The organism is Streptomyces sp. NRRL F-5126, from assembly GCF_000721265.1.
GTDB lineage: Bacteria > Actinomycetota > Actinomycetes > Streptomycetales > Streptomycetaceae > Streptomyces.
Genome location: NZ_JOFZ01000008.1, coordinates 225,667 through 283,337, shown reverse-complemented (window position 1 = coordinate 283,337; position 57,671 = coordinate 225,667). Strand labels below are relative to the sequence as shown.

Sequence of the window (57,671 nt, the reverse complement as noted above, 5' to 3'; positions counted from 1 at the left end):
CGGACTGCGGCAAGGCGCCCGCGATCTCCGGCATCCAGCAGTGGTTCAACACCCCCGGCGGCAAGCCCCTGCCCGCGAGCGCGCTCAAGGGCAAGGTCGTGCTCGTCGACTTCTGGGCGTACTCGTGCATCAACTGCCAGCGGGCGATCCCGCACCTCAACGCCTGGTACCAGGAGTATGAGAAGGACGGGCTCGTCGTCGTGGGTGTCCACGCGCCCGAGTACGCCTTCGAGCACGTGCCGGCCAACGTCCGCGCCGGGGCGAAGCGGCTGCACATGCGCTATCCCATCGCGCTCGACAACAAGTTCACCACCTGGAACAGCTTCGGCAACGACTCCTGGCCCGCCGAGTACCTGATCGACGCCAAGGGCGAGGTGCGCCATGTGGCGGTCGGCGAGGGCGAGTACGACACGAGCGAGCGGCTGATCCGGCAGCTGCTGACGGCCGCGCACCCGGGTGTGCACCTGCCGCCCGCCACGCACGTAGCGGACACGACGCCGACCGACCAGGACTTGACGCCCGAGACGTACCTCGGCTCCGAGCGTGCGGGGTCCTTCGTGGACGGGCGGCTCTCCGAGGGCGTGCGCCGGTTCACGGCACCGTCGTCCGTGCCGGGCAACGCGTTCGCGCTTGACGGCACCTGGTCCGTCGGCAAGGAGTCCCTGACGGCGAAGAAGGACGCGGCGATCAAGCTCGCGTTCTCGGCGGACGACGTCTATCTCGACGTCAGCGGTACGGGGACGATCACCACCACGCTCGACGGCAGGACCACGACGCAGACGGTGTCGGGGGCGCCGGACATCTACACCGTCGTGCACGGGGACAGCCCGACGAGCGGGACTCTCGAAGTGAAGCTGTCGCCGGGGCTGAGCGCGTATTCGTTCACCTTCGGGTGAGGGGTCGCCGGGCGCCTGCGGCGGAACTGCCCCGGCGCTCAACACGCGGGCCCCGCGCCCCCGGTGGGGACGCGGGGCCCGGGGCCGTCCTCGTCAGTTGTTGCTGTCGCCCTTGCGGGAGCCCAGCGTCACCTGCACCGTGTGGCTCTGGCCGTCGCGCTGGTACGTCAGCTTGACCTGGTCGCCCGGCTTGTGCGTCCAGATCTCGCTGATCAGCGTGGGGCCGCTGTCGATCGCGGTGCCGTCGAACTTCGTGATCACGTCGCCCGACCGCAGGCCCGCCTTCGCGGCGGGGCCGCCCGGTGTGACCGCCTGGCTGCCGCCGACGCCCTGGGAGGCGATGACCGCGCCGTTGCCGCCCTGGTCGCCCTGCTGCTGGCCGGAGTCCATGGTGACCGTGGCGCCGATGATCGGGTAGACCGGCTGGCCCGTCTTGATCAGCTGCTGGGCGACGCCGGCCGCCTGGTTGATCGGGATCGCGAAGCCGAGGCCCACCGAGCCCGGCTGGCTGCTGCTGCCGCCGAGGCCGCCGCCACCGCCACCGCCGCCCGGCTGGATCGCCGAGTTGATGCCGATGACCGCGCCGCGCGCGTCGAGCAGCGGGCCGCCGGAGTTGCCGGGGTTGATGGACGCGTCGGTTTGCAGCGCGCTCATGTACGAGGTGCTGTTGCCGCTCTCGTCACCCGAGACGACCGGCCGGTGCTCGGCGCTGATGATGCCGGTGGTGACCGTGTTGGACAGGCCGAAGGGCGCGCCGATCGCGATCGTCGCATCGCCGACCTGGACCTTGTCGGAGTTGCCGAGCGGCAGCGGCTTGAGGCCCGAGGGCGCGTTCACCAGCTTGATGACGGCGACGTCGTAGCCCTGGGCCCGGCCGACGACCTTCGCCGTGTACTTCTTGCCGTTCGAGAACGTGGCGGTCAGCTTGCCGCCACTCGCCGCGTCCGCGACCACGTGGTTGTTCGTGAGGATGTGGCCCTGCTTGTCGAAGATGAAGCCGGTGCCCGTGTCGCCGCTGCCGTTGCCGTTCGTCGCGTCGATGGTGACGACGCTCGGGAGCGAGTTGTGGGCGACCGCGGCCACCGAGCCGGCTGCCGCCTTGCCCTTGGGCAGGTCGGCCGCGGCGACCGTCGTCGAGCCGACGCCGCCGTCGTCGCTGCTCGACGCGGCCCAGTAGCCGATGCCGCCGCCGATGCCGCCCGCGACGAGCGCGCCGACGATGACCGCGGCGATCAGGCCGCCCCTGATGCGGCCGCCGCGCTGCGGGGGCTGGGGCTCGGGCGCGCCCCAGACGGGGCCGCCGCCGTGGTCGCCGGGCCCTTCGGGGCCGCCGAAGCCGCCGCTGCCCCCGTAGCCCTGGCCGCCGGGGGCCCCGTAAGCGGGGTAGGCGGGCGGGGCGGGCGGGGGCCAGCCGCCGGCCGGGGGCTGGTTCGGTGGGGGCGGGGTGGCGCCGCCCGACGCCTGCCCGTAGGCGCCGTAGGGCGCCTGCTCGTGCGACGCGGATGTGGGCGGCTCGTTCTTCGCGTACGGGCCGGGGGCCGGGGCCGGGGCCGCGGGCGCCGGCGAGGGCGCAGGGGAGGCCGGGGCCGCCGCGGGGGAGTCGCCTCCCTCGGCGGGAGTGGCTGCCCGGTCCGCGGGAGCCCCGGATGCGTCCGCGGGGGAACCGGAGGGGGAAGAAGGGGACGAGGACGAGACGTCCGGTGAGTTCGTGCGGGGGATCTCCGCCGTCGGAGTGGCCTCGCGAGCGGCGGCGCCGTCAGGAGCGGCGTCCGGCCCCGGAGGTACGGACTGGGTGGCGGGGCGTTCCGTGCCCTCGCCCGCAGTGCCCTCGTTCTCGGTGCTCACAGCTCTTTACTCCTCGGTTCCACGTTCCGCGTCTGTCGTCGGCAGGCGTCCCGCTGCAAACGTCCCGCTGTGCAAGTGTCGGGGTTAACCCTTACCCACGGCACGTCGGGCCACTGTAAGCAGGACCTGTGCGTCTTTTGGCCATCTTTTACTTCGGACAAAGAGGACGCACTTCGAGCCGACCGGCCGGTGGGTCCGCCCGTACGGCCTCTTGCCCCGTCACGGTGGGACCATGACGCGGTGAGCCAAACCCGCCAGCACAGCATTCAGGTCGTCGCCCACCGGGGAGCCTCGGAGGACGCGCCGGAGCACACCCTCGCCGCGTACATGAAGGCCATCGAGGACGGCGCGGACGCCCTGGAGTGCGACGTACGGCTCACGGCCGACGGTCATCTCGTATGCGTGCACGACCGCCGGGTGAACCGTACATCCAACGGCCGCGGCGCGGTGTCCGCACTGGAACTCTCGGACCTCTCCGCCCTCGACTTCGGCACGTGGAAGAAGAGCCCCGCGTACGCGACGAGCGAGGAGAGCCCGGAGTACCGCGACCCCGGCCACACGTCGGTGCTGACGCTCGAACGCCTGCTTGAGCTGGTCGCGGACGCGGGCAGGCCGGTGCAGCTCGCGGTGGAGACCAAGCACCCGACCCGCTGGGCGGGCCAGGTGGAGGCGCGGCTGCTCGAGACGCTCGGACGGTTCGGGCTCGCGCAGCCCGCGCCGGGGGAGTCCACCGTGCGGATCATGTCGTTCTCGGCGCGCTCGCTGCACCGCGTCGCGCGTGCGTCGCCGCAGCTGCCGACCGTCTACCTGATGCAGTACATCTCGCCGCGGCTGCGGGACGGGCGCCTGCCCGCGGGCGCGCGGATCGCGGGGCCCGGGATGCGGATCGTGCGCAGCCATCCCGGCTACATCGCCCGGCTGCACCGCGCCGGGCACCGCGTCCACGTGTGGACGGTGAACGAGCCGGAGGACGTGGAGCTGTGCGTGCGGCTCGGGGTCGAGGCGATCATCACGAACCGGCCGAAACAGGTCCTGCGGCAATTGGGACGAATCGCCTCGTAACGGGTTAAAAACCGCAGGTCGTACGTGGTGGCTTGGCGGATTGTGCCCCGGCGCGTTCGCTCCGTGTCCGAATGTCACGAGTGCGTCAAAGGCTGCCCGGTGGCCGGTTTCCGGCCCAGACGGTCGGGGCATCCAACCCGTGGCGTGGGCGAAGGGAGGTCTCGGGATGGCGGTCACAGGGGTGCAGGAAGTACCGGCGTCGTCGGGCGTCGCGGTGTCCCACGGCCCATCGGGCGTGGGCGAGGCGCGGCACCGCATGCGCGAGCAGCTGAGCGGCAGCGGCGTTTCGGACACGGTCGTGGAGGATGCCGAGCTGATCCTCTCCGAGCTGCTGAGCAACGCCTGCCGGCACGGCAGGCCGCTGCGGCGGTCGGAGCGCGGCGACGGCGGCATAAGAGCCGCGTGGCGGGTCGATACGGCGGGGGGCCTGACGGTCGAGGTGACGGACGGCGGTGGTCCCACGCGCCCTGTCCCGGCACGGCCCTCGGTGACGGCACGCGGCGGCCGGGGGCTCACCATCATCACCGCGCTCGCGAAGGACTGGGGGGTCCGCGACAGCGCCTCGGGCGAAGTGACGGTCTGGGCCCGCCTCACGGCCCCGGACGCGCGCATCTGACCCACGGGCCGCACTGCCCCACGGGCCGCACTGCCTCACGGGCCGCATCTGACCCACGGGCCGCACTGGCCGCACAGGGGCGTACCGGGCTACGGGCCGCGTCCGCCCTCCTCCCCGTCCCACCGCCCCGGGCGACCCGCCGTCCCTCGCTCCCCGCCGCGAAGACGGCGAGGCCACCCGAGACTCCCGGCCGGAGGCCGACCAACCGGTCCGTTGTGCACCGTCGCACCGGCCGCGTCGCACCCGCCCGCCCGCGGCCGACCTGCGGATGCGGTGCACGGCCACCCGCCACGTCGGCAACTGACCGGCCCCGCCGGGGCCCGTCGCCCGTCGGCGGCCCACCGCCCGGCCGCCGCCGGGGTGACCACCGCACGCCGCGTCGCCCCGGACCGCGCGCACAGGATGACCCGGGCGCCTCGCACCCCATCGCCGTCGCACCCCATCGCCGTCGCACGCCGCCCGCCATCAGCAGGTCGCCCGGCGCAGCCCCGTCGCCCCGGCCGCCCGGGCGGCCCGGACCCGATCCCCCACCCGGGGCAGGCCCCCGCGTGAGCGCCGCGTCGCGGCACCCCACCCCCGCCCCCGCACAGCCCGTACAGCCCGCGCGGCCCGCTCCCCGGTGCGCCCGCAGCGGCTAGGCTCACCGTCTGCATTCGCACCGCCGCAGCGACCGGGAGACACCCCACCATGGCCAAGAAGCAGAAGAAGGCGCAGCTCACGGACGGACCCGTTCCGGTGGTTGGGCCCCGTGAGCCCTGCCCCTGCGGTTCCGGGCGGCGTTACAAGGCGTGCCACGGGCGCGCGGCCTCGCACGCGGCGACCGAGCTGGTGCATCGCCCGTTCGAGGGGCTTGCGGGGGAGCCGCACTGGGTCGCCATGCGCGAGCTGGTGCCGGCGGCGACCGCCGCGCTGGCGCTGAAGGGCGGACTGCCCGCGGACGTGCCGTCCGTGACGCTCGCGACGGTGCTGCCGATGGCGTGGCCCGCGCTGCGGCGCGACGACGGCTCCGTGCTGCTCGCGCTGCAGAACGACACGGCGTCCGGCGACCTCAGCCGCGACCTCGCCGACACCCTGAAGCGGGCGCTGACCGCGGAGCCGGGCAACCCGGTCGCGGCCAGGCGCGTGGAGGGCGACGGGCCCAGGCTGCAGGACCTGCTCGACCTGGAGGCCGACTTCACGCCGGCCGTCCACCAGGGCTTCGAGTTCTGGGTGCCGGACGCCGAGAACGCGACGCCCGAGGTCGCGGCGTCCCTTGAGCGGGCGAACGAGGCGGCGATCCCCACCGTCCTGCTGTCCGGCTCCGAGGCCGCGTACTGGTGCGAGACGCCGGAGAAGAACCACCTGCGCTGGGTCATGCCGCACGCCGAGGAGAAGCTGCTCGACGCGCTCGCCAGGCTGCACGCGGCCGGGACGTCGTCGCTGGGCGAGGGGACGCGGCTCGTCGGGTCCTTCCGGGCGCACGGACTGACCGTGCCGGTGTGGGACCTGCCGGCCGGGATGGGGGCGCAGGAGTGCGAGAAGCCCGCGGCCGCGTTCGCGGAGCGGCTGGCCGGGGCGCTGGCGGCCGACGCGCCGCTCACGGGTGAGGAGCGGCGGGCGCGCGGCGGCCTGACGAACCGCCAGGTGACGCTGAGCTGACGCTGAGCGACGAAGGGGGCCGCTCCGGCGCCGTCGCGCGTGATCCGCATCACACGCCACGCGTCCGGCGCCTACGTCCCACGTAATAAGACGGCCCGATTTCTCTGATCGAATTTGCTAACGGCCGATCTCTTGTTACCGTTCTAGAAGCCCGGTCGCTGGTGCATCCCCCGTCGCCAGCGACCGGGCCTTTGCGTTCAGGCGCGGGCCCGCCATTGCTCCGGTTTACCCGCGTTCACCTGCTTTTACCTGCGGTTTCCCGGGCGGTTGACTGTGTGCCCGCTGTGCGGGCCCCGGGACGCCAACTCCCCGCACACGGCGCTGACCTGGGCCGGGTCGGCGGCCGTCCGCCCACCGCCCGCCTGTCACACGCCGTCGCGCGCGCCGGACGCCCGGGTGCCGCCCGCGCGGATTTCGGGGAATTCCCGCAGACGCGGCCATCGGCACGGGCGGCCCGTGCAATTGCATTTTGTTCAGTACATCTCAGTAGGCGAGTCTGCTGCCGCCGTCGGGGGCGCTCGTACTCGCCTCCACCAACGCGTCCACGACGGCCTCCACGTCCGGCAGCCAGGGCGCCGAGGAGCCCGGCAGCGGGCCGCGTTCCCAGCGCGCCTGACCGCCCACGGCCTCCGAGGGCGGTAGCACCAGGTAACCGCCCTCCCCGTGGAAGCGCAGCGAACTGGGCACCCACGCCTTCTCGTAGAGGAGGTCGCCGAGGCGTTCGAGGCCGTACGGGGCGACGAGGACCGACCAGCGGGTCGGCGTCGCCACGACGGGGCCGAGCCGCATGCCCGCCTCGTCGAGCGCGGCGAGCGCCCGCGGGCCCGCGACGGCGGGGAGGCTGACCGCGCAGGGCGCGCTGCCGCCCGTGGCCAGCAGGACGGGCGCGGTCGGGCGCTTGGACCACCACCACCGGATCATGCGCTCGTCGGTGGTCGCCGCGAGCAGGCCCGGGTCGAAGGGGTGCGCGCCCGGCACCGCGCATTCGAGGTCGGGGCAGGAGCAGCCCGTGCCGCGGGTCCCGCGGCCGGCGGGCCTGAGGGCCGCGCCGGGCAGCACCGGCCATCTCCACGCGGAGCAGGTGAGCGCGGCATCGACCGGGGCAGGCATCCCCTTGCGCCTGAGCCGGAGCCTGCGCCGCCTTCCGAGGATCTCGCGCATGAGCGCTCGTTCCTTTCCGTTGAACGCCGAGTCCACATGACACTGACTGGCGCCGTGCGCGTGTGCCGCTCCGCCGTCCACATGCGTGCGTGGACGTGCCGGTGATTTCGGGGCTCCGCCGCCCCCGCGGGGACACGCCCCGCGTCAGGGAAGGGAACGGACCCGGACATCCGGCGAACTGTGGCGCGCGCAAGGCGCTTGCTGCTGTCCCGCTGTGCTGTGCGTGCGTTCTCGCCACTCCGAGGGGACAGGTGGCGTACCGGCCCCGGCTGTCAGGACGCCGGGCTGCCGCCGCGAGGTTCCGCGGAGCCCCAACTGCCCCTGTCCGTCACCATTTACGTACCCATCGCGTACGGAATGACGCTCGGGAGAACGCCTCCCCGGGGCCGTCTGCTTCCCCCAGGTCCCGGAAAGAACCCTTCTCGAGCGAGTTCAGTCGACCGCAAAACCTGCCGCAGGGGCTGTTTTTCGGTCAACTTCGAGAGTATGCCAGACATCCACAGTGCCACGGGCATCATGCTGGACATTGCCCGAGTTGTGCGTGTACATGTGGGTACATTGATGGCCGCGCAGAATGACATGGGGGTTTGCGATGCTATTGAGCGAAACGCGCCGCCCGGAAGGTCGGCTGCCATGAGCGCTCCACACATGCCGAAAGTGGCTGGAATCAATTCCGTCGTCCCCGCCCCCGCTCACGCTACCCCTCCGCTCGACGACCTCCAGGCGCCCCCGGTCGTCCTCATCCAGGACCGGCTCGCCGGCTGGGTGTCCGACCTCACCACGCTGCACGAGCTGACCGAGCGCCTGGCGCGCACGGACCACCTCGACGCGGCACTCCCCGAACTGCTGCGCGCGGGCGCCGCCCTCGTGGGTGCGCGCCGCGGCCTCGTCGTCCTCGACCCCGCCGACGGTCTTGGACCGCGCACCACCGTCGGCCTCGGCCTGTCCCGGTCCGACCTCGGCCATCTGGAGACCGTGCCGCGCTCCGCCACCGGGTACGGCGCGCTGCTCGATGACGCGGGGCGGGCGGCGCCGGGCGCACGCCCCGAGGCGATCGCGTGCCCCGACCTGTTCGCCGGGCCCGCGTCCGGCGCCCCGGCCGGCCCCGTGTCCGGCCAGGCTTCCGGCGCCGCGGCCCGCTCCCGGCTGCGCGACGTCGCCACGCGGCTCGGCTTCGCCGCCACGTACGCGGTGCCGCTGGTGGCCGACCCCGAGACCAACACGGCGGGCGAACCGGCCGGCGAGCGGCCGCCGCGGCTCGGTGCCGTGATGTGGCTGTACGACGAGCCGGCCGAGCCCGACGAGCGCGCACGCCACCTCGCCGGCCTCTACTCCCGGTACGCGGGCGAGCACCTGGCCCGCCTCGTGGAGCTGGAGCGCGCACGCGCGCGCCTGGCCGCCGTCGCCGACGAGCTGCTGCCGTCGCGCCTGCCGTCCGTGCCCGGCGTGCGGATGGCGGTGTGCCACCGCACCGGACCGCTGGGCGGAGGGGACTTCTACGACGCGCTGCCGCTGCCCGAGGGCGCGCTCGGCCTCGCCGTCGGCTCCGTCAGCGGGTCGGGGCCCGCGGCCGTCGCGGCGATGGGCAGGCTGCGCGCCTCGCTGCGCGCGTACGCGGTGATGGAGGGCGAGGACCCGGTCGCCGTCCTGTCCGACCTGGAGATGCTGCTCACGCTCACCGAGCCGGCGCGGACGGCCACCGCGCTGTTCGCGTTCGCGGAGCCCGCCACGCGCCGCGTCGTCCTCGCGGGCGCGGGGCACGCGCCACCGCTGCTGGTCGGCGACCGCAGGTGCGAGTACGTCGAGACGACGCTCTCGGCCCCGCTGGGGATGCTCAGCTGCTGGGAGGCGCCGAGCGTGGAGCTGGCGCCCGCGCCGGGCGAAACGGTGCTGCTGTACACCGACGGGCTGCTGCGGCGCACGGGCGACCCGATGGACCGCGCGTACGCGCGGCTGCACGCGGCGGCCGCCAGCGTGCCCGCCGCCGTACGGGACGACCCGGCGGCCGTCGCCGAGCACGTCGTGCGCACGGTGCTGGCCGACGCCGGCGTGGCGCACGAGCCCGCGGGTGCGGGCCCCGGCACGGAGGACATCGTGCTGCTGGCCGTCCGCTTCGAGTGACCGCCCCCGGTCGACCGTCCCGGTCACCGACATTGCTCACAGGGCCGGACGGTTCTGTACACATGTGCGCTTCCTTACGATGGAAGCGAAACGACCGGTGTCGCACCCGAGAGCCGGTGGTCGCAGCGAGGAGAAGACGTGGCGGACGAGCCCGGCCAGGAGACCCCTGGCACCCCCGACGACAAGCCGATCAAGCAGCGGAAGAACGGACTGTATGCCGCCGTGTCGGACGAACTCGCGGAGAACATGAAGAGCGGCTGGGCCGACACCGAGCTGCGCGGCCTCGCCCCGCTCCCCCAGGCCGGGCAGACGGCCGCGCGCCGCGCCGCCCTGTCCGCGCGCTTCCCCGGCGAGCGGCTCGTGGTGCCCGCGGGCAACCTCAGGACGCGGTCGAACGACACGGAGTACCCCTTCCGCGCATCGACCGAGTACGCGTACCTCACCGGCGACCAGACGCAGGACGGCGTCCTCGTCCTTGAGCCCGCGGGCGCCTCGGGCCACGACGCGACGGTCTACCTGCTGCCGCGCTCGGACCGCGGCAACGGCGAGTTCTGGCTCGACGGCCAGGGCGAGCTGTGGGTGGGCCGCAGGCACTCGCTCGCCGAGGCGGAGCAGCTGCTCGGCGTCCCGGCGAAGGACGTGCGCACGCTCGCGGACGCGCTGTCGCAGGCGTCGGGCCCGGTCCGTGTCGTGCGCGGCCACGACGCGGGCGTCGAGGCGTCGCTCACCGACAAGGTGACGGCCGAGCGCGACGAGGAGCTGCGCTCCTTCCTCTCCGAGGCGCGCGCGGTCAAGGACGAGTTCGAGATCGGCGAGCTGCGGAAGGCCGTCGACTCGACGGTGCGCGGCTTCGAGGACGTGGCACGCGTACTCGACCGCGCCGAGGCCGAGACACGCGGCGAGCGCTACATCGAGGGAACGTTCTTCCTGCGCGCCCGCATCGAGGGCAACGACGTCGGCTACGGCTCGATCTGCGCCTCAGGACCGCACGCGACGACCCTGCACTGGGTGCGCAACGACGGCCGGGTGCGCGCGGGCGACCTGCTGCTGCTCGACGCCGGAGTCGAGACGGACACGCTGTACACGGCCGACGTGACGCGCACCCTGCCCGTCGACGGCAGCTTCACGCCTCTCCAGCGCAAGATCTACGACGCGGTGTACGAGGCGCAGGAGGCCGGCATCGCGGCGGTCACGCCGGGCGCGAAGTACCGCGACTTCCACGACGCCGCGCAGCGCGTGCTCGCCGAGCGGCTCGTGGAGTGGGGGCTGCTCGAAGGCCCCGTGGAGAAGGTGCTCGAACTGGGGCTGCAGCGCCGCTGGACCCTGCACGGCACGGGCCACATGCTCGGCCTCGACGTCCACGACTGCGCGGTCGCGCGCCGCGAGGTCTACGCGGACGGCACGCTCGAGCCCGGCATGTGCCTGACGGTGGAGCCCGGCCTGTACTTCCAGGCCGACGACCTGACGGTGCCGGAGGAGTACCGCGGGATCGGCGTCAGGATCGAGGACGACATCCTCGTGACGGCCGACGGCAACCGCAACCTCTCCGCGGGTCTGCCGCGCGCCTCGGCCGAGGTCGAGACCTGGCTGGCCGGGCTGCGCACGGCCTGACCGCACAGGCGAGGGGCCCGCACGCGGGTGGCCCGTACGCAACGGGCCCGTACGCGAAGGGCCCGTACGCGAAGGGCCCGCAACGGGACGAGGACGCTCCGCTCGGCGGTCACACCGCTCCGAGCAGGGCGTCCTCGCGCCACTTCAGGGTCTTGTCGAAGCTGACCACCGCGCCGTGTCCGGGGCCGCCGGTGAAGTCGACGTGGTCGGCGAGCTGCTCGATCAGGCCGAGGCCGCGCCCGCTCTCCGCCGTCAAGGAGGGCGGGCGGGCCGACGGCCTGACGACCCGTCTGCGCGGGAACCCGGGCCCCGAGTCGGCGACCTCGATACGGCACTTCTCGCCGTCCAGGTACGCGGTGACGCGGTAGCCGCCGCTGTCCGCGGGGCCGTAACCGCCGTGCTCCACGGCGTTGGCACACGCCTCCGTGAGCGCGACCGACAGGTCGAAGGAGATGTCCGGGTCGACACCGGCCGTGTCCATCGCGCCGAGCAGCAGGCGGCGCGCGAGCGGGACGCTTGCCGCTTCGCGCCGCAAGTGCAGAGACCACCAGATGCTCATGCTCCAGCCTCCTGGCCGCGGCTCGACATACCGTTACGTATTGCCCCTCGCACTCCGGCGTAAGCGGGGGCCGCGCGGGAAAGCGCTCGTTCGGCCGACGCGTGGGACGCACCGGCCGTGTATGGGCCGCGCCGTGCCCGGCGCCGCGCCACGAGCCGGGCTCCGCGCCACGCCTGTCCGCATGTGGACCTGCCCCACTGGCGCCGCGGGCGCAGTGCGATGATGGGCACCGCCATGCATCCCGTCGCGCGCGCCGCTGCCGGCGCTCGGCTGTTCAGGGCCGCGGTGTTCGCCGCGGTCTGCGCCGTGCTGTCCGCGATGGGGCACGCGATGGCGGCCTGCGCGCCCGTGCCGTGGTGGGCGGTGGTGGCCGGATTCCTCGCGGTGTTCGCCGTGGCGGCGCCCCTGGCGGGGCGGCCGCGCTCGACGCCCACCGTCGTCGTCGCGCTGACGGCGGGGCAGCTCGGCCTGCACAGCCTGTTCGTCCTCGCGCAGCAGCGGGCCTCCGCGCCCATGCCGGTACACGTGGCGGGCGGCGACGCGATCGTGCGCACCGCGGCCAAGCTGCTGTGCGGCGCGGGCGCCGCGTCCCTCAGCCCCGCGGACGCACGGCGCATCCTCGCCAACGCCCATGTCCCGGCCGCCGACGTGGTGTCGGGGACGGGCGGCGGCGCGGCACTGGCGCAGGCACACACCGTGTCCGGGATGGCCGGCATGCCGGGAATGGGCCTCACATCCGGGACGGCCTTCTCGTCCCAGTGTGCGGGGCTGCTGCCCTCCGTCCCCATGATCCTCGGCCACGTCCTGGCCGCGCTGGCCACGGGGTGGCTGCTGCGCCGGGGCGACCTCGCGCTGCTGCGCATCGGCCGGCTCTCCGCGCAGGGCGCGCACGGGCTCGGCGAGATGCGCGAGACGCTCACCGACGCGGCGCAACTGCGCGCTCTGCGCGGCGCGCTCGCCCTCGTACGGCACCTGCTCGCCGGTCTGCCCACCCACCTGGACGGCGGCGCGGGCCGCGCTCCGCTCCCGTACGACACACCGCCGGGCCCCCCGGCACACACACTCCAGCACACGGTCATCAGGCGCGGGCCCCCGGCGGCGTTCGCGCTCGCCGCATGACGCGACGCAGGCGCTCGTCCATGGCGGACGGGGCGGCGTCGCGGTGCCGACGTGCGACCGCACGTCGCTCCCGTACCACCTCACCCCCCGTGGAGTGTCCTGTGTTCCAAGCTGTGAAGACCCCCGCCCAGGTGGCCCCGACCGCGAGGCGCGGCGTGAAGCGCGCCGCCGTCGTGGGCGGCCTCGCCGGCTCCGCCGTGCTCGTGCTCGCGGGCACCGCGTCGGCGCACGTCACCGTGCATCCGGAGGGCGACGCGGTGAAGGGCGGCTCCGCCGTCGTCGACTTCAAGGTCCCCAACGAGCGCGACAACGCCACGACCACCAAGCTCGAAGTGGACTTCCCGACCGACACCCCGCTCGCGTCCGTGATGCCGGAGCCGGTGCCGGGCTGGAAGATCGACATCACCAAGTCGAAGCTCTCCAAGCCGGTCGAGCTGTACGGCAGCAAGGTCACCGAGGCGGTCAGCAAGGTCACCTGGACCGCGGACAAGAGCAGCGGCGGCAGCGCTGCCGGCGGCATCCCCGTGGGCGAGTTCCAGCTGTTCCCCGTCTCGGTCGCCACGTTGCCGAAGAACGCGGACCAGGTCACCTTCAAGGCCCTCCAGACGTACAGCAACAACGAGGTCGTGCGCTGGATCGAGGTGCAGAAGCCGGGCGCCCCCGAACCCGAGAACCCGGCGCCCACGCTCAAGCTGACCGCGGCGCCCGCCGCTGACTCGGGGAGCGGCTCCTCGGCGAAGGGCTCGTCCGGCTCCTCCAGCGCCTCGAACGCCTCGGACTCCTCCGGCAAGAGCGGGACGGCCCAGGCCTCCTCGTCCGCCTCGGACGGCTCCGACACCCTCGCGCGCGTGCTCGGCATCGTCGGCATCGTCATCGGCGCCGCGGGTGTGGCGTGCGGCGTGCTGATCGGCCGGCGCCGCAGCGCCTGACCCGTACGGCGCCGCGCGGCGGCGTGAGCGGACGCGGCCCGGCGTGGCCGCCCCGCGGACCGCGCCGCCGTCGTGGCGTGCCGGGCACCCGGGCACGCCTGGCCTCGGCACGCGGCGCGCACCGGTCAAACCCCATATTCGCTTTTCCCCCGCACTTTCCCAGGAAAGACCCATGCACAAGAAGCAGCTCACCGCGGCCGCGGCCCTCGTGGCGGCCGCCGCTCTCACCCTCACCGCCTGCGGGTCCGGCTCGTCGGACGCGAACGCCAAGCCGAAGGCGAAGTCCTCGTCGGTCGCCGACGTGTCCGGGGCCCAGAAGCCCGGCGCCGCGACCGTCCTCGACCCGCCGTTCACGAAGCCGGACATTGTCCTGACGGACACGCACGGCAAGAAGTTCGACCTCCGCGCGGAGACGAAGAACAAGCCGACCCTGCTCTACTTCGGCTACACGCACTGCCCCGACATCTGCCCCCTGACGATGAGCAACCTCGGCATCGCGAGGAAGGCCCTGACCAAGGCCGAGCAGGCCAAGCTGCGGGTCGTGTTCATCACCACCGACCCGGAGCGCGACACCCCCGCCCAACTCGGCAAGTGGCTGCCGGCGGCGGGCGACCCGTCGTTCATCGGCCTCACCGGCGACTTCAAGAAGATCCAGGCGGCGGCGCGGTCGATCGGCATCGGCATCTCCCCGCCGGTGAAGAAGAAGGACGGCACGATCGAATCCAGCCACGGCGCGCAGGTCGTCGCCTTCTCGCCGAAGACCAACGGCGGCTACCTGCTGTTCGGGTCGACCACCACGGCCCAGCAGTACGCCAAGGCCCTGCCGAAGATCATCAAGGGGGAGAAGCTGTGATCCGCCGCGCTCCCCTCGCCCTGGCCTGCGTGCTCGCCGCGGCCGGCCTGACGCTCACCGCATGCTCCGACGGCTCGTCGGCCGCCGACGCGAAGGCGCACGCGCCCGAGGCGCCGGCGTCGGCCACGGCGTCCGCGCACCCGGCCGCCGGCGGGAAACCGCACCTCACCGTGGACGGCGCGTACGTGCCGCAGCCCGTCGGCGACCTGGCGGCCGCGTTCCTCGTCGTCAAGAACACCGGCGGGGGCGACGACACCCTCACGTCCGTCACGAGTCCCGTGTCGGGCGAGGTGTCCATACACAAGACCGTCAACGACCGGATGGTGGAGGTGAAGTCCTTCGACGTGCCGGCGGGCGGCACGCTCGACCTGGCGCGCGGTGGAAACCACATCATGCTGATGGGCGTGAAGAAGCCGCTCAAGGAGGGCCGGCACATCGCTCTCGAACTGCACTTCCGGAAGACAGGCGCGATCAAGGTCAACGTTCCCGTCAAGGCGGCCAACTACCAGCCGGCCGCCGCGCAGTGAGTGAGGGGCTCCACACGCCATGAACACCGCCATCGCCCCACCCCCGCCGGGCGGTTACCGCCGCCGCGCCGCCGGCACGTACGCGACGCCGCTGCTGCGGCTGCTGCTCGTCGCCGGCCTGGTCGTCCCTGCCGTGCTGCTGACGTTCGCCGGCAAGGCGTCCGCCCACGCGGCGCTGACCGGCAGCGATCCCAAGGACGGGGCGGTGGTGGCGACGGCACCCGGCGCGGTCACCCTCACGTTCTCCGAACAGGTCACGCTCGGCAAGAACGCGATCCGGGTGCTGTCACCGGACAACAAGCGTGTGGACACCGGGAAGGTCACGGACGTCTCCACCAAGTCCACCGCGAGCTACCGCGCGGCGCTGCGCCCGTCCGTCCCGAACGGCACGTACACGGTGGCGTGGCAGGCGATCTCCGCCGACACCCATCCCGTGTCGGGTGCCTTCACCTTCTCGGTCGGCGCGCCGTCCAAGACGAGTGCGAAGGTCGCGGGGCAGGGGTCGAGCGGCGGCCTCGTCGGCGTGCTCTACCAGGTGGCGCGGTACCTCTCGTACGCGGGATTCGTGCTGCTGGTCGGCGGGGCGGCCTTCGTGCTGGTCTGCTGGCCGCGCGGGGCGTCGGCGCGGCCGCTGCAACGGCTCGTGGTGCGCGCGTGGCTGCTGTTCACGGCGTCGACGCTGGCGCTGCTGCTGCTCCGCACCCCGTACACGGGGTCGGGCAAGCTGGTGGACGTCTTCGACCTCACCGGCCTCCAGGGGGTGCTCGGGACGAAGGAGGGCGCCGCGCTGGTCTCCCGGCTGCTGCTGCTCGGGGCGGCGGCGGTGTTCGTGGCGGTGCTGTTCGGCGCGTACGCGCGACGCGGCGAGGAGAGCGCGGCGGGCGAGCGCAGGGACCTGGCGTTCGGGCTCGGCGCGGGCGGCACGGTCGTCGCGGCGGGCCTCGCGGCGACCTGGTCGCTCAGCGAGCACGCGTCGACGGGCATCCAGACCGGGCTCGCCATGCCGGTGGACATGGTGCACCTGCTGTCGGTGGCGTGCTGGCTCGGCGGCCTCGCGGCGCTGCTCGTCTCGCTCTACCGCGTCCCGTCGATCGACGCCGGGGCGGTGGGACGGTTCTCTGCGCTGGCGTTCTGGAGCGTCGTGGCCGTGGTGGCGAGCGGCGTCTACCAGTCGTGGCGCCAGGTCGGCTCCTTCACGGCGCTTGGCTCCACCACGTACGGGCGGCTGCTGCTGATCAAGGTCGGCCTCGTCGCCGTGATCCTGGCGATCGCGTACTTCTCGCGGCGGTGGACGCGGCGGCTGGCGCAGGCCCCTGCCGCCGTCGTGAGCGCGGAGGCCGCCGAGGAGACGGGGCCGGCGGAGCCGGTACCGGTCGCGGCGGCCACGAACACGACGGACGCCGACACGGTGGACGCGGACAAGGCCGGCCCGGATACGTCAGGCACATCGGGTACGTCAGGCACATCCGGTACGCCGGGGGCGTCGGACGCGCGCGCGGCGCAACTCGCGCGGCAGCGGGCGGCGGTGGCGACAGCACGCGAGAAGCGGCTGCGCGACGCCGACCCGGTGCGCGGCGGCCTGCGCCGCTCGGTGCTCGCGGAGGCGGCGGTCGCGGTCGCCGTGCTCGTGGCCGCCACGATCCTGTCGGACACCGAGCCCGGCAGGACGGCGGAGGCGGCGGCGAAGAGCCCGGCCGGCACCTCGGCGGCCGCCATGCACCACGCGCACGGCCCGGTCGACCTGAGCATCCCGTTCGACACCGGCGGCCCCAAGGGCAAGGGCGTGCTCCAGTTCTACCTGGATCCGGCGCGCACGGGCGCCGACAACGTCATGCACGTCTACGTCAACGGCCCTGACGGCAAGCCGCTCGACGTCCCCGAGGTCAAGGCGAGCCTGACGCTCAAGGCGCACGGGATCGGCCCGCTGCCGATCACGCCGAGCCGGTTCGCACCCGGCCACTGGGCGGCGGACCACGTCCGCGTCCCCATCGCCGGCAGCTGGCAGCTCGCCCTGACCGTCAGGACGTCCGCCATCGACGAGACCACTGTCTACAAGAACATCACGATCGGCTGAGCCAGTGACAGACACTTCGAAGACCTCGAACAGCGCGGGAACGAACGAAAGCGGCAGGCAGCAGAGGGAGGAACACCCCGCGCCGGCTGCCGCGCGTGCGTCCGGGGCGCGCGTCAGCCGGCGCGGCGTGCTCGGCGCGGTGGGCGCGGGCGCGGTCGGCGGACTCGTGGCCGGCGCGGGCGGCGGGATCGGCGCGTACGCCGCGACGCGGCCCGCGGCGCCCACACCGCTGACCCACCTCGGCTCCGACGCCGTCCCCTTCCACGGCACCCACCAGGCCGGCATCTCCACGCCGATGCAGGCCGTCGGCCACCTCGTCGCCTTCGACCTCGCGCCGGGCGCCGGGCGCGCGCAGGCCATCGCGCTGCTGCGGCGCTGGACGGCGTGCGCGGCGCCCCTGACCGAGGGGCGCCAGGCTCCGGGCCACGACACCGACGTCGCCCTCGACGAGGGCCCTGCCGCGCTGACGATCACCTTCGGCTTCGGCCGCAGCTTCTTCGACCGCACGGGCCTGGTGAAGCAGCGGCCCGTCCAGCTCGATCCGCTGCCCGCGTTCTCCTCCGACCACCTCGACCCGGCCCGCAGCAACGGCGACCTGTGGATCCAGGTCGGCTCGGACGACGCGCTCGTCGCGTTCCACGCGCTGCGCGCGCTGCAGAAGGAGGCCGGGTCCACCGCGCGCGTGCGCTGGCTGATGAGCGGCTTCAACCGGTCCCCCGGCGCCACGGCGCACCCCATGACCATGCGCAACCTGATGGGCCAGGTCGACGGCACCGGCAACCCGAAGCCGTCCGAGCCGCGGTTCGGCGAGGAGATCTTCGTGCCGCGCAAGCCGCACGGAACGCTCGCCAGCCCCGCGTGGATGGCGAACGGCTCGTACGCGGTGGTGCGCCGCATCCGCATGCTCCTCGACGACTGGGAGAGCCTGCCCGTCAGCAAGCAGGAGAAGGTCATCGGCCGCCGCAAGTCGAACGGGGCGCCGCTCACCGGCGGCACCGAGGACACGGCGATGGCGCTGACGAAGAAGGGCCCGGACGGGGAGCTCGTCATCCCGGCCGACGCGCACGCGCGCATCGCGCAGCCGTCGACGAACGGCGGGGCGGCCATGCTGCGCAGGTCCTACTCGTACAACGACGGCCTGCGCGGCGACGGGAAGCCCGACGCGGGGCTCCTGTTCGTCGCCTGGCAGGCCGACCCGCTCAAGGGGTTCGTGCCGGTGCAGCGCAAACTCGACCGGGGCGACGCCCTGTCGGCGTTCATCAGGCACGAGGCGAGCGGTCTCTTCGCCGTGCCGGCGGGCGCCGCGAAGGGCGAGTACGTGGGGCAGCGGCTGATGGAGTCCTGACGGCCGGGACGGCTCCCGTCTGACGGGCGGGACGGCCCCGCCCGAGGGGTGGGACGAGCGCTAGTGTGGCCGCATGTCGGCCACGCGCTATACGTATCTCGGGCCCGAGGGCACCTTCACCGAAGCGGCCCTCCGCACCCTCCCCGAAGCCGCCACCAGGGAACTCGCGCCGATGGTGTCCGTACCGGCGGCGTTCGACGCCGTGCGGGCGGGCGAGGCGGCGGGCGCGTTCGCCGCGATCGAGAACTCGGTGGAGGGCGGTGTCACCGCGACCATCGACGAACTCACCGGCGGCGAGCCGCTGATGATCTACCGCGAGGTCCTGCTGCCGATCACGTTCGCCCTGCTGGTGCGGCCGGGCACGGCCCTGTCCGAGGTGCGCACGGTGACGGGCCACCCGGTGGCGCAGCCGCAGGTGCGCGGCTGGCTGCGCGGCCATCTGCCGGACGCCGCCTGGGAGTCGGCCGCCTCGAACGCGGACGGCGCGCGCCTGGTGCGCGAGGGCAAGTACGACGGCGCCTTCGCGGGGGTGTTCGCCGCCGCCACGTACGGCCTCGAACCGCTGGTCACGGAGATCCACGACGCGGCGAACGCGGTCACGCGCTTCGTCCTCGTCGGGCGCCCGGGCCGGCCGGCGGCCAGGACGGGCGCCGACAAGACGTCGCTGGTCATCTGGCTGGGCGAGGACCAGCCTGGCGCGCTGCTCGACCTGCTCCAGGAGTTCGCGGTGCGCGGGGTCAACCTGATCCAGATCCAGTCGCGGCCGACCGGCGAGGGCATGGGGAAGTACTGCTTCGCCATCGACGCGGAGGGCCACGTCACCGAGCGCCGGGTCTCGGAGGCACTGATGGGGCTGCGGCGGATCTGCCCGCAGGTGCGCTTCCTCGGCTCGTACCCGCGCGCCGGGGTGTCGCCGGCGGACGCGCGGCCGCCGCGGGCCGGCACGTCGGACGCGGACTTCATCGAGGCCGCGGAGTGGCTGGCACGCAGCCAGGACGGCCGCTCCTGAGCGACGGAGCAGGCCGGACACGTGTGTCTTCGGCGCCGGAACGCCGAGCCTGTGGATAACTCGGCCAGTTATCCACAGCCCCGAGTCTCGACCTGAGGACAAGTCGACAACGCGGGACCGTTTCATCGACAAATGTCCGGAGTCACCCTTTCCCTGTCCACAGGATGTGCGGAGGGATGAACATCCTCACTCCCGGTGACCGTCTCCCCAGAGGCATCATTCCCACCCGAAGGAGTGGGAATTGCAGGTTTGAAAGTGGATTTGTCCGACTGGAAGCGCCCGCGGGAAATGATCATTGGCATTGTCCACAGAATCTTTCCCCGCCCTGTGGATAACTTTGGAAAAGGTTACGGCCTCTGTGGACAAGACCCGCCAAGTGCCCCCGCTCACAGGGAACGTGGGTCAAGGCAGACGCGGCCCGCTACCCCCGACCGGGCAATTCGGGCCGTCTCGTTGACCGACGTCGACGCAAGCAATGATCATTTTCCGGCACTCCGCGCAATCACCTCTAATTCCGGCAAGAAAGACAAAACGCCTCCCCTGTGGATATCAGGTCGGCCGGGACGGCGACCACCGGTAGCCTTGGCCGGGTGATTGACCTTCGCCTGCTCCGTGAGGACCCCGACCGTGTCCGTGCCTCCCAGCGCGCCCGTGGAGAGGATGTCGCCCTCGTCGACGCCGTGCTCTCCGCCGACGAGCGCCGCAGGTCGTCCGGCCTCCGCTTCGACGAGCTCCGCTCCGAGCAGAAGTCGCTCGGCAAGCTCGTCCCCAAGGCGTCCCCGGACGAGAAGGCCGAGCTGCTCAAGAAGGCCGAGCAGCTGAAGGCCGACGTGAAGGCCGCCGACGCCGCGCAGCACGAGGCCGACGAGGAGGCCAGGGCGCTGCTCCTGCAGCTCGGCAACGTCGTCCACCCCGACGTGCCGGTGGGCGGCGAGGAGGACTTCACGGTCCTGGAGACGTACGGCACGATCCGCGACTTCGGCGCGGAGGGGTTCGAGCCGAAGGACCACCTGGAGCTCGGCGAGGCGCTCGGCGCCATCGACATGGAGCGCGGTGCCAAGGTGTCGGGATCCCGCTTCTACTACCTGACGGGCATCGGCGCGCTGCTGGAGCTCGCGCTCGTCAACGCGGCCGTCGCGCAGGCCACGGCCGCCGGATTCACGCCGATGATCACCCCGGCGCTGGTGCGCCCGCAGGCCATGGAGGGCACGGGCTTCCTCGGCCAGGCCGCGGGGGACGTGTACCACCTGGAGCAGGACGACTACTACCTCGTCGGCACGTCCGAGGTGCCGCTTGCCGCGTACCACATGGACGAGATCATCGACGCGGACAGGCTGCCGCTGCGCTACGCGGGCTACTCCTCGTGCTTCCGCCGCGAGGCGGGCACGTACGGCAAGGACACCCGCGGCATCTTCCGGGTCCACCAGTTCGAGAAGGTGGAGATGTTCTCGTACACCACGCCGGAGGACGCGCAGGCAGAGCACCTGCGGCTGCTTGAGTGGGAGAAGGAGTGGCTGCTCTCTCTCGGCCTGCCCTTCCAGGTGATCGACGTGGCCTCGGGCGACCTGGGCGCGTCCGCGTCGAGGAAGTACGACTGCGAGGCGTGGATCCCGACGCAGGGCAAGTACCGCGAGCTGACGTCCACGTCGAACTGCGACGGGTTCCAGGCGCGCAGGCTGTCGGTGCGGATGCGGGACGGCAAGCAGGTCAGGCCGCTCGCCACGCTCAACGGCACGCTCTGCGCGGTGACGCGCACGATCGTGGCGCTCCTGGAGAACCACCAGCAGGCCGACGGATCGATCTGGGTCCCCGAGGTGCTGCGGCCCTACCTGGGCGGCCGCGAGCGCCTGGAGCCGGTCGCCAAGTGAGCACCGAGCGCGGCGCGGCGCCGTTCCCGTACCGGCTGGTCGCGACCGACCTCGACGGCACTCTGCTGCGCGAGGACGGCACGGTCTCGGCCCGCACGCGCACGGCGCTCGCCGCCGTGGCCGGGGCCGGCGCCGCGCACGTCGTCGTCACGGGCAGGTCCGTGCCCTGGACGCGCGACATACTCGACGACCTCGGCTACGAGGGCCTCGCGGTCTGCGGCCAGGGCTCGCAGCTCTACCACGCGGGCGAGCGCAGGCTCCTGACGTCGCTGACGCTCGACCGCTCCGTCGCGCGTCTCGCGATCGCCAAGGTGGAGGCCGACCTCGGCCCGCTGGCGCTCGCCGTCAGCCAGGACGGCACGGACGGCACCGTCCTGATGGACGAGCGGTACGTCCTGGGCGGGCGCAAGACGGACCACGCGGCGGTCGTCGACGACACGGCCCGGTTCTGGGACGCGCCCGTCAACAAGGTCTACCTGCAGCACCCGCGGCTGACCGACGACGAACTCACGCGCGAGGCGCGCGGCGCCGTCGGCGGCCTGACGGACGTGGTGATGGCCGGCCCCGGCGTGGTGGAACTGGTGCCCGTCGGCCTCACGAAGGCACGCGGCCTCTCCCTCGCGGCACGCAGGCTCGGCGTGCGCGCCGACGAGGCCATCGCGTTCGGCGACATGCCCAACGACATCCCGATGTTCGCCTGGGCACGGCACGGCGTGGCGATGGCGGGCGCCCACGAGGAACTGCGCGCGGTCGCCGACGAGATCACCGCGTCCAACGACGAGGACGGCGTCGCGGTCGTCCTGGAGCGGCTGCTCGCCCACGGGGGCGTGGCCGGGGCCTGAGCACGACGGACTGCGCGCCAGCCCTTGGCCGCATCTCCTCTCCACCGTGTTCCCTCGGGAGATCGCTGCTCTTCGCCCACCGCCGCCAGCAGGTGGTCAGATGCCGGCCCGCGGTGCGCGGGCTGCGAGCACCGGGATGGATGCGATCTTCCGGCTGTCCAGGTGGTCCCAAACAAGTCCGGACGGCCGGTGAGGCGCGGCGCAGCTGATGGTCCGCTCGGGCGTCACGATCACGTCGACGCCGACATCATGCGCGGTGGCAGGCAGGTCGTCGTCGAGAACCTGCAGCCCATGCACGGTGGTGACGACGATAGTGTGCTCCCCGATCAGTCCTGCCTCGGTGAGGAACGCGAACTCCAGGTCGGAGTAGCCGGCCCCCTTGCCGATCCGTACACCGGCTCGGTTCACGGCCACGCTGCCCAGCACCACCATGTCCACCGGTCTGAGGGAGTCCACCCCCACCTTGGGGGCGATATCGGCGGCGACACGGCTGGAGGCGGCTTCCGCCGGCGGGACGGTGAGCGCTGCGGGATCGAGCAGGTAGAAGGGGTGGAGGTCCGCCAGCTTGGGTACGGCCATGAAGACGGTCTTGCCCTCGGACAACGCGAGGGCGCGGACAGGAAGCTGGGCCTTGTCGGGCACGGACTTGATCACCGCGGCGTCCTTCCAAGCAGGTAGCTCGGCGAGCCTGGCGGCGGCCTCCTGAGATCCCTTGAAGTTCGGAATGCGCCCGTGGACGGTGTCGTCGTGAGTGACGCCCTCAGCGTCGAGGACATCCCACACATGCTCGCGCACCTGCTGCTTCTCGCGATCCACGTCCGCGAACACCTGGTGCTCCCTCATCCCGCCTCCATCAATGCCATCAGACGATCCTGCGCCTCCTGTACCGCGTTCTCGCCGCGCCAGGGCCGCAGTTCGCGTGCGGCACGGAAGACCAGGTTCATTCCACCACCTCCGCGAGTCCCCTGAAGCTCGTCGACGGCGTCATTGAACACGGGGAGTGCGGCATCGAGGTCGCCCTGGCGGATCGTGGTCAGCGCCAGGTTGCCCAGGACGATCGCCCGTGACTTGCGGCGACCTCCCATCCGCGTAGCGCTGTCCCGTAAGAACTGTTGTGCCTTGTCGTAGTTTCCGAGTGACAGGTAGCAAGAGCCCGCGAGGCGCCCGAAGTGAGTCGGAGTGAACAGTTCGAAGCCGGCGTCGGTCCCGTTAGAGCGTTCGAGGTGCTTTTCAGCACCCAGCAGAGCGCTCTCGCATGCGCTGTGTTCGCCCAGGAACGCGTGGGCCTCCGCAGCGTGCAGGAGAGCGAGACCCGACAGGGCATGGCTGGTCCTGCGGGTGGTCTGCGCCGCATGGAGGGCGAGTTCGAGTCCCTGCCGGTGGTCATTTGCTCCGTACAGGGCGATGTAGCAGGTGCGTAGCAGAGCATGTCCTTCAGTCGCCGGGTCCTGCAGGTGGCGCGCCAACTCCACGCTCTGCGCGTAGTAGGCGCGCGCCGACTCGTGGTCGCGCCGCTGTGACGCGTCCCAGACCAACTGCCCCATGAGCATGGCCGCATCGGCTTGCAGGGAGCGCAGTTCGCGCTGAACGCGGCCGGCCGGCGCCTCATCGGCGAGGAGCGCGATCTGATGGAGCTGTTGCCCGGCATCCGCGATGAGTCCCGCCGAAGGGACGGTGTCGTATCGGCCTGTCAGGTCACCCATTGCAGAGCGCATCTCCGCAGCCACGACGAGATCGACTGCCGACGGGTTACGCAGAGCGCGGCTCACGCGCTCGGTCCGGCTGGAAGCCGTAGGTGCCACGGTCAGCAGGTCGTCCAACGTCTCGGTGCTGATCCGGAAGAGGCGCGCCAGGCGGGGTCTTTGGTACGGAAGGGGGCTCGATTCGGCGGACTCCCAGCGCCTGACCGTGGAACGCTCGACCCCGAGAGCTTCGGAAAGGGACTCCTGGGTGTAGCCCAGAGCACGACGGCGCCGCACGAGTGCGTGCCTTTTCACCGCCACGGGCGTTCCTCCCCAGCCGTCCACAGTTTTCGCGGCACACCGTTGTCCCCGGCAGAGCACGGGTGTGCCCCATCGTTGCGCCGCCTCCGCCCCAATTCTGCTCTGGTATCGCCGGACAGGAAGCGGTTCCTTGGATCTGCTCCCGCGGACGCACCGCGCGGGCCGCCCGTGCTTCCGCCGACGACTTACAAGGAGACCTGTTGCCGTGGACCCATGGCTTGAATCCGGATGTGGCGCGCCATCATGCGCCGCCGCAGGCGACTTGCCCGCCCGCCGCCCCTCCCTCTGGCGATGCCGCCTCAACAGGAGGGAGATGAGGACGCGTGGCTGAGTCGTGTGAAACCCGGTTCAGCCGCGCGGCCGCTTCCATCGGCGATGCCCGAGCATTCATCCGCGACGCGCTTCCCGTCGAACAGTTCCGTGACCGCATCGACGACATCACACTCTGCGTCTCCGAACTGACCACGAATGCCCTGCAGCACGGCACCCCTGCTGGTCGCCTCTTTCTCGTACGCGCGACCCTGGACGAGAGAGTCCTGCGCATCGAAGTGCACGACGCGTGCGAGAGTCGGCCGCGACTTCGATCACCGGACGACGACGATATGTCCGGGCGCGGTCTCACGCTCGTCGCCGCTCTCGCCGATGGCTGGGGGACCGCGCCTCGGAAGGGTCTCGGCAAGATCGTCTGGGTCGAGTTCAAGGTTCCCGCCTCGATGTCCGTGCGCGAGCCTCAGCCATGCTGACCGCCGCTCTAACCAGAGGGGTCTCAGCGTCAGGCGCGGGCCATCACGCACCCGGTCACACCTGCCGGGCCCCCACCTTGACTCTCAAGGAGAAGCAATTGCCCCTCCAGCGCTCAGTCGTACGCAACTTCCTCGACGCTCCCGGGCTGACCTCTGCCGACCTGTCCATGGTCTTCCTGATGAGAGAAGACGACGACACAAGGCCACGGCCGTTGCCCACACTGACCGTGAGTGAGGTGCCCGATACGGTGCGGGCTCTCGAATCCCTCGGCGTTAAATCGGTGAAGATCTTCGCGGGCTCCAGGGTCAGGGACGCCCAGGCGTCTCAGGGCTTTTCTCCCATCGGCCTCATGTCCCGTGCCATCGCTGCCGCCAAGAAGACCGCTCCCGACATGCTCGTGATGACGGAGACGTGCGTCTGCTCGCACAACGACTCGGGCGAGTGCTGGCTCACCGACGAACGCGGGGGAATGGGCCTGTCCAGAACAACCGCGAACTTGACTGTCCAGGCTGTGATGCAGGCCGACGCCGGTGCGGATATCGTCGGGCCCGCCGCGATGATCTCCGGATCCGTTCGCGCCGTCCGTGAAGCACTCGACGCGGCAGGGCACAAGGCGGTGGGCGTCATGCCGCACCTGATCTTCGAGTCGTCCCTCTACCAGGGGTACAGGCAATCGATGGGCGCTGTTCCCCGCTCGGGCACCCGTGCGTTCCAGATCGATCCCGGCCGACCCGAGCGGGCCGTCCATGTGGCGCGGGAGATGGTCGACGAGGGCGCGGACGCGATCCTCACCGAGCCGGCCCTCCACACCGTTGACACCCTCGTGCACCTCAAGGACAAGATCCCTGTCCCTCTGGTGCCGTTTTCGGTGTCGGGCGAGTACCTGCGCCTGACGGACTGCCGCGACGACGGCAGGCGAGACGTGAAAGGCCTGATCGAGGCGTACACGGTTCTCAAGCGTGCGGGTGCCTCCCGGATCATCACCTACGGGGCCCTGGATCTCGCGCGCGAGCTCAGAACGTCCTGATCGACCTCAGGATGTCGGCTGCGCCCTGAGCGAGGAGATCTGCCGCGATGGACACGCCGAGCTTTTCGGCGTCGTCGATCGGTCCTTCTCCTGCCGCCGTAACCTGCTGGGCACCGTCCTTGGAGGTCACGGCGGCGCTGAGGGACAGGGCACCGCCAGGCTCGACTCGGCACCAGGCTCCGACCGGGACGGAGCAGCCTCCGTGCAGTTCGGCCAGCAGTACGCGCTCGGCTCGCACGCATGCGTCCACCTGTGTGTCTCCGGTCCATGCCAGCAGTGCGGCAACTGGAGAGCCGGCACGGACCTGGATGCCGAGCGCGCCCTGACCGGGAGAGGGAGGGAAGACAGCGGGGTCGAGCTCCTCATGGGCCTCCGGCATCAGGCCGAGGCGGTGCAGGCCCGCTGCCGCAAGGATCACCCCGTCAAGGCTGCCCTTTGTCGTCCGGGCGAGCCGCCCGGGAACGTTCCCCCGAACCGGCACAACCTCCAGGTCCGGCCGTAGGGCGAGAAGCTGGCCGACGCGGCGCGGTGCTCCAGTGCCGACCCGTGCGCCTTTCCGGAGGCCTGCCAACGTCGATCCGCACAGCACGTCGCGTACGTCCTCACGCGGTCCTGGAGTCGTCAGAAGGATCGTGCCCTGATGCACGGAGGTGGGGAGGTCCTTGAGCGAGTGCACGATCACATCAACCTGCCCGGTGACCAATGCCGCTTCCTGGTTCGTGGAGAAGGCGCTGCCGTCCGCTGTCCTGGCAACCTCGGCGAGGGTCGAAGTCACACGGTCACGGTCCCCGCCTTCGAGGATGATCTGTCGCTTGAACGTCACCTCCGGAAGTCGCCGGGCGACAGGCGCGAGCCACTCGGCGACCTGCGTCCGAGCCAGCCTGCTGGCTCGGGAACCGACGCGTACCACATCACTCATCCAGGCCAACCTCTCGCCGTGTCAGGCTTGTTGGCGGCCCATCGTACGTCCGTCGAAACCACGCGCTTTCCGACAGATTGTCACCAAAGGAACTACATCGCGGACGGACACCTTGGCCGGCGGTCCTGGCCGGAGCCTCACGCGTCTCGCTGACAGCTCTTGCCCCTCGGGAAGGCGCGGGGAGGGGGCGGCCCGCGCGAATGCGCGCTCGAAGCGGCCGCCCCCGGACAGCACGCGGGCGGCACGACGCGGCGGCGGGCGTGTGGGCCCGGCGCGATGCTCGCCTGCGCTGTCCCGCAAGGCGCGCCGCGAGCGGGGACTCACCGTCCCCCGCGGTGCGCCTGACCCGGTCCCGGCGGACCTTCGGGGTGCGCCTTGCTCGAACCAGTGTGCCTACGTGCCGCCCGACATGCCATCGAATATCCGGCACGGCCGCCCGGCTGCCCCGCGGTTGCCCGCGGCTGCCCCCGCGACCCCCTGTTGCGCCCGGTGGTGCCGAGACGAGAATGAAGCGCGCGGCATGACCGGCCGCGTGGGGCAGGGGGGTTGGTTGGCATGCAGCGTTGGATACGAGGGCTCGTCGCGGCCGCTGTCGTCTCGGCGGGTCTCACCGGGTGCTCCTCCGCGAGCGGCGGGGGCGGCGGCACGCGGCCCGTGATCCGGGTGGACAGGGCGGCGGCGCTCGCCGACCAGCCCGTGCACCTGCGGATCACCGGCCTGTCCACGTACGGCACCGTCACGGTGCGCTCGGAGGCCACCGCGTCCGACGGCTCCGTGTGGCACGGCGACGCCGTCTTCACCGCCGACAGTCACGGCACCGTCGACGTGGACGGGCAGGCGCCCGTCTCGGGGACGTACCACACGGCCGACGGCATGGGTCTGTTCTGGTCGATGGTGCCCCCGAAGGGCGACCCGGACACGACCACGTTCGGCCGCGGCCTGCCGCAGGCCGGCTCTCCCGCCTACCGGGTGCGCCTCACCGCGAAGGAGCAGGGCGCCCCGGCCGCGAGCCGCACGCTCACCCGCAGGTGGGTCACGCCCGGTGTGCGGTCGAGGAAGCTGACCCTGGCGCACGACCACGTCGTCGGGGAGCTGTTCCTGCCGCCCGAGGGAGCGCCGCGCGCCGCGCCCGTGCTGGAGTTCGGCGGCAGCGAGGGCGGCAACAGCTCGGTCTGGGACGCGGCGCTGCTGGCCTCACGCGGCCATCCCGCCCTCGCCCTGGCCTACTTCGACGAACCGGGGCTGCCGAAGGAACTGCGCGACGTGCCGATCGAGTACTTCGCGACCGCGGCGCGCCTGCTCGCGGCCCAGCCATCGGCCGACCCGTCGTCGCTGGTCGCAATCGGGGGATCACGCGGCAGCGAGGCCGCGCTGCTGCTCGCGCAGCACCTTCCGCGCCTCGTGCACGGCGCGGTGCTCCTCTCGGGGTCCTCCATCGTCAACCCGGGCTTCCCGCACGGCGGGACGGCCTGGACGCTCGGAGGGAAGCCCGTGGCCGAGGGCCCCGTACTGCTCGGACACGTCAGCGGGCCGATCCTCGACATCGTCGGGCTCGACGACCAGGTGTGGGCGTCGCCGCGCTATGCGCGGAGCCTGCGGGACGAGGCGCGGCTCGACGGCGACCGGTACCCCGTGCGCGTGCTCGACTACGCCGGCGCGGGGCACGGCGTGGGGACGTCCCCGTACACCCCGCCCACCACCGGCACCCGCCCGTCCGCGAACGGGACCGGACTCAGGCTGGGCGGCAGCAGGGCGGCGGACGCAGCGGCGAGCGAACGGGCGTGGCCGCGGATCCTCGCCTACCTCTCGGGCGAATGGGACGGGGGCGGCAAGGGCTGAGACACGCCCCTGCCGCCCCCGCTGTCCCAGGGGGCCTACGCCCAGGTGATCAGGCGCTTCGGGCGCTCCAGGATCGCCGCCACGTCGGCGAGCGCCTTCGAGCCGAGCTCGCCGTCGACCAGGCGGTGGTCGAAGGAGAGCGCCAGCGTGGTGACCTGACGCGGCTTCACCTTGCCCTTGTGCACCCACGGCTGGGGCTTGATCGCGCCGACCGCGAGGATCGCGGCCTCGCCGGGGTTCAGGATGGGCGTGCCCGAGTCGACGCCGAAGACGCCGACGTTGGTGATCGTGACCGTGCCGCCTTGCATGGCGCCGGGGGTCGTGCGGCCCTCGCGCGCCGTGGACACCAGGTCGCCGAGCGACGCGGCGAGTTGCGGGAGCGTCTGCTCGTGCGCGTCCTTGATGTTCGGCACGATCAGGCCGCGCGGGGTCGCGGCGGCGATGCCCAGGTTCACGTAGTGCTTCTGGACGATCTCCTGGTTCGCCTCGTCCCAGGCGGCGTTGATGCCCGGGTTGCGCTTGATCGCGACGAGCAGCGCACGCGCGATGAGCAGCAGCGGGTTGACGCGCAGCCCCGCCATGTCGCGGTCGGACTTGAGCTCCTCGACGAGCTTCACGGTGCGCGTCACGTCGACCGTGACGAACTCCGTGACGTGCGGCGCGGTGAAGGCGCTGCCGACCATGGCCGCCGCCGTCGCCTTCCGCACGCCCTTGATGGGCGTCCGGGTCTCGCGGGCCCCGGCGGGGGCCGCGGGCGCGGCGGGCTGCTCGGCCGCCCGGGCGGGAGCCGCCGACTCGGGCGCGGTCTCGTGCGCGGGCTCGGGTTCAGGTACGGGCGTGGTGCCGGTTCCCGTCGCTGCCCGCGCGGCCGCCGCGTGCACGTCGTCGCGGGTGATGATCCCGTCGGAGCCGGTCGGCACGACGGCCGCGAGGTCGACGCCCAGGTCCTTCGCCAGCTTGCGCACCGGCGGCTTGGCCAGCGGCCGCTCGCCGGCCGGAGCGGGCGAGGGGGCGGGTTCGGGTGCGGGGGCAGGCGCGGCCGGGGCCTCGGGCGCGGCCGGGGCCTCGGGCGCCGCCGGGGCCACAGGCGCCGCCGCGGTGGTCGCACCGCGCCGCGGCCTGCGCTTCGTGGACGACTCCGCCACCCCGTAGCCGACGAGCACGGGCGTACGGGCGGGGGCCGCGGCGGCCTCCTCCGTCCCCGCGGCGCCGGACTCGGCGGACTCCTGCGCGGCCTCGGCCGCCTCAGGGGCAGCCGGCGCGTCCGCGCCCGCCACAGCCACCGAGATGATCGGGGCGCCGACGTCGACCGTCGTGCCCTCCTCGAAGTGCAGCGCGCGCACCACGCCGTTGTAGGGGATCGGCAGCTCGACGGCGGCCTTCGCCGTCTCCACCTCGCACACCACCTGGCCGTCCGTGACGGAGTCGCCGGGCTGTACGTACCACTTGAGGATCTCCGCCTCCGTGAGCCCCTCGCCCACGTCCGGCATCCTGAATTCGCGAGCGCCCGCGGCAGCGGACGTGTCAGTCGTCATCGTGCGGCTCTCCTCAGTACGCCAGCGAGCGGTCGACGGAGTCGAGCACCCGGTCGAGGCCGGGCAGGTACTCGTCCTCCAGGCGGGCCGGCGGGTAGGGCGAGTGGAACCCGCCGACCCGCAGCACCGGCGCCTCCAGGTGGTAGAAGCACCGCTCCGTGATCCGGGCGGCGATCTCCGCGCCCGAGCCGTAGAAGACGGGTGCCTCGTGCACCACCACGAGGCGGCGGGTGCGCTCCACCGACGCCTGGAGGGTGTCGAAGTCGATGGGGGACATCGACCGCAGGTCGACGACCTCCAGCGACTTGCCCTCCTCCGCGGCGGCCGCGGCCGCCTCGACGCACACCTTGACCATGGGGCCGTACGCGGCGAGCGTCAGGTCAGTGCCCTCGCGGACGACCTTCGCGCCGTGCAGCGGTCCCGGGATCGCCTCCGTGTCGACGTCGGCCCTGTCCCAGTAGCGCCGCTTCGGCTCGAAGAAGATCACCGGGTCGTCCGTCTGGATGGCCTGCTGCATCATCCAGTACGCGTCCGACGCGTTCGAAGGCGAGACGATCTTCAACCCGGCGACGTGCGCGAACAGCGCCTCGGGCGATTCGCTGTGGTGCTCGACCGCGCCGATGCCGCCGCCGTACGGGATACGGATGACGACGGGCATCTTCACGGTGCCGAGCGAGCGGGCGTGCATCTTGGCGAGCTGCGTGACGATCTGGTCGTACGCGGGGAAGACGAAGCCGTCGAACTGGATCTCGACGACGGGACGGTACCCGCGCAGCGCGAGCCCGATGGCCGTGCCGACGATGCCGGACTCGGCCAGCGGGGTGTCGATGACCCGCTCCTCGCCGAAGTCCTTCTGCAGGCCGTCCGTGACGCGGAAGACACCGCCGAGCTTTCCGACGTCCTCGCCCATGACGACGACCTTGGGGTCGGTCTCCAGCGCCTTGCGCAGCGATTCGTTGACCGCCTTGGCCAGGGAGAGTTTCTGCACGCTCATGGTCACTCGCCCCCCTGGGCCTGCGCGTCGGCGCCGTCGTCGAACGATGCCTGGTAGGCGGCGAACGCCTTGCGCTCCTCGTCCACCTGCGAGCTGCCGTCCGCGTAGACGTTGTCGAAGATCGCCATCGGGTCCGGGTCGGGCATGGCGCGCACGGTGTCGCGCACGTGCTGCCCGAGGGTCTCGCTCTCCTGCTCAAGGGCGGCGAAGAAGGCGTCGTCCGCGTGCCCCTCGCGCTCCAGGTACCTGCGCAGCCGCAGGATCGGGTCCTTCGCGGCCCACGCCTCGCGCTCGTCGTCGGAGCGGTACTTCGTCGGGTCGTCGGAGGTGGTGTGCGCGCCCATCCGGTACGTGAACGCCTCGACCATCATCGGGCCCTCGCCACCGCGCGCGTGTTCGAGCGCGGCGCGGGTGACGGCCAGGCAGGCCAGCACGTCGTTTCCGTCGACGCGCACGCCGGGGAAGCCGTAGCCGCGGGCGCGCTGGTAGAGCGGCACGCGGGTCTGGCGCTCCGTGGGCTCGGAGATGGCCCACTGGTTGTTCTGGCAGAAGAACACGACCGGCGCGTTGTAGACGGCCGAGAACGTGAACGCCTCGGCGACGTCGCCCTGGCTGGTGGCGCCGTCGCCGAAGTACGCGACCACCGCGGAGCCCGCGCCGTCCTTGGCGACGCCCATGGCGTAGCCGGTGGCGTGCAGGGTCTGCGAGCCGATGACGATCGTGTACAGGTGGAAGTTGTTGCTGTTGGGGTCCCAGCCGCCGTTGTTGACGCCCCGGAACATGCCGAGGAGGTTGACCGGGTCGATGCCGCGGCACCAGGCGACGCCGTGCTCCCGGTACGTGGGGAAGACGTAGTCGTCGTCACCCAGGGCGCGGCCCGAGCCGATCTGCGCGGCCTCCTGGCCGAGCAGCGAGGCCCACAGGCCCAGCTCGCCCTGGCGCTGGAGTGACGTCGCCTCGCCGTCGAAGCGGCGGGTGAGCACCATGTCGCGGTACAGGCCGCGCAGCGTGTCGGGCGTCAGGTCGGCGACGTAGTCGTCGTAGTCGGGGCGCGCGATGCGCTCGCCGTCGGGGCTGAGCAGCTGGACGAGGTCGTCCTCGCGGTGCTCGCCGGCCGCGGCTCCCGCCTTCGCGGCGCGGCCCTTGGCGGCCTTGGCGCCTTTGGCGCCAGCGGCGGCCTTGCGCTGCCCCGAGGCACGGGTGCCGGTGCTCTTGCGCGGCTGCCCGCCCTTGGCGGTCTGCGCCGGTTCACCGCTTCGCGGTTTCCGCGCGGTGGTGCTCTCCACGGTCACGTGCGTGTCCCTCCGTCTTTCCGGCCACCCGGGATCCGCCGGGTACCAGTGCGGCTCCGTCCGGGTCCCCGGCCGCACGGGGTGTGTGCGGCGGCGGATGGGCCCAGACGTGACAGGTGCCCCGGCGAGCACCTTCGAAAAGGCACGTTACCCAGAGTGCAGCCTGACCGCGAAACCCTGGTTGACCTGCGATTTTCCTTGGATTTCCAAGTAAATCGGAGGGCCGGGCACGCAGTCGCTGGTCAGGGCATCGACAACAGCCTCGCAGGCTGCCGGGACAACGGCACGTTATCCCGGCGCTTCGGCGGCAGGGAAGGGGTGAATGTGTGACACTTCGATTGTGGGAGAAACCGAAGGAAAAGGCGCAATTACGGTATTCCTGCTGGACGACCACGAGGTCGTCCGGAGGGGCGTCCACGAGCTGCTGTCCGTCGAGGAGGACATCGAGGTCGTGGGCGAGGCGTCCACGGCCGCCGACGCGCTCGTGCGCATCCCCGCGACGCATCCTGACGTGGCGGTGCTCGATGTGCGCCTGCCTGACGGCAGCGGCGTCGAGGTCTGCCGCGAGATCCGGTCGGCCGACGAGGACATCAAGTGCCTGATGCTGACGTCGTTCGCGGACGACGAGGCGCTCTTCGACGCGATCATGGCCGGGGCGTCCGGCTACGTGCTCAAGGCCATCCGCGGCAGCGAACTGCTGACGGCCGTGCGTGACGTCGCCGCAGGCCGCTCGCTGCTCGACCCGGTCGCCACGGCACGCGTGCTCCAGCGGCTGCGGGACGGCGACAACCCGCGCACGAACGACAAGCTGTCCGGGCTCACGGACCAGGAGCGCAAGATCCTCGACCTGATCGGCGAGGGGCTGACGAACCGCGTGATCGGCGAGCGGCTGCACCTCGCCGAGAAGACGATCAAGAACTACGTCTCGGGGCTGCTGTCCAAGCTGGGCATGGAACGCCGCTCGCAGGCGGCCGCGTACGTGGCGCGCCTCCAGGCGGAGAAGCGCTGACGCGGACGCCGGGCCCCGCTTACTCGGGACCTACGGCCCCTCTTCTCGGGGCCGTCTCCTCTGTCGGAGCGGCGGATCGGTGACGCAGGGTGGTGACATGCCCACCGAAGCCCCCGACGCCACAGAGGCCACCACCCTCCTGGCGCGCGTCCCCTACGGAAGGCTCGCGGCGACCCTGCGTGCCATGCCGTTCGTCGCACCCGCACGCCACGTCGTCCTGCCCGGCGCCCTGCTCCTGCGCATGCACGCGGGGCTCGGCTATCACCGCGCGTGCAGCGGCAGCGTCGTCGCGTACGGCGCGGACAACCTGGCCCCCGGCGCCGGCGCGCCGGACACGGAGCCGCGGTGGTCGGTCCAGTGCATCGGCACCGCGGTGACCGTACGGCCGACGGACGAGGAGAGCGCGCTGTTCGGGCCCGAGCCGCTGCTCGTCGACGGCGAGCGGTTCGACGCCGTCTACCTGCGGATCATCCCCCAGCTGACGTCCGTGCACAGGCTGCTGCCCCGGCGGCCCGGAGAGCGCGCGGACGGGGAGCGATCAGGCGAACACGCAGCGTCAACTACCATCTGACGCGTGCCGTGCTCATCTGCAACTCTCGTCCCACCCGTTCCAGGACCGCCGCTGCGCGCCCTGTTACACCGCTACCGGATCGCGGGCGAACCCGTCTCGTGCGAACCGGTCACCCAGGGCCTGCTCAACCGCGGCTACCGGGTCGCGACCACGCGCGGCGCGTACTTCCTCAAGCACCACCTGGACGGCGACCCCGAGGCGATCGTCCGCCAGCACCGCGCCACCCAGCGCCTCCAGGAGCTCGGCGTGCCGGTCGCGCCGCCCGTGCAGGGCGCGGGCGGTGACACGGTCGCCGTCATCGGGGGCCGCTGCTACGCGCTGCACCCCTGGATCGACGGCAGGCACCGCGACGGCGCGCAGCTCACGGTGCGCGCCTCGCGGCGCCTTGGCGGCCTGCTCGGCCTCGTGCACACCTGCCTCGACCATGTGATGGGCGACGGCGTGACGGGCGGCACGCAGCCGCAGGGCGCCGCGCACGGGAGCAGGGACCCGGCCAGCACGTTCCAGGAGATCACCGAGCTGCTGGCGCTGGCGCGCGGGCGCTCCCCCGGTGACGCCTTCGACGAGCTGGCGGTCCACCGCCTCGTCGAGCGCAGGGAGCTGCTCGAACGCCACGCGCACCGCAGGCCGCCGCCCGGCGCCGAGCCCGCCACCGGCTGGGTGCACGGCGACTTCCACCCGCTGAACCTGCTGTACCGGGGCGTGGAACCCGCCGCGATCGTGGACTGGGACCGGCTCGCGGTCCAGCCGCGCGCGGAGGAGGCCGTGCGAGCCGCCGCGATCTTCTTCGTCCGGCCGACGGGGGAGCTGGCGCTGACGAAGGTGCGCGCGTACGCGACGGCGTACCGGCGGGCGGCCGGCGCGGACGCGCACGAGCTGGCGGCCGCCGTGCACCGGGTGTGGTGGGAGCGGCTGAACGACTTCTGGGTGCTGCGCTGGCGCTACGTGCGCCACGACCGCAGGGCCGACCCGCAGTTCGCGGCGGTTTCGGCCCTCGCGGTGTGGTGGACGAAGGAGTACGAGGCGGTACGGGACGCCTTCACGTCCTGACGCCGGACGGGCGGGCGCCGCCCTCAGGGCGTCCCGCCGTGTCAGCCGCCGAGCGTGCCCGCGACCGCCTTGCCCGTCGGACCGGCGCCCGCGCTGCCGCCGTTCGCGCTGCCGCTGCCCGCGCTGCCCGCGCTGCCGCCGCTGTCGCTCGCCCCGCCGGTGTCGCTGCCCGCGCTGCCGCCCGTGTCGCTCGCCCCACCGGTGTCGCTGCCCGCACTGCCGCCACTGTCGCTCGCCCCACCGGTGTCGCTGCCCGCACTGCCGCCACTGCCCCCGCCCGTGGAGCCGTCGCCCGACGTGCTGGTGCCGGACGGCGTCGGCGCGCCCGAGGACTTCTGGTCCTGGGAGTGCGTCGGGCTCGGCTGCTGGTCGGTCGACGAGTAGCCGGAGCCGCCCTGGTCGCCGCCGCTCGTCGAGTCCTGCGCCTGCCCGGTGTCCTGGGACGTGTCCGAGGGCGTCGGCAGCTTGGACCCGCGCGGCTGCGAGTAGGTGGGCGCCGGGTTCCGGTTGTCCGGCTGCTTGTCGGTGCCGCTCATGCTGTTCAGCGCGAACGCCACGCCGCCGACGATGGCGACCAGCGCCAGCGCGACGAACAGCAGCATCTTGCCGCGCGTGCCCTGCCGCCCGCTGCCCGCCGCACCGTTGTAGCCGGTGTAGCCGCCGTCCTCCGGGTTGATCGGCGGCAGCATGGGCCGCTGCGCCGTCTCGCCGTACTGCCCGTACCCGGCGCCCGCGCCCATGGCCGCGGTCGCGCCCGTGCTGCCGAGCGCGGCCGTCGTCGCCGGGCCCTGCGGCAGCACGGCCCCGGTGTTCCACGTGCCGGTGAACCCGCCCTGCTGCTGGAGCATCTGGAGCCCGTACTGGACGAGCCCGCGCATCTCCTCGGCGCTCTGGAACCGGTCCTCGGGCTCCTTCGCCAGCGACCGCATCACCAGCCCGTCCAGCTCGGGCGGGCAGTCGTGCGAGACCTCGGAGGGCGGCACGGGCGTGTCCTGGACGTGCTGGTAGACCACCGAGAGCGGGGTCTCCCCGACGAACGGCGGACGCTGCGCGAGCAGTTCGTACAGCAGGCAGCCCGTGGCGTACAGGTCGCTGCGGTGGTCGACGGCCTTGCCGAGCGCCTGCTCGGGGGAGAGGTACTGGGGCGTGCCCATGACCATGCCCGTCTGCGTCATCGTCGACTGCGCGCCGTGCAGCGCGCGGGCGATGCCGAAGTCCATGACCTTGACGGCGCCGCTGTCCGTGATGATCACGTTGGCGGGCTTGATGTCGCGGTGCACGATGCCGTGCTGGTGCGAGTAGGCCAGCGCCTCCAGCACACCGGAGACGATGATCAGTGCCTGCTCGGGCGGCGGCGCCTCCGCGTTGAGCAGCAGGTCGCGGATGGTGCGGCCCTCGACGAGCTCCATCACGATGTAGGGGACCTTGCGGCCGCCCACGATGTCCTCGCCCGAGTCGTACACCGCCACGACCGCGTGGTGGTTGAGCCCGGCGACCGACTGGGCCTCGCGCGTGAAGCGCGCCTTCGCGACCGGGTCCTCGGCCAGGTCGGACCTGAGGAGCTTGACGGCCACGGTGCGGCCGAGCCGCACGTCCTCCGCGGCGAACACCTCCGCCATGCCGCCTCGGCCCAGGCGGTGCGTCATGCGGTACCGGCCGTCGCCCACCAGCCCGCCGATGCCCCAGGAGTCCCCAGCATCCGGCGTTGCGCCGCCGCCTGCTTCGGGTTCGGGTGCCATCAGTCCTCGCCGTCGTCTTCTGTCCGCGGCCCGTCGCGGGCCGTTCGCCGCGCGTGCTTCACGGTGTGTGTGGAATGTCGTGGGGGGAGTCGCGGGTGCAGTGCCGTCCCGCCCGCTGCTGCGGTCACGCTACAGGGTTCGCACGGCGCCCCGGGCCCGGACGGACCGGCCATCAAACCCGCCGGCGCGGCCCCTGCGCAAATTACGTGCTTCTTCTGTGGCCCTTCCGTGTGGCCTTCCGTGCGGCCTCCGGTGCGGCCTACCGGAAGCGTTGCTGTGCGTACGGTCACGGAACGGGGACCCCAGCTTGACGTGTCTGCGCCCTCCGGCAGACTTGGCGCGTAACGAGGGGATCGGATGGCCGATTTCCCACGGCCACGGTCACGCGGACGCGGTCGCCGCGCCCGCGCTCCGGACCGCCCGGGGCGCCGTGCGGTGACCGCGCCCCAGGGGGAGCACAGCCATGAGTCAGGACGGCGCGCACGGCGGCGACGGGGTTCCATCGGCGCCGGGCGGCGGTGGGCCGGGAGCATCACTCGCGGGAGGCCGCTACCAGCTGCGTGACCTGCTGGGACAGGGCGGGATGGCGTCGGTGCACCTCGCGTACGACGCCGCGCTCGACCGGCGGGTCGCGATCAAGACGCTCCACTCGGAGCTCGGCAGGGAGCAGTCGTTCCGCGAGCGCTTCCGCCGCGAGGCGCAGTCCGTGGCCAAGCTCTCGCACACCAACATCGTCTCGGTCTTCGACACCGGCGAGGACGATCTCGGCGGCGCGCCGATGCCGTACATCGTCATGGAGTACGTGGAGGGCAAGCCGCTCGGCTCCGTGCTCCAGGCCGACGTGGCGCAGTACGGCGCGATGCCCGCGGGCAAGGCGCTCACGATCACGTCCGACGTGCTGGCCGCGCTGGAGACCAGCCACGAGATGGGTCTCGTCCACCGGGACATCAAGCCCGCCAATGTGATGGTCACGCCGCGCGGCGTGGTGAAGGTCATGGATTTCGGCATCGCACGCGCCATGCAGTCGGGCGTCACGGCGATGACGCAGACGGGCATGGTCGTCGGCACCCCGCAGTACCTCTCGCCCGAGCAGGCGCTCGGCCGTGGCGTGGACGCGCGCTCCGACCTCTACTCCGTCGGGATCATGCTCTTCCAGCTGCTGACCGGGCGGCTGCCGTTCGACGCGGACTCGCCGCTGGCCATCGCGTACGCGCACGTCCAGGAGGAGCCGCCGGTCCCTTCGTCCGTCAACCGCTCGCTGCCGCCGGCCGTCGACGCGCTGGTGGCGCGTGCGCTGCGCAAGAACCCGAACGAGCGCTTCCCCGACGCGGCGGCGATGCGCGCGGAGTGCCTGCGCGTCCTCGCTGCCACCGGGCAGGGCGCCGCGCCCGCGATCGTGCAGGGCGCGCCGCAGGCGAACAGCGGCTCGGGCGTGGGCTCCGCGGTGTTCCCGCCGGTGGACCAGGCGCTGTCGGGGCCGGGGCAGCAGGTCGCGGGGCAGTCGGGCGCGGGGCAGCCCGCGTCCGGTCAGCACACACCGGCCGCCCCGTACGCGCAGCCGGGCCCGTACGGCTCCCCTGCGCCCTATCCGGGCCCGTACGGCACTCCGCCGCCGGGGCAGCAGGGGTACGGGTACGGATACCCGCAGGGGCAGCAGGGCGGCCTGCCGCCGACCCCGCCGCCGTACACGATCTCCTCGCAATCGGGCGGCGCCGGCGGCCCCGGCCGCAACCGGAAGCGGAGGACGGCGCTCGCCATCGGCGCGGCGGTGGTCGTCCTCGCGGCGGCGGGCGGTGTCGTCGCCGCACTGAACTCGGGCGGGGGCTCCGGCGGCGACCAGGCGTCCGGGAAGTCCGGCACGGGCCCTTCGACCGCGGACTACCGGCCCCCGGAGCCCAACAGGACGATGCGGGACGACGCCTGCACGAACGCCTACAAGGACTACAACGACGCGACGAAGGTCGACGCACCGGACTTCCGCTACAAGGACATCAGGTCGGTCAAGGCCTGCATGAACAAGGTCGGCTGGAAGGTGAACGAGACGGACGTCGACAACGGCGCGTACGCGGACGGCCAGGTGCTCGAACAGCACCCGGCACCCGGCGACCCGGTCGACCCGAAGGAGCAGACGTTCGACCTGGAGGTGTCCACGGGCAAGACGGGATGATGCCCGAGATGCCCGTTTCGTAGCCTTGTGTGACGCTGGTCCGGTGATTCCAAGGCTGCGCAACCCCTGCGCGCTGGCCGTCGCGTCGGTGCTTCTCGCCGCGCCCGCCGCGTGGGCCGACGGCTCCGGCGGAGCGGCGGCCCAGCGGTCCCCGTCCCCGCATGCGACCGCCTCGCTCGCCGGGCGCGCGGCCGGCGCGGGCACGGAGCGCCCGGGCAGGCCTGCCGGCCCGGCGGCGTCCCACGGCAGTACGGGGGACGCGCCAGCGAGCGCGTCGCCGTCGCGGCGGTCGCCGGACGCGCGGGCGTCGCGGGACACCGGCCCCGCGGACGCACAGGACGCACGGCGCCCGCCGGGCCGCACGGAGGCGGCGCCCGCCTCCGTGCGGCCTGCCTCCGTGGCCACCTTCGGCGCGGGGATCACGCTGCTTGGCCTCGGGCTCGCCTTCATCGCCCTGCGCCTGCGCCGCCGCTGACGCGCTCCCGTCTCGCTGCCGTCGTGTCGCTCGCGTCGGCCGACCCGGGCGGAACAGGCACGCCGAGCGACCGTCGAGTCCGGCCCGCCTCGCGAGAAGGGGCCCGGGCGGCGCCGCACCCCGCCGGCGCCGTGTAACGGCCTCGTCCCGACAGTTGCCGCGCCCCCACGGTCGCCGACCGCCCCACCGCACCCGCACGACCTGCGCTTTTCTCCCCCTCGTACGACCTGAGTCGGATGCCCGGCCTCCGCCGCAAGAGGGTTGCCGCCATCGGCATACCGGGTATACATACTGAGTATGTCGATTCGCCACGGGCTTCTGGCCCTCCTCGAAGAGGGCCCTCGGTACGGCTCACAGCTGCGTTCGGAGTTCGAGAGCCGCACCGGCGCCACCTGGCCGCTGAACGTCGGGCAGGTCTACACGACCCTCAGCCGGCTCGAACGTGACGGCATGGTCGTCCAGGAGGGCCCCGACGGCGCCGGCCACCCGCTCTACGCGATCACGGACGGCGGGCGGGACGAGCTCGCGTCCTGGTTCCGCACGCCCGTCGACCGCGCCAACCCGCCACGCGACGAGCTCGCGATCAAGCTCGCCATGGCGGTCGGCGCGCCGGGCGTGGACATCCGCGAGGTCATCCAGGCCCAGCGCCACCACACCCTGCAGGCGATGCAGGACTACACCAGGCTCAAGGCGCGCGCGCTCGAACCGCCGCCGGCCAGCCGCGACGAGGTGGCCTGGCTGCTCGTGCTGGAACAGCTCATCTTCCAGACCGAGGCCGAAGCGCGCTGGCTCGACCACTGCGAGGCCCGCCTCGTCCGGCTCTCGCTGCTGCCGAAGGCGCAGGAGGGCGACATGCGCGCCGTGCCGACCGCACCGCACGCGCCGACCACAACGCCCGCGCCCGCCGAATCGCCCGCACCCGCCGTGCACGCCGCCGACGGGCCGCCGTCCGCGTCCTGACCTCGCCCGCCGCGCCGTCCCGCCACCGCGCCGCGCGGTCCTGCGGCCACCGTCCGCTCCAAGGAGACCTCTCGTGTCATTCGCAACCCCCCGCCCCGCGCCGGGGCCGCATCCGCGCCCCGGCGAGAACCCGGACACCGCCTCCCCCGTACTGCGCCTGGTGGGCCTCACCCGTGTGCACGGCACCGGGGCCACCGAGGTCAACGCCCTGCAAGGGGTCGACCTCGACGTGTTCCCCGGGGAACTCGTCGCCGTGATGGGGCCGTCGGGCTCCGGCAAGTCCACCCTGCTCAGCCTCGCCGGCGGCCTCGACATGCCGACCGCGGGCCAGGTCGTCGTCGAGGGCACGGACATCACCGCCGTCAGCCGCAAGACGCTCGCCGCGATGCGCCGGCGCGCCATCGGCTACGTCTTCCAGGACTACAACCTCGTGCCCGCCCTGACGGCCGTCGAGAACATCGCGCTCCCCCGCGAGCTGGACGGCGTCTCCGCGCGCAAGGCGCGCGTCGAGGCCAAGGCCGCGCTGGCCGAGATGCGGCTCGAACAGCTCGCCGACCGGTTCCCCGACGAGATGTCGGGTGGCCAGCAGCAGCGGGTGGCCATCGCCCGAGCGCTGGTCGGCGACCGCCGCCTCGTGCTCGCCGACGAGCCGACCGGCGCGCTGGACTCCGAGACGGGCGAGTCGGTGCTCGCGCTGCTGCGCAGCCGCTGCGACGGGGGCGCCGCGGGCATCCTCGTCACGCACGAGCCGCGGTTCGCGGCCTGGGCGGACCGTGTGGTCTTCCTGCGGGACGGCACCGTCGTCGACCAGACCGTCAGGTCGGGCGCCGAGTCGCTGCTGAGCAACCAGGCGGCCGACCGGTGAGGACCTGGTACCGCTCCTGGCGGGTGGCGCTGCGGATCGCCCGTCGCGACGCATGGCGCTTCAAGGGCCGCAGCTTTCTCGTCCTCGCGATGATCGCGCTGCCCATCCTCGGCGTGAGCGCCGCCGACCTGACGCTGCGCAGCTCGCAGCTGTCGCCCACCGAATCGCTGTCCCGGCAACTCGGCGCGGCCGACGCTCAGCTCACGGACCACGACATCGGCGGGGCCGCCGTGATGCAGGACCCCACCGACCCGTACTCGTACACGACGGTCAAGGACTACGGCGACAAGCCGTGGCCCACGGGCCCCGGCGACCTCGCCAAGGCGCTGCCGCCCGGCGCGCGCACCCTCACCGACTCCACGGCCAAGGCGCGGCTGCGCACCACGCACGGCCTGCTGGACACGGAGGTGCGTGAGCTGGCCGCGAAGGACCCGATGACGAAGGGCATCCTGCGCCGGGTCGGCGGACGCTTCCCCACCTCGGCGCACGAGGTCGCGGCGACCACGCACTTCCTCAAGGTCAGCGGCCTGAAGGTGGGTTCCGAGTTGAAGGTGCGCGACCTGGACAGGACGTACCGCATCGTCGGCTCGTACGAGCTGCCCAACGAGCTCGACACGGACCAGGTCAACGCCCTGCCGGGCGCGCTGCTCGGCCCGCTCGCGAAGGCACTGGCCGCCAAGGGCCTGCACGCCGACCCGCCGCAGACGACCTGGCTCGCCACGGCGCCCGGTGGTTTCACGTGGAACAGGGTGCGGGCTGCCAACGCACACGGCTTCACCCTCACTTCGCGCGCCGTGACGCTGCATCCGCCGGCCCGGGCGGACGTGCCGTACTTCCAGCACGACGGAAATGGCGGCTCCGGCGGCCGCTCGGCCACCACCTCGTCGATCCTGGCGACCGTCGTGGGCCTGGCCATGCTGGAGATCTGCCTGCTCGCCGGGCCAGCGTTCGCGGTGGGCGCCCGGCGCTCGCGCCGCCAGCTCGGCCTGGTCGGCGCCAACGGAGGCGACCGGCGCCACATCCGGGCGATCGTCGTCGGCGGCGGTGTCGTCATCGGCGTGGCCTCGGCCGTCGCCGGCACGGTGCTCGGGCTCGCGCTGACGTTCGCGCTGCGCCCGGTGCTCGAGGACGCCATCGGCAAGCGGTTCGGCGGGTTCGACGTGCGCCCGCTCGAACTGCTCGGCATCGCGCTGCTCGCGGTGGTCACGGGCGTGCTGGCCGCGATCATCCCCGCGATCACCGCGTCCCGGCAGACCGTGCTCGCCTCGCTCACGGGCCGCCGCGGCGTGCGCAGGGCCAACCGGGTGCTGCCCGTGCTCGGCCTCGTGGCCGTGGTGCTCGGCGGCGCGATCGCGGTCTACGGGTCCACCGTCTCCGACCGCTCGCTGATCGTCGTCGGCGGCAGCGCCCTCGCCGAACTGGGCTTCGTGGCGCTGACCCCCGCGCTCGTGGGTCTTTTCGGCCGCGGCGGCAGGTGGCTGCCGCTGTCGCCCCGCCTCGCGCTGCGGGACGCCGTACGCAACAGGGGCCGCACGGCACCCGCGGTCGCCGCGGTGCTCGCCGCCGTGGCCGGCACGGTCGCGGTCTCCACGTACGCGGCGAGCAGCGACGCACAGGACCGTGCCGAGTACCGGGCGACTCTGCCCTACGGAGCGGTCTCCGTGGCGATGGGCGACGACGGCGGCCGGGACGTGCCCGCGGCCCGCAGCGCGGTGCTGCGCTCGCTCCCCGTCGACCTGCGGGCGAACGTCGACCGGATCTCGGTCGGCAAGCCCGGCTGCGACGAGTACGGCGACGCGCCCGGCTGCGGACGCTCCGAGATCGCCGTGCCCAAGGCCAACCAGTGCCCGCTGTGGACGTACGAGGACACGTCCGCCCCTGAGCCGCAGTTCACCGCCGCGCAGCGCCGCAAGCTGGCCAAGGATCCGCGCTGCAAGGACGAGGCGGGCAGCGACACCATGAGCGGGGTGGTGGTCGGCGGCGCTGATCTGCTGAAGGTCATGGCGATCCACGACCCGGCCGCCGAGCGTGCGCTCGCCGCCGGCAAGGCCGTCTCGTTCGACGGGCGCAATGTCTCCACGCACGGCGGCAAGACCACGGTGTCCCTGCGGATCTACGCCGACAGCGCGAAGGAGACGGCGGCGCTCGACCAGGGGAAGACCCCGGAGAGCAGCATCGTCACGCTGCCCGCGACCGAGGTGCGTTCCGGCACCAAGGCCTACGGCCTCCAGCTGCTGATCCCGCCCTCCGCGGCCGAGCGGGCGCACCTGAGCACTGTTCCGTACGGCGCGTACTACACGACCAGCTCGCTGCCCACGAGCGCCCAGGAGCAGAAGCTGAACGCCGCCGTCGACAACCTCGGCGGCAACGTGGAACTCCACGTGGAGCGGGGTTACACCAGCAAGAACGACATCACGCTGCTGGCCCTCGGGATCTTCGCCGGCCTCGTCACCCTCGGCGCGGCCGGGATCGCGACCGGCCTCGCGCAGACCGACGCGGAGGCCGACCTGAAGACGCTGGCGGCGGTCGGCGCGCCCGGCCGGGTGCGCAGAACGCTCAGCGGGTTCCAGTGCGGGGTGGTGGCCGCGATGGGCGTGGTGCTCGGGTCGCTCGCCGGCGTCCTGCCGTCCATCGGCCTGCGGCTCACGGAGCGGCGCACGGCGCTGGCCGACTACCGGCACCACCTGGCGCAGGGGATGCTCGGCAACGAGACCCTGCCGCACGTCCCGATCGTCGTGCCGTGGGGGACGCTGGCCGGGCTGCTGATCGCCGTGCCGCTGGGCGCCGCGCTGCTGGCGGCGGCGGTCACCAGGTCGCAGCGGGTGCTGTCACGCAGGGCGGCCACCTGACGGCCGCCTGATGGCCGCCCGACCGCACGGCCCGGCGGTGCCTGACCCCGCCGCCGGGCCGTGCGAGACAATGGGCACATGGAGATGCCGAGCAACGAACGGTCGCAGGAGAGCCCCCACATTCTCGTGGTGGGACAGGACGGTATGGCTCTCGGTGGCGGCGGTGACGGTGACGCCGAGGACGCGCCGCGCGAGAGCCCGGTGACGGAGATGGTCGAGCAGCCCGCGAAGGTGATGCGCATCGGCAGCATGATCAAGCAGCTGCTCGAAGAGGTGCGCGCCGCTCCTCTCGACGAGGCCAGCAGGGTCAGGCTCAAGGAGATCCACGCCGGTTCGGTGAAGGAGCTCGAGGACGGGCTCGCACCCGAGCTCGTCGAGGAGCTGGAGCGGCTGTCGCTGCCCTTCACCGAGGACAAGGTCCCGTCGGAGGCGGAGCTGCGCATCGCGCAGGCGCAGCTCGTCGGCTGGCTTGAGGGCCTCTTCCACGGCATCCAGACCGCGCTGTTCGCCCAGCAGATGGCGGCCAGGGCGCAGCTGGAGCAGATGCGCAGGGCGCTGCCGCCCGGTGCGGTGCCGGAGGAGGAGCAGCAGAACCCGGGCAGCTCCGCCATCCGCTCGGGGCCGTACCTCTAGGGAGCGTCCGGCAACAGGGAGCGTCCCGCAAGCGTGCCCCGGCCGGTCCACCGACCGCCCGGGGCACGCGAGCAGCTGCGGCGGGGCTCAGGCCATCAGCAGGATCTTGCCGACGTGGCTGCCGGCGTCGAGCGCCCGGTGCGCCTCGGCCGCGTCGCGCATGGCGACTCGCTGGTCGATCACCGGCCGCAGATCGCCCGAGGCGACGAGCGGCCACACGTGCTCGCGCACGGCCGCGACGATGGCGGCCTTCTCCGCGGCGGGACGGGCGCGCAGCGACGTCGCGGTGATGGCGCCGCGCTTGGCGAGCAGCGCGCCGAGGTTCAGCTCGCCCTTCGTTCCGCCCTGCATGCCGATCACGGCGATCCTGCCGTTCACGGCGAGCGCGTCCACGTTCCGCGACAGGTACTTGGCGCCGATGATGTCGAGGATGACGTCCGCGCCCTTGCCGTCCGTCGCGGCCTTGATCTCCTCCACGAAGTCCTGCTCGCGGTAGTTGATGAGGATGTCGGCGCCGAGTTCCTTGCACCGGGTCAGCTTGTCCGCGCCGCCCGCGGTGACCGCGATCCGGGCGCCCGCCGACTTGGCCAGCTGGGTCGCCGCCGTGCCGATGCCGCTCGCGCCGCCGTGGATCAGCAGCGTCTCGCCCGGCCGCAGGTGCGCGATCATGAAGACGTTGGACCAGACCGTGCAGACCACTTCGGGCAGGCCCGCGGCGTCAGCCAGTTCGAGCCCGTCGGGCACCGGCAGCAGCTGCCCGGTCGGCACGGCCACCTTCTCCGCGTACCCGCCGCCGCCGAGCAGCGCGCACACCGCGTCGCCCACCGCCCAGCCGGAGACCCCCGGCCCGACGGCGGAGATGCGGCCCGCGCATTCGAGGCCCGGATAGGGGGACGCGCCGGGCGGGGGGTCGTAGAAGCCCTGCCGTTGCAGCACATCGGCACGGTTGACGGCGCTCGCCACGACGTCGACGAGCACTTCGCCCTCGGCGGGGACGGGGTCCGCCACCTCCGACCACACCAGGGCTTCGGGTCCACCGGGTTCCGGAATCGTGATCGCATGCATGGCCGCGAGGCTACTCCCGGGCGTCCGCTGTTCCCCGGCTGTCCGCGCCAGCGGCCGCCTCACACCCGTAGCATGGACGCACGCCCCCCATCCGTCGCGCGAGCGAGGAGCGGTTCGTTGCGAGACATCGCGGTATTCAGCGGCAGTGCGCACCCGGAGCTCGCGGCGGAGGTGTGCGCGCACCTGGAGGTGCCGCTCAACCCGACGCGTATCAGCCGGTTCGCCAATGACTGCCTTGAGGTGCAGCTCCAGGCGAACTGCCGGGAGCGTGACGTCTTCCTCGTCCAGCCGCTGGTCGTTCCCGTGCAGGAGCATCTGGTCGAGCTGCTGATGATGTGTGACGCGGCGCGCGGCGCGTCGGCCGCGCGCATCACGGTCGTCATGCCGCACTACTCGTACGCGCGCTCCGACAAGAAGGACGCGCCGCGCATCTCCCTGGGCGGGCGCCTCGTGGCCGACCTGCTGGTGGCGTCGGGCGCGAGCCGTGTGCTCGCGATGACGCTGCACTCGCCGCAGGTGCACGGGTTCTTCTCGGTGCCGGTCGACCACCTGCACGCCCTGCGCGAGCTGGCGCTCCACTTCCGCGGCTACGACCTGTCGCGGACCACGGTCGTCTCGCCCGACCTGGGCAACGCCAAGGAGGCGGCAGCCTTCGCGCGCATGCTGGGGGCGGAGGTGGCGGCCGGGGCCAAGCAGCGGTTCGCCGACGACCGGGTCTCCATCAGCTCCGTCATCGGCGACATCAGCGGTCGGGACGTGATCGTGCTGGACGACGAGATCGCCAAGGGCAGCACGGTGCTCGAACTCCTCGCCCGGCTGCGGGAACAGGGCGCGCGGTCGGTCCGTATCGCCTGCACGCACGGCCTGTTCGCGGCGGACGCGCTCAAGCGGCTCACCGAGCAGCCGGACGTCCTGGAGATCGTCTGCACCAACACGGTGCCGGTCCCGGTGGAACACCACACGGAGAAGCTGCGGATCCTGTCGATCGCCCCGGCCCTCGCGGAGGCGATGCGGCGCATCCACAACGGCGAGTCGGTCAGCGCCCTCTTCGACGCGCCCTGAGGACGCGCCCTGAGCTCCCGGCGCGGCCCGAGGCCGCCGTTGTGGTCCCCTCCTCGGGCCGGCGGCCGCGTGCCCTTGCCCTGGTGCCATGCGTACGTCGGTCATGGTCGCCCCGCGACCGCCCGAAGCGGCCCGGCTCTCCGCCCGGTCCCTGCGGCGCCTGCGGGCGGGGCCGGGCCGGGATCCGCCCGTCTTACGGGCGGATCGTCGCGCGGCCCGGTTCCTGCGGCGGCTCGCCCTCGGCGCGGACGATGGAGATCACCCGGTCCGTGGGCTGCAGCGGGCTCGCCGCCGGGTCGTCGTAGCCGAGCAGCCGGTGCCCGCGCACCACGCTGACCACCAGGTCGTCCGTCTCCCGCACGCCACGGCCCGCCTCGGCCTTCGTGATCGGCCGCTCGACCATGTCGAGGCCGCTGCCCTGCTGGATCAGGTCGTCCATCACCGAGCCCGCCCAGGGGCTGAGCACGGACATGCCCAGCATCCGGCCGGCCGCGCTGGCGCTGGTGATCACGGCGTCCGCGCCCGACTGGCGCAGCAGCGGCGCGTTCTCCTCCTCGCGCACGGCGGTGACGATCTTCGCGCGCTTGTTGAGCTGGCGCGCCGTCAGCGTCACCAGCACCGCCGTGTCGTCCCGCTGCGTCGCGATCACGACCTGCTTCGCCCGCTGGACCTCGGCCCGCAGCAGCACATCGCTGCGGGTCGCGTCGCCGATGACCCCGGTAAGCCCCTCCGCGTTGGCCGCCTCGATCACCCGCGGCGACGGGTCCACGACGACCAGCTGCTCCTTGCGCAGGCCGGTGGCGCACAGCGTCTGCGCCGCCGACCTGCCCTTGGTGCCGTATCCGATGATCAGGGTGTGATCGCGCAAGGCGGACCTCCAGCGGTTCTGCCGCCACTCTTCCCGGGTGCGCTCCGTGAGGACCTCAAGAGTCGTACCGACGAGGATGATCAGGAACATCACGCGCAATGGCGTCACGAGCAGGATGTTGGCCAGCCGGGCGCCGTCGCTGTACGGGACGATGTCCCCGTACCCCGTGGTGGAGAGCGTCACCGTCGCGTAGTAGACGGCGTCCAGGAAGTCCACGGAGCCGTTCGCGTTGTCGTGGTAACCGCCGCGGTCCATCCAGACGATCAGCACCGTCAGGAACAGCACGGCGAGCGCCATCGCGAGCCGCCGCAGCACCTGGCGCAGCGGGCGCTGGATGCGGCGCTGCGGCAGCTTGACGCGGGCCGCGACCAGGTGTTCGTCCGCGCCCCTGGCTATGGCGTCGTGGCCGGGAAGTTTCACGTGAAACACCCGCTTTCGACGGGCGCGGTCCACGGAAGATCGAGGACTTCCAGCAGTGTCCCGGGGTCGGCGCCGCCCGGCGGTACGACGGCGAGGCCGTCGGCGATCGCGATCCCGCGGAGCATGGCCGGGCCGTTGAAGTGCACGGGCTCCAGCCTCTCAGCACGGTGCAGGAAGGGCACAAGGCGGGTGTCTCTCGGATGCCCGCGCAGCTCCGCCCCTATCGGCGCGTGGTACGGGGTGGGCGCCCTGCGGCCCGCCAGCTCGCGCAGCAGCGGCTCGGCGAGTGTGAGCAGGCCGGAGACGGCCGCGAGCGGGTTGCCCGGCAGGCCGACCAGGTGCCTTCCGCCGTCGAGCGCCGCCAGCAGCATCGGGTGGCCTGGCCGTACGGCGACGCCGTCCACCAGCAGCCGCGCGCCGGCCTTGAGGAGCACGGGGTGCACGTGGTCGACAGGTCCGGCCGCCGTGCCGCCCGTGGTGACCACCAGATCGGCGCGTGACCCGGTGATCGCCCGGTACAGGGCGTTCGCGTCGTCGCGTACGGCGCGCGTGGACAGCACCTCGGCGCCGAGGGAGCGCAGCCACGGCGCGATCATCGGGCCCAGCGCGTCCCTGATCAGCCCGTCGTGCGGCAGTCCCTCGGTCAGCAGCTCGTCGCCCACCACCAGCACCTCGGCGCTCGGCCGCCGGACCGTGAGCAGCGTGTCGTACCCGGCCGCGGCCGCGAGCCCCAGCACGGCGGGGGTGACGAGCGTGGCGGCGGGCAGCAGCAGGTCGCCCGAGCGGCACTCCTGGCCGCGCGGCCTGATGTCCTGGCCCTGCACGAAACGGCGTTGGGCGTGCAGCCGGCCCGCCTCGTCCGCGTGCGCGTGCTCGCTGCGGATGACGGCGGTCGTCCCGGGCGGGACGCGGGCGCCGGTCGCGATGCGGACCGCCGTGCCGTCCGGCAGCGGGCCCGCACAGGCGTGCCCGGCCAGCACGGATTCGGCGGTGACGAGCTCCCAAGGGCCAGGCCCCGCCACGGCCCAGCCGTCCATGGCCGAGGTGTCGAAGGACGGCAGGTCGGTGAGGGCCGTGAGCGGCTCGGCGAGCGCCTCGCCGAGCGCGCGGTCGGCGGCGACCCGGTGGACCCGTGCCCCCTGCGGCCGGCGCCCCGCGCGTGCGGCGCGTGCGCGCGCCCGCGTCCACTCCACGGAGCGGTGCGGGCCCGTGTGACCGGTCCCGTCGTCCGCGGCGGACCTGCTGCCGACGAGGGCCAGCGCGTCCTCGACGCCGTCGACCTCGGCGTCCCCGGCTGCCGCGTCCTTTGCCTGTTGGCCTCCGGCCTCGCCGCCTCGTGCCGTCATCCGGCGTCGTTTCCGGTGCCGCCGCTCTTGCCCTCTGTCTCCGCTTCCCAGCGGCGGGCCAGCGCCGAGGCCTTGCGTACGGCCTCGGCGACCGCCTCGGCGCCTGCGCCCCCCGCGCTCGCCGCCGCGTACCCGGCCAGGAACGTCGTCAGCGGGGCCGCGGGGCGTGCGACGCCGTGCGCCGCGTCGCTCGCCAGGTTCAGCACCAGATCGGTGTCGACGTCCAGCTCGATGCCGAGCTCGTCCTTGACTGCGGTGATCCATTCGTCCAGCACGGTCCCATGCTCCCTGATGCGTTGGCGGGCGGTGGCGATGTCGTCCCAGGTGTCGCAGTCGAAAGCGGCGAGTGCGCCGGCACCTGCTGCCGCTGCTGCGTCCGCTGTCACCCGGACGAGATCCAGTTCCTGCGACAGCAGCCGCAGCGGGAGCCCCGCGAGCCCGCCGTACTCGGCGGCCAGCAGGGCGATCCCGCGGCGCAGCGGCTCCGTGCGGTAGGCGGCGACGAGGGGCTGGTCGCGGCCTTCGGCGTCGACGAGGAGCGCGGCCTCGCCCTGCCCCGCGGCGAGGGCGTCGAGCAGCGCGTCCACCGTCGCGTGGTCAAGGAAGGGCAGATCGGCGGAGAGTACGAGGACCGTCCCCGCCGTCGCGCACCGCAGGCCGGCGCCGAGCGCGGCGACGGGGCCGCCGCCCGGCGGCTCCTCGCGCGCCCACCGCACGGGCCGCACGGTGGGGCGCCTGCCGCCCACGACGACGGTGGCGGCCGCGCCCTCGCAGGCCCGCAGGACCCGGTCGAGCAGCGAGCGGGCGCCGACGCGCACGGCGGGCTTGTCGGCGCCGCCGAGGCGCCTCGCCGCCCCTCCGGCCAGCACCACGGCGTCGTACGCGGGAACCGCGTGCGGCTCAGCTGTCATGGCTGAAGTATCGTCCGCGATCGCGCCTCTGAAGCACGCGAGGGCGCGGGATCTTCCGCCGGCGGCCTCCTCCCGGAGCCGTCAGAGCGTGCGCAACAGGACCGCGGGCTGCTCCACGCAGTCGGCCACGTACCGCAGGAAGCCGCCCGCCGTGCCGCCGTCGCAGACCCGGTGGTCGAACGTCAGCGACAGCTGGACGACCTGACGCACGGCCAGCTCGCCGTCGTGCACCCACGGCTTGGCCATGATCCGGCCGACGCCCAGCATGGCGGCCTCGGGGTGGTTGATGATCGGCGTGGAGCCGTCGACGCCGAACACGCCGTAGTTGTTGAGCGTGAACGTGCCGCCGGTCATGTCGGCGGGCGTCAGCGCGCCCGTCCTCGCCGCTTCGGTGAGGCGCGCGAACTCCTCCGTCAGCGACTCGGCGGAGCGGGTGTGTGCGTCCCGTACGACGGGCACGACGAGCCCGCGCTCGGTCTGCGCCGCGAATCCGAGGTGCACGGCCGGGAGCCGCACGACCTCCCGGGCGGCGGTGTCCACCGTCGAGTTGAGCTCGGGGAACCGGCCGAGCGCCGCCGTGCAGATGCGGGCGAGCAGCGCGAGCACGGAGATCTTCCTGGCTCCGGCCGCTCCCGCCGCGCCCGCGGCCCCCGCCGCTCCGGCTGCGGCCGGGTGCATTCCGGAGTTCATGGCGGCCCGCGTGGCCATCAGTTCCGTGGCGTCCGCGTCGACCCAGCACGTCGCCTCGGGTATCTCGCGGCGGCTGCGCGACATCTTGTCGGCGACGGCGCCCCGCACGCCCTTGAGCGGCACCCGGACGGCACCGGATTGCGTCGCTCCCGACGGCTCCGAGGGTGGCAGTGTCGTGGCCGGGGGAGCGGTGGCGAGCCGGATGGCCCGTTCCACGTCGGCGCGCAGGATCAGCCCCTCGCGCCCGGAGCCCGTGAGCCGGCGCAGATCGAGGCCGTGCTCGCGCGCGAGACGGCGCACCAGGGGCGACACGACCGGCACGGGCCCCTCGCGCACCTCGCTCTCCGTCGCCACACCGCCGGCGCTCCCGGAGTCCGCGGGTGCCTCCACGAGCTGCCCGGGCCTGACCCTGCGGCGCCGCGCGGCCGGCGCCGCCGTGCCGTATCCGACGAGGACATTGCCCGACGTGTCGCCTCCGCCGGCCTCGGCCTCGGCCTCGGCCTCGGCGGACCCTGCCGCATCCGGAGACTCGCCGACGGCCACCGTCATCAGCGGCGCGCCGACCGGCAGTTCGCTGCCCTCCTCTCCGAAGCGGGCCGTCACCACGCCCCCGTAGGGGCACGGCACCTCGACGCGCGCCTTCGCCGTCTCCACCTCGACCACCGGCTGGTCGATGGCGACCACGTCGCCCACCGAGACGAGCCAGCCGACGATCTCCGCCTCGGTCAGCCCCTCGCCGAGGTCGGGCAGCTTGAACTCCAGCACCTGAGCCATCAGCTCTCCGCCTCCCACTGGAGCCGCGCGACCGCGTCGAGCACCCGGTCGACCCCGGGAAGATGGTGCCCCTCCAGCATCGGCGGCGGATACGGAACGTCGAACCCGGCCACCCGCAGCACCGGCGCCTCCAGGTGGTGGAAGCACCGCTCGCTCACGCGCGCGGCGATCTCCCCGCCGGGGCCGCCGAACCCGACCGACTCGTGCACCACGACCGCGCGGCCCGTGCGCCGCACCGACCTGACCACCGTCTCGTCGTCGAAGGGCACCAGCGACCTGAGGTCGACCACTTCGAGGTCCCAGCCCTCGGCGCGCGCGGCCTCAGCCGCTTCGAGGCAGACCGGCAGGCTCGGCCCGTACGTGATGAGCGTGGCGCTCGTGCCGCTGCGGCGCACCACGGCCTTGCCGATGGGCTCGACGGCGGCCGGCGCCTGCGGCGACCACGCCGCCTTCGACCAGTACAGCCGTTTCGGTTCGAGGAAGATCACCGGGTCGTCGGAGGCGATCGCCGCACGCAGCAGGCCGTACGCGTCCTCCACCGTCGCCGGCGTGACGACGTGCAGCCCGGGCGTGGCCATGTAGTAGGCCTCCGACGAGTCGCTGTGGTGCTCGACCCCGCCGATCCCGCCTCCGTAGGGGATGCGCACCGTCAGCGGCAGCGGCAGCGCGCCGCCCGTGCGGTTGCGCATCTTCGCCACATGGCTCGCCAGCTGCTCGAACGACGGGTACGCGAACGCGTCGAACTGCATCTCCACCACCGGACGCAGCCCGTACATGGCCATGCCGACGGCCGTGCCGAGGATGCCGGCCTCCGCCAGCGGGGTGTCCGTGCAGCGGTCGTCGCCGAACTCCTTCGCCAGGCCGTCCGTGATCCGGAATACGCCGCCCAGGGTGCCGACGTCCTCACCGAGCACGTGCACAGCCGGGTCGTCCGCCATGGCGTCGCGCAGGGCGCGCTGGATCGCCTGCGCCATGGTGGCGGGCTTCGCGCCCCCCGCCGTGCGCTGCGCCGCGACCGTGGTCATCGTCCGCCCTCCCGGCCTTCCGCGCCGGCCGCCGCGTCGAGTTCGGCGCGCAGCTGCGCCGCCTGCTCGCGCAGCTGGGGCGTCGGCTCCGCGTACACGTGCCCGAACAGCTCCATGGGGTCGGTGGCCGGGTCCGCGTTCAGCCGCTCGCGCAGCCGCGCCGCCATCTCCTCGGCGCCGCTCGCGACGCGCTCGGCCTCCGCGTCGTCGAGCAGGCCGCGGCCGCGCAGCTCGGCCTCCAGGATCCGCACGGGGTCGTAGGCGCGCCAGGCGGCTACCTCGTCGTCCTCGCGGTAGCGCGTCGCGTCGTCGGCGTTCGTGTGCGCGTCGATCCGGTACGTCACGGCCTCGACGAGCGTGGGGCCGCCGCCCGTGCGCGCGCGGTCCACCGCTTCGGCGAGCACCGCGTGGACGGCCGCGACGTCGTTGCCGTCGACGAGCCTGCCCGGCATGCCGTAGCCGACGGCCTTGTGCGCGAGCGTCGGGGCCGCGCTCTGCTTGGCCAGCGGGACGGAGATGGCGAAGCCGTTGTTCTGCACGAGGAAGACGACGGGCGCCTGCCAGACGGCGGCGAAGTTCATGGCCTCGTGGAAGTCGCCCTCGCTCGTGCCGCCGTCGCCGACCAGGGCGAGCGCGACGACGTCGTCGCCCTTGAGGCGGGCCGCGTGGGCGAGGCCGACGGCGTGCGGCAGCTGGGTCGCGAGCGGCGTGGAAAGCGGCGCGACGCGGTAGCGGTGCGGGTCGTAGCCCGTGTGCCAGTCGCCGCGCAGCAGCGTCAGCGCCTCCACGGGGTCGACACCGCGCGAGACGACCGCGAGCGTGTCGCGGTAGCTGGGGAAGAGCCAGTCGCGCTCGGCGAGCACGGCGGCGGCCGCGACCTCGCACGCCTCCTGGCCCGCGCTCGACGGATACACCGCGAGCCTGCCCTGGCGCGTCAGCGCCGTCGCCTGCGTGTTGAACCTGCGGCCGCGCACCAGCTCGCCGTAGAGCCGCAGCAGCAGCGCGGGGTCGGCGTCGGCTGCGGCGCGCGTGCCGAGCACGCGGAACGGACGCGCGTCGGGGAGCAGCGGCGCGGGGTCCGTGCGGACGCGCCAGGCGGGCGCCGCGGGGCGCTGCCCACTCCTGGTGGCACCCCGTGAGCCCGTGGTCTTCGCGGCCGGCTCCCGGACCGGCGTACTGCTCTTCTTCACGCGTGCCCCTCCTCGTGCGGCTCGTGGCGGCGGAGTCGGAGAGCGGCCGGTATGTGGCGACTCTCACCTACCGATTGTTCGGTCGTCGGTCCACTTTGGCTACATGTGGCGCCATCCTGTGGACAAACGGTTCGGCAGGCTCTGTGATGGATGCAGGTCGTCCACCTGGCTGAGGCGGGAAGGCATGGGGACTGAACAAATGGCCGACGAGACCGCCCACGGGCCCGGGTACGTGCCCGTCCCCGGGCCCGGGCAAGGGGACGCCGCTATCCGCCCGCTCGACACCATCGACCGGGCGATCCTGCACATCCTCCAGGCGGACGGGCGGGCGTCCATACGGTCCGTCGCCGAACGGGTGCACGTCTCGCGCGCGAACGCGTACGCGCGCATCAACCGGCTGGTCGAGGACGGCGTGATCAGGGGTTTCTCGGCCCGCATCGACCACGAGCGCGCCGGCCAGGGCGCCACGGCGTACATCACGCTGAAGATCGTGCAGAACTCCTGGCGTACCGTGCGGGGCCAGCTTGAGGCGCTGCCGGGGGCCGCGCACATCGCGCTCCTCGGCGCCGACTTCGACGTCCTGCTGCTGGTGCACAGCCCGGACAACAGGACGCTGCGCGAGCTGGTTCTCACGCGCCTGCAGGCCATCCCCGAGGTGCTGTCGACGCGGACGCTGCTGGTATTCGAGGAAACGGACCTCAACCCGCAGCCCCCGCCCGAGTGACCCCTGCGGGGCGTGCCCCGCACGGCGCTCGCCCCCAGGCACCGGAGCCCGGCCCCGGACCGTGCCGCTGCCGCGCTGCGCCTGGCACCCGCCTCCCGGCGTACGTACGCGGCCATCCCCACGCCTCGTGCAGTGGAGGGGCCCTGGCCTCGGGGCCCGGCCCCACGGCCCGTGGCGATCCGGAAGCGGGCGGTCCGCCGGCGGGACGAGCCCGGGCCTGGCGACCGCCCCGGCGGCGCCTGCCGGCCGCCGCCCTGCGTACACGCCCACCATGCGGCGGGCCCTGACGCCGTCTGCGCCGGGGCCTGGGGCCGGAACCCGGCGGCCAGGGGTGGGCCCCGGTCCGCGACCCGGGCCTCGGGAACCACGCGACCGCCCACGCCGCACCGGGCGGGCGCCGCAGGAACGGCGCCCGTTCGCGGGGCGGGTCCCCCCGCTTCTGCCGCTCCCCGAGGGACGGCGCGTCCGGCTGCCACGCCGTCCCATGCGGGAGTCGCGTGCCGGCGCCGAGCCGCCTTCGCATGCCGCTTCTCCTGAAGTGGGCACGGCGCCTGTCCCGGAGCGCATCCTGCCGCACGGGAGCGCCCCGGGCGCATGGGCTGTTCGGGGCGTGCCCGGCCTTCGCGCCCTTGGGCTACAGGGGCAGCCCGCGCGGGGCGCTGTCCGAGCCCGCGTGCGGGCCCGGCGCTCGGAGGCCGTCGAACGCGAGCCGCACCACCGCGTCCGCGACCTGCTTCGGGTCGTAGCCGCCCGGCGCGTCCGGGCGGTACCACTCCACCAGCGAGTTGACCATCCCGAACACCAGGCGCGTGGCGAGCCGGGCCTCGACGTCGGTCCGCAGGTCGCCCTCGGACGCGGCGGCCCCGAGCAGCTCGGCGACGCGCTGGTCGAACTCGCGGCGCCGCTCCATGGCCCAGCGCTCCGTGCGGGTGTTGCCCCTGACGCGCAGCAGCAGCGTCACGTACGGCAGCTCCGCCGTCAGCACCTCCACCATGCGCCGGGTGACGTACTCGACGCGCGCGAGCGCCTTGCCGCGCGTCGCGCCGTCCTCGTCGAGGATGGCGAAGAGGCCGTCGAGCGCACGGCTCACGGCGCGTCGCAGCAGCTCCTCCTTGCCCGCGACGTGGTGGTAGATCGACGACTTGGAGATGCCGGCCGCCTTGGAGAGGTGCTCCATCGACGTGCCGTCGTAGCCGCGTTCGTTGAAGACCGCGACGGCGACGGACAGCAGCGTCTCCGGCGTGTACGTGTCGCGCCGTGGCGTGGTCACGAGCCGTCCTCCGTGTCGCCGGCGCGCACGCGCAGGGCGCGGCTCGGCGCGTACCGGCCGCCCGGGTGCTCCTCGTGCAGCTCACGCAGCACGCCGAGCGCCCATCCCGCGCCCACGCGCGTGCACCACTCGCCCGGGCCCGCCGGGTAGTTGACGCCGAGCCGCATCGCGGTGTCGATGTCCTGAAGGGAGGCGACGCCGCGCGCCTCCGCGTCGAGCGCGAGGTCGATGAGCATGGCGACTGTCCTCGCCACGACCATGCCGGGCACGTCGGCGATGACGCTGACCTCTTTACCGAGGAGCTGGAAAAGGCCGACGGCCGCGCGCAGGCCGCTCTCGCCGTTGCCGCCGGCGGGCGCCAGGGCGACACGGGTGCACGAGCCGTAGTCGAGGGCGAGGTCGAAGCGGACGGCGCCCGCGGCGCTGCCGTCGCGGGGGCCGGTACCGGCGAGGAAAAGTCGCGCGCCTCCCGGCACCTCGATCTCCCCAACGCCGTCCCCGCGGCCGGCGTGCACCTCGACGCCGGCCTCGCGCAGCATGCCTGCGAGGGCGGCAGCGGGCCCGAGGTCGCCGTGCACGACGACCTCGCGGGGCGCCTCGCACGGCGCCCGGGTACCCGGCTCGGGCGCCGCCGCGCCGTCCCCGTACGGGAACCAGCCGTGCCCCGACTTGCGGCCGAGGCGGCCCGCCTGGACGAGCCTGTGCTGAGCGAGGGACGGCGTGAACTTCGGGTCGTGGAAGAACGCGTCCCAGACGGAGCGGGTGACCGCCTCGTTGACGTCCTGCCCGATCAGGTCGGTGAGCTCGAACGGGCCCATGCGGAAGCCGCCCGAGCCGCGCAGGACCGCGTCGATCGTCGCCGCGCCCGCGGCGCGCTCCTCGTGGAGGCGGAAGGCCTCCGCGTAGAAGGGGCGGGCGATGCGGTTGACGATGAAGCCGGGGGTGTCCGAGCAGCGCACCGGGGTTTTTCCCCACGCACGCGCGGTGTCGTACGCCAGGTCGGCCGCTGCCGGGTCCGTCGCGTACCCACTGACGACCTCGACAAGCGGCAGCAGCGGTGCGGGGTTGAAGAAGTGCAGCCCGACGAAGCGGCCGGGCATCCGCAGCGCGCCCGCGATCTCGGTGACGGCGAGGGACGAGGTGTTGGTGGCGAGCAGGCAGTCGTCAGCGACGACCTTCTCAAGATCGGCGAACAGCTGCCGCTTGACCGCCGCGTCCTCCAGTACGGCCTCCACGACGAGCGCGCTGCCCGCGAGGCCCGCGAGGTCGTCGACCGCCGTGAGGCGCTCCACCGCGGCGTCGCGCTCGGCGCGTTCGAGCCGGCCCTTCTCGACCATCCTGTCGAGCCGGGCGGTGACCGCCGAGACGGCCTCCCCCGAGCGGCCGGGGGCCGCGTCGTAGAGGCGGACGGGGTGGCCCGCGACCAGGGCGACCTGGGCTATGCCCTGTCCCATGGTGCCGGTGCCGACCACCGAGACGGGACGGCGATGCGCGACTGCTGCCATGGACACGATCCTCCCAGGGGTTGTCCACAGATCTGCCAGGACCCTCTTGAACCGACCGATCGTTCGGTTACTCTA

Annotated in this window: 47 protein-coding genes and 1 pseudogene (1 of these 48 running past the window's edge); 29 read left to right on the top strand and 19 right to left on the bottom strand. The window is 73.1% G+C overall.

The genetic code is table 11. The features are described from left to right. Positions 1–896: the 3' portion of a cytochrome c biogenesis protein CcdA gene (locus IH48_RS0119300; protein WP_030905767.1), read on the top strand. Its footprint begins 757 nt before the window's first position; only the last 896 of its 1,653 coding nucleotides appear in the window; its start codon lies beyond the left edge, outside the window; it ends in the stop codon at positions 894–896. A 93-nt stretch (positions 897–989) separates the two neighbouring features. Here IH48_RS0119300 and IH48_RS0119295 read toward each other — a convergent pair whose 3' ends face one another. Beyond that, entirely contained in the window at positions 990–2,741 is a 1,752-nt protein-coding gene (locus IH48_RS0119295) for a S1C family serine protease (RefSeq protein WP_030905763.1), read from the bottom strand. Between the two features lie 240 nt (positions 2,742–2,981). Between IH48_RS0119295 and IH48_RS0119290 the strand changes: the two genes are divergently transcribed. The 3 genes and pseudogenes from IH48_RS0119290 to IH48_RS0119280 all read left to right on the top strand — a co-directional run bounded on the left by IH48_RS0119290 (position 2,982) and on the right by IH48_RS0119280 (position 6,057). Further along, positions 2,982–3,803 carry a glycerophosphodiester phosphodiesterase gene (locus tag IH48_RS0119290; protein ID WP_030905760.1) on the top strand — a complete coding sequence of 274 codons (822 nt, stop codon included), beginning with the start codon at positions 2,982–2,984 and terminating at the stop codon, positions 3,801–3,803. Positions 3,804–3,874: 71 nt separating this feature from the next. Next, positions 3,875–4,386: pseudogene (locus IH48_RS0119285) on the top strand (ATP-binding protein); the annotation flags it as partial. A gap of 720 nt (positions 4,387–5,106) precedes the next feature. Next, entirely contained in the window at positions 5,107–6,057 is a 951-nt protein-coding gene (locus IH48_RS0119280) for a DUF5926 family protein (RefSeq protein ID WP_030905753.1), read from the top strand. Between the two features lie 483 nt (positions 6,058–6,540). Here IH48_RS0119280 and IH48_RS0119275 read toward each other — a convergent pair whose 3' ends face one another. Continuing rightward, complete coding sequence (locus IH48_RS0119275) at positions 6,541–7,218, bottom strand: bifunctional DNA primase/polymerase (protein WP_030905750.1); 678 nt, start codon at positions 7,216–7,218, stop codon at positions 6,541–6,543. A 516-nt stretch (positions 7,219–7,734) separates the two neighbouring features. Between IH48_RS0119275 and IH48_RS0119270 the strand changes: the two genes are divergently transcribed. Next, a complete protein-coding gene (locus IH48_RS0119270) occupies positions 7,735–9,339 on the top strand; it encodes a PP2C family protein-serine/threonine phosphatase (protein ID WP_078849883.1) in 1,605 nt (534 codons plus the stop codon). 138 nt (positions 9,340–9,477) lie between these two features. Beyond that, positions 9,478–10,950, top strand: coding sequence for an aminopeptidase P family protein (locus tag IH48_RS0119265; protein WP_030905744.1), 1,473 nt, complete (start codon positions 9,478–9,480; stop codon positions 10,948–10,950). A gap of 109 nt (positions 10,951–11,059) precedes the next feature. On the opposite strand, the gene IH48_RS0119260 is transcribed toward IH48_RS0119265, so the two are convergent. Beyond that, complete coding sequence (locus IH48_RS0119260) at positions 11,060–11,509, bottom strand: ATP-binding protein (RefSeq protein WP_030905741.1); 450 nt, start codon at positions 11,507–11,509, stop codon at positions 11,060–11,062. A gap of 234 nt (positions 11,510–11,743) precedes the next feature. Between IH48_RS0119260 and IH48_RS0119255 the strand changes: the two genes are divergently transcribed. The 9 genes from IH48_RS0119255 (at position 11,744) to IH48_RS0119215 (ending at position 22,075) form a co-directional block, all read left to right on the top strand. Further along, positions 11,744–12,628, top strand: a complete 885-nt coding sequence (locus tag IH48_RS0119255; RefSeq protein ID WP_234434314.1) for a hypothetical protein — start codon at positions 11,744–11,746, stop codon at positions 12,626–12,628. A gap of 101 nt (positions 12,629–12,729) precedes the next feature. Next, entirely contained in the window at positions 12,730–13,557 is an 828-nt protein-coding gene (locus IH48_RS0119250) for a YcnI family protein (RefSeq protein ID WP_234434313.1), read from the top strand. Between the two features lie 172 nt (positions 13,558–13,729). After that, positions 13,730–14,410, top strand: coding sequence for an SCO family protein (locus IH48_RS0119245; RefSeq protein WP_030905733.1), 681 nt, complete (start codon positions 13,730–13,732; stop codon positions 14,408–14,410). Next, entirely contained in the window at positions 14,407–14,937 is a 531-nt protein-coding gene (locus IH48_RS0119240) for a copper chaperone PCu(A)C (protein WP_030905731.1), read from the top strand. Before IH48_RS0119245 ends, IH48_RS0119240 begins: the two co-directional genes overlap by 4 nt. 19 nt (positions 14,938–14,956) lie before the next feature. Beyond that, a complete protein-coding gene (locus IH48_RS0119235) occupies positions 14,957–17,011 on the top strand; it encodes a copper resistance CopC/CopD family protein (RefSeq protein ID WP_037842526.1) in 2,055 nt (684 codons plus the stop codon). Positions 17,012–17,138: 127 nt separating this feature from the next. Continuing rightward, positions 17,139–18,356 carry an iron uptake transporter deferrochelatase/peroxidase subunit gene (efeB, locus tag IH48_RS0119230; protein ID WP_030905725.1) on the top strand — a complete coding sequence of 406 codons (1,218 nt, stop codon included), beginning with the start codon at positions 17,139–17,141 and terminating at the stop codon, positions 18,354–18,356. Between the two features lie 73 nt (positions 18,357–18,429). Beyond that, entirely contained in the window at positions 18,430–19,365 is a 936-nt protein-coding gene (pheA, locus tag IH48_RS0119225) for a prephenate dehydratase (RefSeq protein WP_030905722.1), read from the top strand. Positions 19,366–19,955: 590 nt separating this feature from the next. Next, on the top strand, positions 19,956–21,233 hold the full coding sequence (gene serS / locus IH48_RS0119220; protein ID WP_030905719.1) for a serine--tRNA ligase: 1,278 nt from the start codon (positions 19,956–19,958) through the stop codon (positions 21,231–21,233). Beyond that, positions 21,230–22,075: an HAD family hydrolase gene (locus IH48_RS0119215; RefSeq protein WP_030905716.1), complete on the top strand. Its 846-nt coding sequence runs from the start codon at positions 21,230–21,232 to the stop codon at positions 22,073–22,075. Before serS ends, IH48_RS0119215 begins: the two co-directional genes overlap by 4 nt. Before the next feature lie 96 nt (positions 22,076–22,171). On the opposite strand, the gene IH48_RS0119210 is transcribed toward IH48_RS0119215, so the two are convergent. Beyond that, positions 22,172–22,918, bottom strand: coding sequence for a 5-formyltetrahydrofolate cyclo-ligase (locus IH48_RS0119210; protein WP_030905713.1), 747 nt, complete (start codon positions 22,916–22,918; stop codon positions 22,172–22,174). Then, positions 22,915–24,078: a helix-turn-helix transcriptional regulator gene (locus IH48_RS0119205; protein ID WP_030905710.1), complete on the bottom strand. Its 1,164-nt coding sequence runs from the start codon at positions 24,076–24,078 to the stop codon at positions 22,915–22,917. Before IH48_RS0119205 ends, IH48_RS0119210 begins: the two co-directional genes overlap by 4 nt. Positions 24,079–24,401: 323 nt before the next feature. Between IH48_RS0119205 and IH48_RS0119200 the strand changes: the two genes are divergently transcribed. Together IH48_RS0119200 and IH48_RS33480 are read left to right on the top strand one after the other, a co-directional pair. Continuing rightward, entirely contained in the window at positions 24,402–24,821 is a 420-nt protein-coding gene (locus IH48_RS0119200; RefSeq protein ID WP_030905707.1) for an ATP-binding protein, read from the top strand. Positions 24,822–24,919: 98 nt separating this feature from the next. Further along, the gene (locus tag IH48_RS33480) at positions 24,920–25,849 is read left to right on the top strand and encodes a hypothetical protein (protein ID WP_051840142.1); all 930 of its coding nucleotides are present in this window, start codon (positions 24,920–24,922) and stop codon (positions 25,847–25,849) included. Here the strand turns inward: IH48_RS33480 and hemC are convergent. After that, complete coding sequence (gene hemC / locus IH48_RS0119190) at positions 25,836–26,768, bottom strand: hydroxymethylbilane synthase (RefSeq protein WP_030905701.1); 933 nt, start codon at positions 26,766–26,768, stop codon at positions 25,836–25,838. The genes IH48_RS33480 and hemC overlap by 14 nt on opposite strands. 555 nt (positions 26,769–27,323) lie before the next feature. On the opposite strand from hemC, the gene IH48_RS0119185 reads away from it, so the two are divergent. Next, positions 27,324–28,607: an acyl-CoA thioesterase/BAAT N-terminal domain-containing protein gene (locus IH48_RS0119185; RefSeq protein ID WP_030905698.1), complete on the top strand. Its 1,284-nt coding sequence runs from the start codon at positions 27,324–27,326 to the stop codon at positions 28,605–28,607. Between the two features lie 35 nt (positions 28,608–28,642). Here IH48_RS0119185 and IH48_RS0119180 read toward each other — a convergent pair whose 3' ends face one another. From IH48_RS0119180 to pdhA (IH48_RS0119170), 3 genes are read right to left on the bottom strand one after another with little or no spacing between them, the layout of a single operon-like run. Continuing rightward, entirely contained in the window at positions 28,643–30,142 is a 1,500-nt protein-coding gene (locus tag IH48_RS0119180) for a dihydrolipoamide acetyltransferase family protein (protein WP_030905695.1), read from the bottom strand. Positions 30,143–30,155: 13 nt separating this feature from the next. Beyond that, positions 30,156–31,136, bottom strand: a complete 981-nt coding sequence (locus IH48_RS0119175; protein WP_030905692.1) for an alpha-ketoacid dehydrogenase subunit beta — start codon at positions 31,134–31,136, stop codon at positions 30,156–30,158. A gap of 2 nt (positions 31,137–31,138) precedes the next feature. Then, entirely contained in the window at positions 31,139–32,428 is a 1,290-nt protein-coding gene (pdhA, locus tag IH48_RS0119170; protein WP_030905689.1) for a pyruvate dehydrogenase (acetyl-transferring) E1 component subunit alpha, read from the bottom strand. A 340-nt stretch (positions 32,429–32,768) separates the two neighbouring features. On the opposite strand from pdhA (IH48_RS0119170), the gene IH48_RS0119165 reads away from it, so the two are divergent. The 3 genes from IH48_RS0119165 to IH48_RS0119155 all read left to right on the top strand — a co-directional run bounded on the left by IH48_RS0119165 (position 32,769) and on the right by IH48_RS0119155 (position 35,058). Further along, positions 32,769–33,437 carry a response regulator gene (locus tag IH48_RS0119165; protein ID WP_030905686.1) on the top strand — a complete coding sequence of 223 codons (669 nt, stop codon included), beginning with the start codon at positions 32,769–32,771 and terminating at the stop codon, positions 33,435–33,437. 97 nt (positions 33,438–33,534) lie between these two features. Then, positions 33,535–34,008, top strand: a complete 474-nt coding sequence (locus IH48_RS33475) for a pyridoxamine 5'-phosphate oxidase family protein (RefSeq protein ID WP_030905683.1) — start codon at positions 33,535–33,537, stop codon at positions 34,006–34,008. A gap of 3 nt (positions 34,009–34,011) precedes the next feature. Beyond that, on the top strand, positions 34,012–35,058 hold the full coding sequence (locus tag IH48_RS0119155; protein ID WP_030905680.1) for a phosphotransferase: 1,047 nt from the start codon (positions 34,012–34,014) through the stop codon (positions 35,056–35,058). 41 nt (positions 35,059–35,099) lie between these two features. Here the strand turns inward: IH48_RS0119155 and IH48_RS0119150 are convergent, their stop codons facing one another. Continuing rightward, on the bottom strand, positions 35,100–36,797 hold the full coding sequence (locus tag IH48_RS0119150) for a protein kinase domain-containing protein (RefSeq protein WP_030905677.1): 1,698 nt from the start codon (positions 36,795–36,797) through the stop codon (positions 35,100–35,102). Between the two features lie 463 nt (positions 36,798–37,260). Between IH48_RS0119150 and IH48_RS0119145 the strand changes: the two genes are divergently transcribed. The 6 genes from IH48_RS0119145 to IH48_RS0119120 all read left to right on the top strand — a co-directional run bounded on the left by IH48_RS0119145 (position 37,261) and on the right by IH48_RS0119120 (position 44,746). Next, entirely contained in the window at positions 37,261–38,964 is a 1,704-nt protein-coding gene (locus IH48_RS0119145) for a Stk1 family PASTA domain-containing Ser/Thr kinase (RefSeq protein ID WP_030905674.1), read from the top strand. Between the two features lie 43 nt (positions 38,965–39,007). Further along, entirely contained in the window at positions 39,008–39,439 is a 432-nt protein-coding gene (locus IH48_RS0119140; RefSeq protein ID WP_051840138.1) for a hypothetical protein, read from the top strand. Positions 39,440–39,736: 297 nt separating this feature from the next. After that, the gene (locus IH48_RS0119135; RefSeq protein ID WP_051840135.1) at positions 39,737–40,399 is read left to right on the top strand and encodes a PadR family transcriptional regulator; all 663 of its coding nucleotides are present in this window, start codon (positions 39,737–39,739) and stop codon (positions 40,397–40,399) included. 151 nt (positions 40,400–40,550) lie between these two features. Continuing rightward, the gene (locus IH48_RS0119130; protein WP_030905647.1) at positions 40,551–41,264 is read left to right on the top strand and encodes an ABC transporter ATP-binding protein; all 714 of its coding nucleotides are present in this window, start codon (positions 40,551–40,553) and stop codon (positions 41,262–41,264) included. Then, on the top strand, positions 41,261–44,113 hold the full coding sequence (locus IH48_RS0119125; RefSeq protein ID WP_030905644.1) for an ABC transporter permease: 2,853 nt from the start codon (positions 41,261–41,263) through the stop codon (positions 44,111–44,113). The genes IH48_RS0119130 and IH48_RS0119125 overlap by 4 nt, the downstream gene beginning before the upstream one ends. Before the next feature lie 144 nt (positions 44,114–44,257). Then, positions 44,258–44,746, top strand: a complete 489-nt coding sequence (locus tag IH48_RS0119120; protein ID WP_037842524.1) for a bacterial proteasome activator family protein — start codon at positions 44,258–44,260, stop codon at positions 44,744–44,746. Between the two features lie 87 nt (positions 44,747–44,833). Here IH48_RS0119120 and IH48_RS0119115 read toward each other — a convergent pair whose 3' ends face one another. Then, positions 44,834–45,811, bottom strand: a complete 978-nt coding sequence (locus IH48_RS0119115; RefSeq protein ID WP_030905639.1) for an NAD(P)H-quinone oxidoreductase — start codon at positions 45,809–45,811, stop codon at positions 44,834–44,836. A 117-nt stretch (positions 45,812–45,928) separates the two neighbouring features. On the opposite strand from IH48_RS0119115, the gene IH48_RS0119110 reads away from it, so the two are divergent. After that, positions 45,929–46,873, top strand: coding sequence for a ribose-phosphate diphosphokinase (locus IH48_RS0119110; RefSeq protein ID WP_030905636.1), 945 nt, complete (start codon positions 45,929–45,931; stop codon positions 46,871–46,873). Positions 46,874–47,066: 193 nt separating this feature from the next. Here the strand turns inward: IH48_RS0119110 and IH48_RS0119105 are convergent, their stop codons facing one another. From IH48_RS0119105 to pdhA (IH48_RS0119080), 6 genes are all read right to left on the bottom strand, one after another. After that, positions 47,067–48,161: a potassium channel family protein gene (locus tag IH48_RS0119105; protein ID WP_037842522.1), complete on the bottom strand. Its 1,095-nt coding sequence runs from the start codon at positions 48,159–48,161 to the stop codon at positions 47,067–47,069. Next, positions 48,158–49,507, bottom strand: a complete 1,350-nt coding sequence (locus tag IH48_RS0119100) for a molybdopterin molybdotransferase MoeA (RefSeq protein ID WP_030905631.1) — start codon at positions 49,505–49,507, stop codon at positions 48,158–48,160. Before IH48_RS0119100 ends, IH48_RS0119105 begins: the two co-directional genes overlap by 4 nt. Then, a complete protein-coding gene (locus tag IH48_RS0119095) occupies positions 49,504–50,418 on the bottom strand; it encodes an NTP transferase domain-containing protein (RefSeq protein WP_030905629.1) in 915 nt (304 codons plus the stop codon). Before IH48_RS0119095 ends, IH48_RS0119100 begins: the two co-directional genes overlap by 4 nt. A gap of 81 nt (positions 50,419–50,499) precedes the next feature. Further along, positions 50,500–51,882, bottom strand: coding sequence for a dihydrolipoamide acetyltransferase family protein (locus IH48_RS0119090; protein ID WP_030905627.1), 1,383 nt, complete (start codon positions 51,880–51,882; stop codon positions 50,500–50,502). Next, positions 51,882–52,907 (bottom strand): alpha-ketoacid dehydrogenase subunit beta, encoded by a 1,026-nt coding sequence (locus IH48_RS0119085; RefSeq protein ID WP_030905623.1) that lies wholly within the window; start codon positions 52,905–52,907, stop codon positions 51,882–51,884. Before IH48_RS0119085 ends, IH48_RS0119090 begins: the two co-directional genes overlap by 1 nt. After that, on the bottom strand, positions 52,904–54,097 hold the full coding sequence (gene pdhA / locus IH48_RS0119080) for a pyruvate dehydrogenase (acetyl-transferring) E1 component subunit alpha (protein ID WP_030905622.1): 1,194 nt from the start codon (positions 54,095–54,097) through the stop codon (positions 52,904–52,906). The genes IH48_RS0119085 and pdhA (IH48_RS0119080) overlap by 4 nt, the downstream gene beginning before the upstream one ends. 199 nt (positions 54,098–54,296) lie before the next feature. On the opposite strand from pdhA (IH48_RS0119080), the gene IH48_RS0119075 reads away from it, so the two are divergent. Beyond that, positions 54,297–54,821: an Lrp/AsnC family transcriptional regulator gene (locus IH48_RS0119075; protein WP_030905619.1), complete on the top strand. Its 525-nt coding sequence runs from the start codon at positions 54,297–54,299 to the stop codon at positions 54,819–54,821. A 634-nt stretch (positions 54,822–55,455) separates the two neighbouring features. Here the strand turns inward: IH48_RS0119075 and IH48_RS0119070 are convergent. Both IH48_RS0119070 and IH48_RS0119065 read right to left on the bottom strand, forming a co-directional pair. Then, positions 55,456–56,091, bottom strand: a complete 636-nt coding sequence (locus tag IH48_RS0119070) for a TetR/AcrR family transcriptional regulator (protein ID WP_037842519.1) — start codon at positions 56,089–56,091, stop codon at positions 55,456–55,458. Then, the gene (locus IH48_RS0119065) at positions 56,088–57,596 is read right to left on the bottom strand and encodes a 3-hydroxyacyl-CoA dehydrogenase (protein WP_030905614.1); all 1,509 of its coding nucleotides are present in this window, start codon (positions 57,594–57,596) and stop codon (positions 56,088–56,090) included. Before IH48_RS0119065 ends, IH48_RS0119070 begins: the two co-directional genes overlap by 4 nt. Between the last annotated feature and the right edge of the window lie 75 nt (positions 57,597–57,671).

Bases quoted from the DNA above. Each gene is read 5' to 3' on its own strand.
- IH48_RS0119280 (WP_030905753.1), top strand. From the start codon at position 5,107: ATGGCCAAGAAGCAGAAGAAGGCGCAGCTCACGGACGGACCCGTTCCG.
- IH48_RS0119275 (WP_030905750.1), bottom strand. From the start codon at position 7,218: ATGCGCGAGATCCTCGGAAGGCGGCGCAGGCTCCGGCTCAGGCGCAAG.
- IH48_RS0119270 (WP_078849883.1), top strand. From the start codon at position 7,735: ATGCTGGACATTGCCCGAGTTGTGCGTGTACATGTGGGTACATTGATG.
- IH48_RS0119260 (WP_030905741.1), bottom strand. From the start codon at position 11,509: ATGAGCATCTGGTGGTCTCTGCACTTGCGGCGCGAAGCGGCAAGCGTC.
- IH48_RS0119255 (WP_234434314.1), top strand. From the start codon at position 11,744: ATGCATCCCGTCGCGCGCGCCGCTGCCGGCGCTCGGCTGTTCAGGGCC.
- IH48_RS0119245 (WP_030905733.1), top strand. From the start codon at position 13,730: ATGCACAAGAAGCAGCTCACCGCGGCCGCGGCCCTCGTGGCGGCCGCC.
- IH48_RS0119235 (WP_037842526.1), top strand. From the start codon at position 14,957: ATGAACACCGCCATCGCCCCACCCCCGCCGGGCGGTTACCGCCGCCGC.
- pheA (WP_030905722.1), top strand. From the start codon at position 18,430: ATGTCGGCCACGCGCTATACGTATCTCGGGCCCGAGGGCACCTTCACC.
- IH48_RS0119210 (WP_030905713.1), bottom strand. From the start codon at position 22,918: ATGAGGGAGCACCAGGTGTTCGCGGACGTGGATCGCGAGAAGCAGCAG.
- hemC (WP_030905701.1), bottom strand. From the start codon at position 26,768: ATGAGTGATGTGGTACGCGTCGGTTCCCGAGCCAGCAGGCTGGCTCGG.
- IH48_RS0119185 (WP_030905698.1), top strand. From the start codon at position 27,324: ATGCAGCGTTGGATACGAGGGCTCGTCGCGGCCGCTGTCGTCTCGGCG.
- IH48_RS0119180 (WP_030905695.1), bottom strand. From the start codon at position 30,142: ATGACGACTGACACGTCCGCTGCCGCGGGCGCTCGCGAATTCAGGATG.
- IH48_RS0119175 (WP_030905692.1), bottom strand. From the start codon at position 31,136: ATGAGCGTGCAGAAACTCTCCCTGGCCAAGGCGGTCAACGAATCGCTG.
- IH48_RS33475 (WP_030905683.1), top strand. From the start codon at position 33,535: ATGCCCACCGAAGCCCCCGACGCCACAGAGGCCACCACCCTCCTGGCG.
- IH48_RS0119150 (WP_030905677.1), bottom strand. From the start codon at position 36,797: ATGGCACCCGAACCCGAAGCAGGCGGCGGCGCAACGCCGGATGCTGGG.
- IH48_RS0119145 (WP_030905674.1), top strand. From the start codon at position 37,261: ATGAGTCAGGACGGCGCGCACGGCGGCGACGGGGTTCCATCGGCGCCG.
- IH48_RS0119135 (WP_051840135.1), top strand. From the start codon at position 39,737: ATGTCGATTCGCCACGGGCTTCTGGCCCTCCTCGAAGAGGGCCCTCGG.
- IH48_RS0119120 (WP_037842524.1), top strand. From the start codon at position 44,258: ATGGCTCTCGGTGGCGGCGGTGACGGTGACGCCGAGGACGCGCCGCGC.
- IH48_RS0119115 (WP_030905639.1), bottom strand. From the start codon at position 45,811: ATGCATGCGATCACGATTCCGGAACCCGGTGGACCCGAAGCCCTGGTG.
- IH48_RS0119100 (WP_030905631.1), bottom strand. From the start codon at position 49,507: ATGACGGCACGAGGCGGCGAGGCCGGAGGCCAACAGGCAAAGGACGCG.
- IH48_RS0119095 (WP_030905629.1), bottom strand. From the start codon at position 50,418: ATGACAGCTGAGCCGCACGCGGTTCCCGCGTACGACGCCGTGGTGCTG.
- IH48_RS0119090 (WP_030905627.1), bottom strand. From the start codon at position 51,882: ATGGCTCAGGTGCTGGAGTTCAAGCTGCCCGACCTCGGCGAGGGGCTG.
- IH48_RS0119085 (WP_030905623.1), bottom strand. From the start codon at position 52,907: ATGACCACGGTCGCGGCGCAGCGCACGGCGGGGGGCGCGAAGCCCGCC.
- IH48_RS0119075 (WP_030905619.1), top strand. From the start codon at position 54,297: ATGGCCGACGAGACCGCCCACGGGCCCGGGTACGTGCCCGTCCCCGGG.
- IH48_RS0119065 (WP_030905614.1), bottom strand. From the start codon at position 57,596: ATGGCAGCAGTCGCGCATCGCCGTCCCGTCTCGGTGGTCGGCACCGGC.